General features: G+C 70.1%; 51 protein-coding genes and 1 pseudogene (1 of these 52 running past the window's edge). 23 read left to right on the top strand and 29 right to left on the bottom strand.

Annotation, left to right across the window (positions count from 1 at the left end):
• From ACFWRT_RS05745 to ACFWRT_RS05695, 11 genes are all read right to left on the bottom strand, one after another.
• On the bottom strand, positions 1–169 hold the beginning of the coding sequence (locus ACFWRT_RS05745; RefSeq protein WP_380951431.1) for a glycoside hydrolase family 6 protein. The gene continues 869 nt to the left of window position 1, outside the view; only the first 169 of its 1,038 coding nucleotides appear in the window; the start codon lies at positions 167–169; the stop codon falls past the left edge of the window.
• A gap of 359 nt (positions 170–528) precedes the next feature.
• On the bottom strand, positions 529–1,188 hold the full coding sequence (locus tag ACFWRT_RS05740; protein WP_380951347.1) for a class F sortase: 660 nt from the start codon (positions 1,186–1,188) through the stop codon (positions 529–531).
• A 1-nt stretch (position 1,189) separates the two neighbouring features.
• Positions 1,190–1,792, bottom strand: a complete 603-nt coding sequence (locus tag ACFWRT_RS05735) for a hypothetical protein (RefSeq protein WP_380951346.1) — start codon at positions 1,790–1,792, stop codon at positions 1,190–1,192.
• A 102-nt stretch (positions 1,793–1,894) separates the two neighbouring features.
• On the bottom strand, positions 1,895–2,701 hold the full coding sequence (locus ACFWRT_RS05730; RefSeq protein ID WP_380951345.1) for an HAD-IIA family hydrolase: 807 nt from the start codon (positions 2,699–2,701) through the stop codon (positions 1,895–1,897).
• Between the two features lie 74 nt (positions 2,702–2,775).
• Positions 2,776–4,320: an alkaline phosphatase family protein gene (locus ACFWRT_RS05725; RefSeq protein WP_380951343.1), complete on the bottom strand. Its 1,545-nt coding sequence runs from the start codon at positions 4,318–4,320 to the stop codon at positions 2,776–2,778.
• A 159-nt stretch (positions 4,321–4,479) separates the two neighbouring features.
• Positions 4,480–5,544 carry a 2-aminoethylphosphonate ABC transporter substrate-binding protein gene (locus ACFWRT_RS05720; protein ID WP_380951342.1) on the bottom strand — a complete coding sequence of 355 codons (1,065 nt, stop codon included), beginning with the start codon at positions 5,542–5,544 and terminating at the stop codon, positions 4,480–4,482.
• 60 nt (positions 5,545–5,604) lie between these two features.
• Positions 5,605–6,402, bottom strand: coding sequence for an ABC transporter permease (locus ACFWRT_RS05715; RefSeq protein WP_380951341.1), 798 nt, complete (start codon positions 6,400–6,402; stop codon positions 5,605–5,607).
• Positions 6,389–7,288 carry a 2-aminoethylphosphonate ABC transporter permease subunit gene (locus tag ACFWRT_RS05710; protein WP_380951340.1) on the bottom strand — a complete coding sequence of 300 codons (900 nt, stop codon included), beginning with the start codon at positions 7,286–7,288 and terminating at the stop codon, positions 6,389–6,391. Before ACFWRT_RS05710 ends, ACFWRT_RS05715 begins: the two co-directional genes overlap by 14 nt.
• Entirely contained in the window at positions 7,281–8,417 is a 1,137-nt protein-coding gene (locus tag ACFWRT_RS05705) for an ABC transporter ATP-binding protein (RefSeq protein ID WP_380951339.1), read from the bottom strand. The genes ACFWRT_RS05710 and ACFWRT_RS05705 overlap by 8 nt, the downstream gene beginning before the upstream one ends.
• A complete protein-coding gene (locus tag ACFWRT_RS05700) occupies positions 8,414–9,136 on the bottom strand; it encodes a phosphonatase-like hydrolase (RefSeq protein ID WP_380951338.1) in 723 nt (240 codons plus the stop codon). The genes ACFWRT_RS05705 and ACFWRT_RS05700 overlap by 4 nt, the downstream gene beginning before the upstream one ends.
• Before the next feature lie 5 nt (positions 9,137–9,141).
• Positions 9,142–10,266, bottom strand: a complete 1,125-nt coding sequence (locus ACFWRT_RS05695; RefSeq protein WP_380951429.1) for a TIGR03364 family FAD-dependent oxidoreductase — start codon at positions 10,264–10,266, stop codon at positions 9,142–9,144.
• Between the two features lie 163 nt (positions 10,267–10,429).
• Here ACFWRT_RS05695 and ACFWRT_RS05690 point away from each other — a divergent pair.
• The 3 genes and pseudogenes from ACFWRT_RS05690 to dhaL form a co-directional block, all read left to right on the top strand.
• Positions 10,430–10,537, top strand: a pseudogene (locus ACFWRT_RS05690) (universal stress protein); the annotation flags it as partial.
• 262 nt (positions 10,538–10,799) lie between these two features.
• Positions 10,800–11,792 (top strand): dihydroxyacetone kinase subunit DhaK, encoded by a 993-nt coding sequence (locus ACFWRT_RS05685; protein WP_380951337.1) that lies wholly within the window; start codon positions 10,800–10,802, stop codon positions 11,790–11,792.
• A gap of 43 nt (positions 11,793–11,835) precedes the next feature.
• On the top strand, positions 11,836–12,513 hold the full coding sequence (gene dhaL, locus ACFWRT_RS05680) for a dihydroxyacetone kinase subunit DhaL (RefSeq protein WP_380951336.1): 678 nt from the start codon (positions 11,836–11,838) through the stop codon (positions 12,511–12,513).
• Between the two features lie 18 nt (positions 12,514–12,531).
• On the opposite strand, the gene ACFWRT_RS05675 is transcribed toward dhaL, so the two are convergent.
• The 4 genes from ACFWRT_RS05675 to ACFWRT_RS05660 form a co-directional block, all read right to left on the bottom strand.
• Entirely contained in the window at positions 12,532–13,260 is a 729-nt protein-coding gene (locus tag ACFWRT_RS05675) for an HAD family hydrolase (protein ID WP_380951335.1), read from the bottom strand.
• A 573-nt stretch (positions 13,261–13,833) separates the two neighbouring features.
• Positions 13,834–14,613 carry a GntR family transcriptional regulator gene (locus ACFWRT_RS05670; protein WP_380951334.1) on the bottom strand — a complete coding sequence of 260 codons (780 nt, stop codon included), beginning with the start codon at positions 14,611–14,613 and terminating at the stop codon, positions 13,834–13,836.
• Between the two features lie 131 nt (positions 14,614–14,744).
• Positions 14,745–16,034 (bottom strand): peptidase, encoded by a 1,290-nt coding sequence (locus tag ACFWRT_RS05665; protein ID WP_380951333.1) that lies wholly within the window; start codon positions 16,032–16,034, stop codon positions 14,745–14,747.
• A 107-nt stretch (positions 16,035–16,141) separates the two neighbouring features.
• A complete protein-coding gene (locus ACFWRT_RS05660; RefSeq protein WP_380951332.1) occupies positions 16,142–16,774 on the bottom strand; it encodes a TetR/AcrR family transcriptional regulator in 633 nt (210 codons plus the stop codon).
• A gap of 77 nt (positions 16,775–16,851) precedes the next feature.
• On the opposite strand from ACFWRT_RS05660, the gene ACFWRT_RS05655 reads away from it, so the two are divergent.
• Positions 16,852–17,352 carry a hypothetical protein gene (locus tag ACFWRT_RS05655; RefSeq protein ID WP_380951331.1) on the top strand — a complete coding sequence of 167 codons (501 nt, stop codon included), beginning with the start codon at positions 16,852–16,854 and terminating at the stop codon, positions 17,350–17,352.
• A 36-nt stretch (positions 17,353–17,388) separates the two neighbouring features.
• Here the strand turns inward: ACFWRT_RS05655 and ACFWRT_RS05650 are convergent, their stop codons facing one another.
• Positions 17,389–18,540: an ROK family protein gene (locus ACFWRT_RS05650; RefSeq protein ID WP_380951428.1), complete on the bottom strand. Its 1,152-nt coding sequence runs from the start codon at positions 18,538–18,540 to the stop codon at positions 17,389–17,391.
• A gap of 210 nt (positions 18,541–18,750) precedes the next feature.
• Between ACFWRT_RS05650 and ACFWRT_RS05645 the strand changes: the two genes are divergently transcribed.
• Positions 18,751–19,869: a Gfo/Idh/MocA family oxidoreductase gene (locus ACFWRT_RS05645; RefSeq protein ID WP_380951330.1), complete on the top strand. Its 1,119-nt coding sequence runs from the start codon at positions 18,751–18,753 to the stop codon at positions 19,867–19,869.
• On the top strand, positions 19,866–20,345 hold the full coding sequence (locus ACFWRT_RS05640; RefSeq protein WP_380951329.1) for a heme-degrading domain-containing protein: 480 nt from the start codon (positions 19,866–19,868) through the stop codon (positions 20,343–20,345). The genes ACFWRT_RS05645 and ACFWRT_RS05640 overlap by 4 nt, the downstream gene beginning before the upstream one ends.
• 107 nt (positions 20,346–20,452) lie before the next feature.
• Here the strand turns inward: ACFWRT_RS05640 and ACFWRT_RS05635 are convergent, their stop codons facing one another.
• The 4 genes from ACFWRT_RS05635 to ACFWRT_RS05620 all read right to left on the bottom strand — a co-directional run bounded on the left by ACFWRT_RS05635 (position 20,453) and on the right by ACFWRT_RS05620 (position 23,708).
• Complete coding sequence (locus ACFWRT_RS05635) at positions 20,453–21,313, bottom strand: fumarylacetoacetate hydrolase family protein (RefSeq protein WP_380951328.1); 861 nt, start codon at positions 21,311–21,313, stop codon at positions 20,453–20,455.
• 137 nt (positions 21,314–21,450) lie between these two features.
• Positions 21,451–22,221, bottom strand: coding sequence for a YidC/Oxa1 family membrane protein insertase (locus ACFWRT_RS05630; RefSeq protein ID WP_380951327.1), 771 nt, complete (start codon positions 22,219–22,221; stop codon positions 21,451–21,453).
• Between the two features lie 210 nt (positions 22,222–22,431).
• Positions 22,432–22,767 (bottom strand): DUF6412 domain-containing protein, encoded by a 336-nt coding sequence (locus ACFWRT_RS05625; RefSeq protein ID WP_380951326.1) that lies wholly within the window; start codon positions 22,765–22,767, stop codon positions 22,432–22,434.
• A gap of 113 nt (positions 22,768–22,880) precedes the next feature.
• On the bottom strand, positions 22,881–23,708 hold the full coding sequence (locus tag ACFWRT_RS05620; protein ID WP_380951427.1) for a class E sortase: 828 nt from the start codon (positions 23,706–23,708) through the stop codon (positions 22,881–22,883).
• Positions 23,709–23,863: 155 nt separating this feature from the next.
• On the opposite strand from ACFWRT_RS05620, the gene ACFWRT_RS05615 reads away from it, so the two are divergent.
• The 4 genes from ACFWRT_RS05615 (at position 23,864) to ACFWRT_RS05600 (ending at position 27,747) form a co-directional block, all read left to right on the top strand.
• Positions 23,864–24,868, top strand: a complete 1,005-nt coding sequence (locus ACFWRT_RS05615; RefSeq protein WP_380951325.1) for an SEC-C metal-binding domain-containing protein — start codon at positions 23,864–23,866, stop codon at positions 24,866–24,868.
• Positions 24,869–24,981: 113 nt separating this feature from the next.
• Entirely contained in the window at positions 24,982–25,422 is a 441-nt protein-coding gene (locus tag ACFWRT_RS05610; RefSeq protein ID WP_380951324.1) for a very short patch repair endonuclease, read from the top strand.
• Positions 25,419–26,372 (top strand): DNA cytosine methyltransferase, encoded by a 954-nt coding sequence (locus ACFWRT_RS05605; RefSeq protein ID WP_380951323.1) that lies wholly within the window; start codon positions 25,419–25,421, stop codon positions 26,370–26,372. Before ACFWRT_RS05610 ends, ACFWRT_RS05605 begins: the two co-directional genes overlap by 4 nt.
• A 70-nt stretch (positions 26,373–26,442) precedes the next feature.
• Positions 26,443–27,747 carry a DNA cytosine methyltransferase gene (locus ACFWRT_RS05600; RefSeq protein WP_380951322.1) on the top strand — a complete coding sequence of 435 codons (1,305 nt, stop codon included), beginning with the start codon at positions 26,443–26,445 and terminating at the stop codon, positions 27,745–27,747.
• Here ACFWRT_RS05600 and ACFWRT_RS05595 read toward each other — a convergent pair.
• Genes ACFWRT_RS05595 through ACFWRT_RS05585 form a run of 3 tightly spaced genes read right to left on the bottom strand, consistent with a single transcriptional unit; the run spans position 27,669 to position 31,698 of the window.
• Positions 27,669–28,586: a DUF6339 family protein gene (locus ACFWRT_RS05595; protein ID WP_380951321.1), complete on the bottom strand. Its 918-nt coding sequence runs from the start codon at positions 28,584–28,586 to the stop codon at positions 27,669–27,671. The two genes, ACFWRT_RS05600 and ACFWRT_RS05595, sit on opposite strands and share 79 nt — an antisense overlap.
• The gene (locus tag ACFWRT_RS05590; protein WP_380951320.1) at positions 28,583–29,578 is read right to left on the bottom strand and encodes a hypothetical protein; all 996 of its coding nucleotides are present in this window, start codon (positions 29,576–29,578) and stop codon (positions 28,583–28,585) included. The genes ACFWRT_RS05595 and ACFWRT_RS05590 overlap by 4 nt, the downstream gene beginning before the upstream one ends.
• Positions 29,575–31,698: a helix-turn-helix domain-containing protein gene (locus tag ACFWRT_RS05585; protein WP_380951318.1), complete on the bottom strand. Its 2,124-nt coding sequence runs from the start codon at positions 31,696–31,698 to the stop codon at positions 29,575–29,577. The genes ACFWRT_RS05590 and ACFWRT_RS05585 overlap by 4 nt, the downstream gene beginning before the upstream one ends.
• 611 nt (positions 31,699–32,309) lie before the next feature.
• Between ACFWRT_RS05585 and ACFWRT_RS05580 the strand changes: the two genes are divergently transcribed.
• From ACFWRT_RS05580 to drmB, 5 genes are all read left to right on the top strand, one after another.
• Entirely contained in the window at positions 32,310–32,678 is a 369-nt protein-coding gene (locus tag ACFWRT_RS05580) for a hypothetical protein (RefSeq protein WP_380951316.1), read from the top strand.
• Positions 32,679–32,795: 117 nt separating this feature from the next.
• Positions 32,796–37,565, top strand: coding sequence for a DEAD/DEAH box helicase (locus ACFWRT_RS05575; protein ID WP_381121231.1), 4,770 nt, complete (start codon positions 32,796–32,798; stop codon positions 37,563–37,565).
• The gene (locus ACFWRT_RS05570; protein WP_380951315.1) at positions 37,562–39,475 is read left to right on the top strand and encodes a UvrD-helicase domain-containing protein; all 1,914 of its coding nucleotides are present in this window, start codon (positions 37,562–37,564) and stop codon (positions 39,473–39,475) included. Before ACFWRT_RS05575 ends, ACFWRT_RS05570 begins: the two co-directional genes overlap by 4 nt.
• The gene (locus ACFWRT_RS05565) at positions 39,472–42,696 is read left to right on the top strand and encodes a helicase-related protein (protein ID WP_380951314.1); all 3,225 of its coding nucleotides are present in this window, start codon (positions 39,472–39,474) and stop codon (positions 42,694–42,696) included. The genes ACFWRT_RS05570 and ACFWRT_RS05565 overlap by 4 nt, the downstream gene beginning before the upstream one ends.
• Complete coding sequence (gene drmB, locus ACFWRT_RS05560) at positions 42,693–44,537, top strand: DrmB family protein (protein WP_380951313.1); 1,845 nt, start codon at positions 42,693–42,695, stop codon at positions 44,535–44,537. Before ACFWRT_RS05565 ends, drmB begins: the two co-directional genes overlap by 4 nt.
• Before the next feature lie 8 nt (positions 44,538–44,545).
• On the opposite strand, the gene ACFWRT_RS05555 is transcribed toward drmB, so the two are convergent.
• A complete protein-coding gene (locus ACFWRT_RS05555) occupies positions 44,546–45,235 on the bottom strand; it encodes an ATP-binding protein (protein ID WP_380951312.1) in 690 nt (229 codons plus the stop codon).
• 169 nt (positions 45,236–45,404) lie between these two features.
• On the opposite strand from ACFWRT_RS05555, the gene ACFWRT_RS05550 reads away from it, so the two are divergent.
• From ACFWRT_RS05550 to ACFWRT_RS05540, 3 genes are all read left to right on the top strand, one after another.
• Positions 45,405–46,250 (top strand): helix-turn-helix domain-containing protein, encoded by an 846-nt coding sequence (locus tag ACFWRT_RS05550; protein ID WP_380951311.1) that lies wholly within the window; start codon positions 45,405–45,407, stop codon positions 46,248–46,250.
• Positions 46,250–46,438, top strand: coding sequence for a DUF397 domain-containing protein (locus ACFWRT_RS05545; RefSeq protein ID WP_380951310.1), 189 nt, complete (start codon positions 46,250–46,252; stop codon positions 46,436–46,438). The genes ACFWRT_RS05550 and ACFWRT_RS05545 overlap by 1 nt, the downstream gene beginning before the upstream one ends.
• A 191-nt stretch (positions 46,439–46,629) precedes the next feature.
• The gene (locus ACFWRT_RS05540) at positions 46,630–47,052 is read left to right on the top strand and encodes a hypothetical protein (protein WP_380951309.1); all 423 of its coding nucleotides are present in this window, start codon (positions 46,630–46,632) and stop codon (positions 47,050–47,052) included.
• Positions 47,053–47,177: 125 nt separating this feature from the next.
• Here ACFWRT_RS05540 and ACFWRT_RS05535 read toward each other — a convergent pair whose 3' ends face one another.
• Together ACFWRT_RS05535 and ACFWRT_RS05530 are read right to left on the bottom strand one after the other, a co-directional pair.
• Positions 47,178–47,858: a DUF6879 family protein gene (locus ACFWRT_RS05535; protein ID WP_380951308.1), complete on the bottom strand. Its 681-nt coding sequence runs from the start codon at positions 47,856–47,858 to the stop codon at positions 47,178–47,180.
• 181 nt (positions 47,859–48,039) lie between these two features.
• Entirely contained in the window at positions 48,040–49,410 is a 1,371-nt protein-coding gene (locus ACFWRT_RS05530) for a hypothetical protein (RefSeq protein ID WP_380951423.1), read from the bottom strand.
• A gap of 785 nt (positions 49,411–50,195) precedes the next feature.
• Here ACFWRT_RS05530 and ACFWRT_RS05525 point away from each other — a divergent pair.
• From ACFWRT_RS05525 to ACFWRT_RS05515, 3 genes are all read left to right on the top strand, one after another.
• Positions 50,196–50,438 carry a DUF397 domain-containing protein gene (locus ACFWRT_RS05525; protein WP_380951422.1) on the top strand — a complete coding sequence of 81 codons (243 nt, stop codon included), beginning with the start codon at positions 50,196–50,198 and terminating at the stop codon, positions 50,436–50,438.
• A gap of 242 nt (positions 50,439–50,680) precedes the next feature.
• Entirely contained in the window at positions 50,681–50,986 is a 306-nt protein-coding gene (locus tag ACFWRT_RS05520; RefSeq protein WP_380951307.1) for a hypothetical protein, read from the top strand.
• A gap of 48 nt (positions 50,987–51,034) precedes the next feature.
• On the top strand, positions 51,035–51,934 hold the full coding sequence (locus ACFWRT_RS05515) for a JmjC domain-containing protein (RefSeq protein ID WP_380951306.1): 900 nt from the start codon (positions 51,035–51,037) through the stop codon (positions 51,932–51,934).
• A 168-nt stretch (positions 51,935–52,102) separates the two neighbouring features.
• Here ACFWRT_RS05515 and ACFWRT_RS05510 read toward each other — a convergent pair whose 3' ends face one another.
• Positions 52,103–52,762, bottom strand: coding sequence for an MSMEG_1061 family FMN-dependent PPOX-type flavoprotein (locus tag ACFWRT_RS05510; RefSeq protein ID WP_380951305.1), 660 nt, complete (start codon positions 52,760–52,762; stop codon positions 52,103–52,105).
• A 154-nt stretch (positions 52,763–52,916) separates the two neighbouring features.
• Between ACFWRT_RS05510 and ACFWRT_RS05505 the strand changes: the two genes are divergently transcribed.
• Entirely contained in the window at positions 52,917–53,954 is a 1,038-nt protein-coding gene (locus ACFWRT_RS05505) for an endonuclease/exonuclease/phosphatase family protein (protein WP_380951304.1), read from the top strand.
• 25 nt (positions 53,955–53,979) lie between these two features.
• Here the strand turns inward: ACFWRT_RS05505 and ACFWRT_RS05500 are convergent, their stop codons facing one another.
• Positions 53,980–54,147 (bottom strand): hypothetical protein, encoded by a 168-nt coding sequence (locus ACFWRT_RS05500; RefSeq protein WP_380951303.1) that lies wholly within the window; start codon positions 54,145–54,147, stop codon positions 53,980–53,982.
• 56 nt (positions 54,148–54,203) lie between these two features.
• On the opposite strand from ACFWRT_RS05500, the gene ACFWRT_RS05495 reads away from it, so the two are divergent.
• On the top strand, positions 54,204–54,446 hold the full coding sequence (locus ACFWRT_RS05495) for a hypothetical protein (protein ID WP_380951301.1): 243 nt from the start codon (positions 54,204–54,206) through the stop codon (positions 54,444–54,446).
• Between the two features lie 100 nt (positions 54,447–54,546).
• Here ACFWRT_RS05495 and ACFWRT_RS05490 read toward each other — a convergent pair whose 3' ends face one another.
• On the bottom strand, positions 54,547–56,721 hold the full coding sequence (locus tag ACFWRT_RS05490) for a discoidin domain-containing protein (protein ID WP_380951421.1): 2,175 nt from the start codon (positions 56,719–56,721) through the stop codon (positions 54,547–54,549).
• Between the last annotated feature and the right edge of the window lie 98 nt (positions 56,722–56,819).

Below are 56,819 nucleotides of genomic sequence, written 5' to 3'. Positions count from 1 at the left end.
GGGCCTTCGCCTTGGGCTGCTGGCCGACGACCGCCGGGCCTCCGTCCGTGCCCCCGTCGCCGTCGCCGTCGCCCCCGCCGCCCCCGTCGCCGGAGCAGCCGGTCAGGAGGAGGGCGGCGCAGACCGCCGCCGTACCGGCCGACCTGAGGCCGGTGTAACTGCCGTACATCCACTCCCCCTTGGGTGCACTGTGCCCGTACCGCTCTGCACCCGTTCTCACGGGCCGCACCTCTGTGCTGCCGGTCCCGGTCATCCTGGCACAGGGGCCGGGGCGGTCCGGCGGCGGTGCCGACGCTCTCCACGGTCGCCCAGGGGCACCGGGTTCCGGACATCCTGTTCGAAACCGCTCCTGCGGGGTACCCGTCCCCCTACAGTGGCGGCACAGATCGACCCCGTACCGCACGGTCCTCCCGTACCGCGCCGGGCAACTCCCGCGGCCCGGTGCACACGGTCGAGGCCGGCCCGGTCGGCGCGTCCCTCGCGGGGCGGTCGGCCGGGCCGGATGTTCTTCGCTCCGCCGGACACGCCCTACGTGTCGCGCACTCCCGTGAGGTAGGCGGAGACGACCACGTTCGCCGTGTACGAGCGGGACTTCCGGTCGTATTTTCCGCCGCAGGTGATCAGCCGCAGCTCCGCCCGGCCGTCCACGCGGGGCCCGTACGCCTTCTCGGCGTCGAAGCGTTCCCGGGTGACGACCTGGACGTCGTCCACGGTGAACTCGGCGACGCTGCCGTCCTCCCGGACCACCTCGACCTTCTCGCCGGGCCGGACCGCGCTGAGCCCGTAGAAGACGGCGGGCTTGGTCTCGGTGTCGACATGGCCGACAACCAGGGCCGCCCCCTCGGCGCCTACCTCGGTGCCCCTGCCGTACCAGCCGGCCGTCTGCGGCAGGTCGTACGGCGGTGGGTCGATGGCCCCGTCCTGGTCGAGGCCGCGCCGGACGACCGGGGCGTCGATCCCGACGGAGGGGACCTCCACGGTGCGCGGGGCGGCGCCCTCCACCGGTTCGTGCGCCGGGGGCAGCGGGGCCCCGAGCGGGCGGCCGACCGCGGCGACGTCCCCGGTGGTCGGGGCCGACATCGCGCCGGACGCGTCGCGCCCCCAGAGCCAGAGGCCGAGCAGCAGCACGGCCCAGGCCACACCGGTCAGTAGTCGCCCGGTGCCTGCCGGGCGGTCCGGGGCGGACACGTCAGTCCGCGGCCGGGTCGCGGCGGCGGCGCGAGGTGCGCAGGGCGAAGGCCACCGAGGCGACGGCGGCGAGGACGAGGCCGATCACCGCGTGCCGGGTGCCGGGGCCCTCGGACTCCGCTCCCCGTTCGGCGAGGACGGCGGTGCCTCCGCCGCCCGCCTTGACGGGGGCCACGGGCGAGGGGCGGGTGTGGTGGATGACGGTGAGGGTGCCGGTGGCCTTGCCCTTACCGTCCTCGCACGTCACCCAGACGTCGTAGGAGCGGGGTTCGGCGTCGGAGCGGATGGTGGCCTCGGCGTAGAGGCCCTTGTCGTCGGCCGGGGCGAAGTGGGCTTCCGAGACGAAGGCGTCGGAGTTGCCCTTGGCGCGGCGGCCCTTGCCGCAGATGTCGACCCAGAGTTCGACCTGTCCGCCCGGGGCGATCGTGGACGGGGTGACGGAGACGGTGCCGGTTCTCCGGTCGTCGTCACCGGCCCGGGCGGCCGGGGCTGCGGCCAGGGATGCGGCCGGGGATGTGGCCGGGGCTGCCTGGGCGGCGGACCCCGGCAGGGCTATGAGCGCGGCCGCCGCTGCGGCACAGAACGTGATGGACGTGGAACGCATCGTGAACCTCCTATGGGAAGGTTCACGCCTGGGCCCGGGGCCCGCATCCGCAGTCCTCCATTCGAGCGATACCCGAGGGACTGCGGACGCGGTTCACGCAGCTCAGGGGCGGTCCGCCTGGTCCGGGAGGTCGATGAGGTCGACCAGGTCCGCGATGGAGTCGACGATGTGGGACGGCCGGAACGGGTAGCGGTCGACGTCCGCGAGGCCCGTCAGGCCGGTGAGGACCAGGAACGTCTGCATCCCCGCCTCCAGGCCCGCCAGCACGTCGGTGTCCATCCGGTCGCCGATCATGGCGCTGGTCTCGGAGTGGGCGCCGATGGCGTTCAGCCCGGTCCGCATCATCAGCGGGTTGGGCTTGCCCGCGAAGTACGGCTCCTTGCCGGTGGCCTTGGTGATCAGGGCGGCGACCGAACCGGTGGCGGGCAGCGGGCCCTCGGCGGACGGCCCGGTCTCGTCCGGGTTGGTGCAGATGAAGCGGGCGCCCGCGTTGATCAGCCGGATCGCCTTGGTGAGCGCCTCGAAGCTGTACGTACGGGTCTCGCCGAGCACCACGTAGTCCGGGGCGTGGTCGGTCAGCACGTACCCGATGTCGTGCAGCGCGGTGGTGAGCCCGGCCTCGCCGATGACGTACGCCGTGCCGCCGGGGCGCTGGTCGTCCAGGAACTGGGCGGTGGCGAGCGCGGAGGTCCAGATGTTCTCCACGGGCACGTCCAGGCCCATGCGGGCGAGGCGGGCGTGCAGGTCGCGCGCGGTGTAGATGGAGTTGTTGGTGAGGACGAGGAAGGGGAGCCCGGAATCCCGCAGCCGCTTGATGAAGGCGTCGGCGCCCGGGATCGGGATGCCCTCGTGGATGAGGACGCCGTCCATGTCGGTGAGCCAGGAAGTGATCGGCTTGCGGTCTGCCATGTGCGGGGACTCCTGCCGTACGTACTGCGTGCTGGGGGTGCCCGGACCACGCCGTCCCGGCACCCCCAGCATAATTAGCTGGTGGTGATCTTGACCCCGTCGATCACCCAGTACCAGTTGTTGGCGCCCGTGTAGTGGAACCGGAAGCTGACGCTGGTCGCCCCGGCCGGGACGCTCAGGCCGAGCGACTGCGGCTGGGAGATCACGTCCGAGGTGAAGGAGCGGACAACGGTCGGGGTACCGCCGTTCCACGAGGCGAGGACGCGGGCGCTCTGGCTGCCCTCCTGCCGGTAGAGCGTGGTGAAGTCGAGCGTGACGATGGACTTGCCGCCGACCGCGTACGCCGGGGTGACGAGCGTGGAGTCGAACGGGCCGGAGGAGGCCTTGTCGTCCCACTCGTCGGAGTCGGCCACCGCGAAGATCCCGCGCGAGCGGACGTTCAGCTCACGGGACTGGTCGCGCTGGGAGCGGCTCCAGAACTCGTCGGTGGCGAAGGACCAGCCGCGCCACTCGGCCACGCCCCCGGTGCCCATCGCCGAGTTGATGACCGACCAGCCGCTGGGCGCGGTGTGGGTCCAGCCGAGGACTCCGGCCGGGATGCCGGTCTCGTCGACGCGTCCGGCGAGCGCCGGGTAGAGGGCCTCGAAGGCGTCGGTGGAGCGCTCCTGGATGGGCTTGCCGTCCAGGCCCCAGGCGGGGTCGGGGGTGATGGAGAGCTGCTTGAAGACGGTGGCGGCGACATCGACCAGGCGGGTGTCGCGGGGCGTGGCACCGGCGGCGATGCCGGGGCCCTGGGCGAGGACGAAGGTGCGGCGCTCCTCGACGGTGCTGCCGCCGTGGCCGCCCGCGTCGGTGTGGCCGTGGTCCGTGGCGACGATGACCGTCCACCGCTCGGTGGCGTAGGAGGGTCGGGCCTTGATCGCGGCGAGGAGGCGGCCGAGGTAGCCGTCGATGACGTCGATCGCCTGGCGGTACTGGGCGCTGGCCGCGCCGAGGTTGTGGCCGACGATGTCGACCTGGCCGAGGTAGGCGAAGACGACGTCCGGGTTCTGGTTGCGCAGGATCGACTCGGTGTCGGCCGCGATGGTGGCGTCGTGGCCGGTGTAGCCGTCGCGGTCGCCGTCCAGGACGAGCTTGGCGTCGGCGCCCGCGGTGACCGTGCCCTGGGCGTCCAGGGGCTTCCAGTCGACGGCGGCGTACGTGGAGAGCTGGGGGCGGACCTGGGCGAGGCGGGCGAGGAAGCCGGGGTAGCGCGTGTAGTTCTTGCCGGCGAAGGAGTTGTCCTTCACGCCGTGCTTGTCGGGCCAGACGCCGGTGGAGATGGTCGACCAGCCGGGGCCGGAGGAGGTGGCGGCCATCGGGTTGGCGTACAGCAGCGAGGTGCCGTACGTGCCGTTCGCCATCATCCCCTTGAGGTGCGGGGCGCTCGCGGCGGCGATGACGTCGTGGCGGAGCCCGTCGATGCCGACGACGAGGACCTTGTCCTTGCTGGTGCCGTTCGGGAGCGTGGGCGGGGCGGCGTGGGCGGTGGTCGCAGTGGCGAGGGAGCCGACCGCCGCGGCGGAGGCGGCGGCCGCGGTGGTGGCGAGCACGGAGCGCCGGGAGAGGGTTCGGGACACGTGATCCTCCGGAGGGGACGGTGACACGGGGTGGGTGGCGGGAGAACTTCGTGAACTGCCTTCTGGACCAGACCCGTTATGTTGGCGAGACCATGGAGCCGGGTCCAGAGCTGTGCGGGAACAGACCTTCGCAGGGAACGGTGGCCGTGAGGTGGCCGGTCAGCTTCCGGTGGCCGTCTTCCAGGCGTCGACGTACGTGTCCAGGTTGGTGCCGATGTCCGACCAGTCCGGCTCGAAGATCTCCACGCCCTCCAACAGCCCGTTGAGCTCCTTGGCGTTGGCGTCGGTGGCCTTGATGTCCTTGCGGGCGGCGAACCCTCCGCCGACCGCGCTGACATCGCGCTGGGCCTTCTCGGAGAGGAGGAAGTCCAGCAGCTTCTTGCCGTTCTCGCTGTGCGGGGCCTTGGCGAGGAGCCCGGCCGCGTACGGGAGAGCGAAGCTGGTGGGCTTCCCGTCGCCCTTCGCCGGGAACCAGATGGCGAGGTTCGGCATGTCCTTGGACTGGGCGTAGTTCATCTGGACGTCCCCGTTGGCGACGAGGAGTTCACCCTTGTCGACCTTGGGCGCGAGCTTGCCGGTGGAGGCGGACGGGCCGACGTTGTTGGTCTGGAGCCGCTTCAGGTACTCCATCGCCGGCTCCTTGCCGCCGAAGTCGTGCATCGCCTTGATGAGGACGGCGGTGCCGTCGCCCGCGACGCCGGGAGTGGAGTACTGCACCTTCTCCTTGTACGAGGCGTCCAGCAGCTCCTCCCAGGTGCGGGGCGGGGTGGTGAGCCGCTGCTTGTTGTAGATGAAGCCGAAGTAGTTGTTGACGACGGAGGTCCACTTGGCGTCGGGCGCCTTGTCCGCCGCACCGACCTGGTCGGCGCCCTTCGGCTCGTACGCCGCCAGCAGTCCCTTCTCGTCGGCCTGCTGGATGAAGGGCGGGAGGGTGACGAGCACGTCGGCCTGGGTGTTGGACTTCTCGCGGACGGTGCGCTGCACCATCTCGCCGGAGCCGCCCTCCACGTACTTGACCTCGATGCCGGTCTCCTTCTCGAACTCCTCGAAGACCTTGTCGTACCAGCCGTCGCCGTTCTCACCCTTGAGGCCGTCGGCGCTGTAGACGGTGACGACCTTCTCGTCGGAGGCGGCGGAGGTTCCGCCGCAGGCGGTGAGGGTGACAGCGGCGAGGGAGAGGGCGCCGAGGACGGCGAGGGGCTGGGTGAGGGCAGGGGTGCGCATGGGATGTCTTCTCCTGGAGCGGTTACGTGACGGGGTATCGGGGTATCGGGATTCGGGTTCTCAGCGGTAGGAGGCGCGGGTCCGGATGCGGGAGACGGCCGTCAGGACGAGGAGCGTCGTCCCCATCAGGACCACGGCGAGTGCGGCGCCGGTGAAGAGCGAGCCGCGGTCGGTGGCGGCGAAGATCTGCACCGGGAGCGGGGTCCAGTCCGGCGGGTAGAGCATCATCGTGGCGCTCAACTCCCCCATGGACAGGGCGAAGCAGAGCCCGGCCGCCGCTGTGAGCGAGGGCAGCAGGAGCGGCAGCCTGACCCGCCACAGGACGCGGGCGGGGCTCGCACCGAGGCTGGCCGCCGCCTGCTCGTACATCGGGTCCAGGCGCCGGGCGGCGGCCGAGACGGACTGGTAGGCGAAGGCGGTGACCAGCACCGTGTGGGCGATGATCACGATCCAGCGGGTGCCGTTGAGGAGGACCGGCGGCCGGCTGAAGGCGACGAGCACCGCGAGGCCGACGACCACGGACGGCACGGCGACCGGCAGCATGAACAGCGCGTCCAGGAACCGCTTTACGCGTCTGCCGAGGGAGTCGGCCGCGAGCGCGGCCCAGCCGCCGAGGGCCAGGGCGAGCACGCTGGCGCAGAGGGCGGTGACCAGGCTGGTGGTCAGCGCCTGGAGGGAGTCGCCGCTGGTCGCGGCGGCGTAGCGGGTGGTGGTCGGGCCGGAGGGGAGGGCGCCGGACCAGTTCGTGGAGAGCGAGGCGGCGAGGATGACGAGGAGGGGGACGGCGAAGAGGGGGAGGAAGAGGAGGGCGAACGCGGACCAGGTGGCCCACTTTCCCGTTCGGCTATGCACCAGCACGACGGCTCACCACCCGGTACAGGCTGTAAAGCCCCACGGAGAGGACGATGTTGACGACGGCGACGACACAGGCGGCCGGGTAGTCCGACTCCAGGATCGCCTTGCTGTAGACGAGCATCGGCAGCGTCGTGACCCCTTTCGCCCCGGTGAACAGGACGATCCCGAACTCGTTCAGGCAGAGCACCAGGACCAGGCTGCCGCCCGCCGCGAGCGCGGGGAGCGCCTCGGGCAGGATCACCTGCCGCACGATTCGGAAGGGCCCGGCGCCGAGCGAGGAGGCCACTTCCAGTTGAGCGGTGTCGAGTTGGGAGAACGCGGCGAGGAGCGGGCGCATCACGAAGGGCGTGAAGTACGTGATCTCCGCGAGCAGGACGCCCCAGGGGGTGGTCAGGAAGTGGAAGGGGCCGTCGGCCGCTCCCGTGACGCCCGTCCAGGCCCCGTTGGCCATGCCGACCGACCCGTAGATGAAGAGGAGGGCGAGCGTGATGAGGAAGGACGGGAAGGAGAGGAAGACGTCGATGAACCGGGCGACCGCCTTGCCGCCGGGGAACGGGACGAAGGCGATGACCAGGGCGAGGACGAAGCCGAGGACCAGACAGCCGACGGTGGCGCCGACCGCGAGCCAGACGGTGGTGGTGAGCGCCTCGCGGAAGGCGGTGGAGGCGAAGACCTCGGTGTAGGGGGCGAGGGAGGCGCCTCCTTCGTCCAGTGATTCCGGCGTGAAGGACTGCCGGACGACGAGGGCCAGGGGGTAGAGGAAGCCGAGCGCGAGGACCAGGACGGGCGGGAGGGCCCAGGCCCAGGTGGGTGTCCTGGTGAGGCTCAGGGGTTTCCGGCGGACGGTGGTGGCGCTCGGGGTGGTGGCGGGGGCGGCGGTGTCAGCCACTGGCCACCTCCCGCGTCCGGGTGTCCGGTGCGGCGCCGGCCGGGAGCAGCACCGCGTCCTCCGCCGCGAAGTGGAAGGTGACCGGGTCGCCGAGGGCCGGGGGGTCGCGCAGTTCGCGGAGGTCGGCCATGAGGCGGTGGCCGGCGACGTCGGCGTGGACGCGGTGGGTGGAGCCGCGCCACTGGACCTCGGTGACCGTGCCGGTGAGCACGTTGGGCCCGGCGCCGAGGCCGACGAGGTGCGGCCGGACGCAGAGGGTGACGGCGGCCCCGGGGAGGGCGGCTGTCTCCGTGTACACGTCGAGGGCGGTGCCCGCCAGGTCCACGCGCCCCGGTCCGGTGACGGTGACCGGGAGGAGGTTGGCGTTGCCGACGAACGAGGCGGTGAACTCCGTACGGGGTCGGCGGTAGAGCTCCTCGGGGGTGCCGCAGTCCTGGAGCCTGGCCCGGTCCATGACGGCGATCCGATCGGCCAGGGTGAGCGCCTCGACCTGGTCGTGGGTGACGTACAGGATGGAGACGTCGGGCAACTCGCGGTGCAGCCGGGCGAGTTCGGCGAGCATGCCGGAGCGGAGCCGGGCGTCGAGTGCGGAGAGGGGTTCGTCGAGGAGGAGGACGCCGGGGCGGATGGCCAACGCGCGCGCGATGGCGACGCGTTGTTGCTGGCCGCCGGAGAGCTCGCGGGGGTGGCGGGTGGCGTACGCGGCCATGCCGACGAGTTCGAGGGCCTCGGTCACCCGCCCGGCGATCTCGGCCTTGGGGGTGCGGTGGGCCTTCAGGCCGAAGGCCACGTTGTCCTGGACCTTGAGGTGCGGGAAGAGGGCGTACTGCTGGACCACCATCCCGATCCCCCGCTGGTGGGGCGGCAGTCGGGTCACCTCCCGCCCGCCGATGAACACGCGCCCGGAGGCGGGCCGGACGAACCCGGCGACGGCGCGCAGGGCGGTGGTCTTGCCGGAGCCGGAGGGGCCGAGGAGGGCCATGACCTCGCCGGGTTCGACGGTGAGGTCGAGCCGGTCCAGGACGGTGTTCTCCCCGTACGCGACGCTGACCCCGTCGAAGCGGATGCCGCTGGGGGCGGTGGGCTCAACGGTCGGGCCGGTGGCGGCGGCGAGGGTTTCGGGGCTCATGCCTCGGCCCGCGCGATGAGGTCGGGCAGCTCGGCGACCGACGCGAGGACGTGGGTGGCGCCGTTCCGGTCCAACTGACCGGCGTCGTGGGCGCCGGTGAGGACGCCCGCGACGAGCCCGGCGCCGGAGCGTACGCCGCTGAGCATGTCGTACGAGGTGTCCCCCGCCACCACGATCCGCCGCACGTCGTCCACCGCACCCGTGCGCAGGAAGGCGGCCAGCACCATGTCCGGGTAGGGGCGCCCCCGGCTGCCCGCGTCGGCGGGGCAGAGGGTGAGGGGGACGAGGTCCTGCCAGCCGAGGGCGGCGAGGATGGCGTCCTGGGTGGTGCGGGCGAACCCGGTGGTCAGGACGACGGTACGGCCTTCGCCGGTGAGGCGCTCGACGGCTTCCCGGGCGCCGGGGATCGGAGCGACACGGCCGCCGTCGACGAGTTCCCCGTACGCCTCCTCGAAGGCGGTGTTGGCGTACCGGGCCTTCTCCTCGTCCCCGAAGAGGTACCGGAAGACGGAGATCTTGGACTCGCCCATGGTGGCCCGTACGTAGGCGAGTTGGCGCTCGTGCTCCACCGATCCCGGCTGCACACCGAGGCGTTCTGCGGCGGCGGAGAAGGCCTGCTCGACGAGGCCGCCGTCGGCGACGGTGGTCCCGGCCATGTCGAGGACGACGAGGTCGAAGGAGGTGCGGTCGGTCGCGTGTGTCTGTGTCGCTGAAGTCATGTGGTTCACCAGCCCAGTTCGTCGGCGGTCGTTTCGGCGATGGCGGGCGAGCACGTCATGCCGCGCCCGCCGGGTCCGGTGATGAGCCAGACCCCGTCGGCCACCTGCTGGCGGTGGACGACGCGTGAGGTGTCGGTGCACTGGGCGTAGACGCCCGCCCAGCGGTGCCTGATGCGGGGCAGCGGGCGGCCGAGGAAGGCCTCCACGACCCGGGTGAGGTGCTCGTACGGCTCCTCGACGGTGTCGAAGGCGAAGGGGTGCTCGTACTCGTGGGTGTCCCCGATGGTCAGCCCGCCGTCGTTCCGCTGGACCATGAGGAGCTGCATGCGGTGTTCGGCGGCGACCGGGTCCTGGGGCTGGTGGGCGTTGAGGGCGTCGAGAGCCTCGCCGCGGTAGGCGGGGTAGTAGCGGAAGCTGTCGGCGTCGGCGACCGAGGTGGTGAGGGGTTCGCCGAGCGGGTCGGTCTGCATCATCTGGAGGCGGACGCGGCGCACGGGCAGCCCGGGCCCGGCCAGTTCGCGGACGAGCCCGCCGAGCCAGGCGCCGGTCGCGAGGATCACGGCGTCTCCGGTGTGGACGTCACCGTGGTCGTCGCGCACGGAGGCGGTACCGACGACCTCGCGAACCTCACGGCCGCCGAGGAAGGTGTACCGCCCGGAGGCCAGCAACTCAGCCTTCAGGGCGAGTTGGGCGGTGCGCGGCTCGACCGCCGCGTCCCGTTCGCACCAGAGGGCGGCGGTGAACGTGCCGCGCAGGGCGGGGTTGAGGGCGCGGGCCTCCTCGGCGGTGAGCAGCTTGTAGCCGCGCGCCGCCGCGTCGGGCCGGGCGAGCGCCGCCTCTGCGACGGCGACCTCGGCCCCGGTCCGCAGCGGGGTGAGCGAGCCGCAGGCCCGGAACCCGAGCCCCGGCACCCGCCGCCCGATCCCCTCCCACAGCTCCCGGGCCCGCAGGGCGGTCTCCAGCTCCTCGCCCCCGGCCCGGCCGCTGACCCAAATCTGTCCGAAATTGCGGAGCGATGCCCCGCGCGCCTCGCTCTCGCGCTCGATCTGTACGACCTCGTGGCCGCGGCTGACTGCGTGCCAGGCGTGCATGGTTCCCACCACGCCGGCTCCTACGACGATGACTCTCACGGCGGCCACGCTCCTCGGGTCGGGTGTCCCGGACACATCCGGTCGACAACGGGATGGTGAACGACCCCGCAAGTTTGGACTAGACCCGTTATGCATTCGTGATCTATTGATGGCCTCCCCCTCGGCGCCCTCCACTCGTCCGGCGGCCTCCAGGAGGGGAGATGTGGAGGGTGAACCGTTCGCGGCGCTCATGCAGGTGGACCGGGAGTGCTCGGCCGACCCGCTGGTGGTGGGCACCCGCGGCCTGCGGTCCCTGGCCGGCCACACCCTGAGAACGCTGCGCCCCGTATGCGTACGCGGCTACGAGCGGCCGCGCCCTGTCCGCAGGGCCGGGACACCGAACCCTTTGGTGAACGGCACCTCGATCGCCGCGCACAACCGGAGGGCTCGGTCGAGGACACCTGGGCATTCGAACCCACATGCCATCTCTCCTCGGACTTGCGCGGCATCAGCTGCCATCGCAACCTGGTGAAACCGTGTCCGCCCCTGCGGCCCGTCGGTCCGCTGGTGCGCCTGGATATCCGAGGAGTGAGATGTCCGCGTACTTCGAGACCGCCACCGGTGACCTCGCCTCCGAAGCGCTGCGCTCCTTCGCCGATGTCCATGGGGAAGTGGTATCGGCGCACTCCCGGTTCGGCTTTCTCACGGCACGCGACACATCCGCGTCGCGCACCGTCGGTCTGCTCTCCGGCGGGGGATCGGGTCACGAGCCCCTGCACTGCGGGTATGTCGGACGGGGCATGCTCGACGCCGCCGTCCCCGGACGGGTGTTCGCCTCCCCGCACAACCGGCAGGTGTACGAGGCGTCTCTCGCGGTCGCCCGCTCCGGAGGGGTCCTCCATCTCGTGAAGAACTACACCGGCGACCGCATCAACTTCGGAATCGCCGGCGAGCGCCTGGCCCACAAGGGCATACCGTGCGCCCGCGTCCTCATCGACGACGACCTCGCCTCCGACGCGGCGGACATCGCCGTCGGACGGCGTGGAACGGGTGGCACCGTCCTGGTGGAGAAGATCCTCGGTGCCGCAGCGGACACCGGCATGGGACTCGTCGAGCTCCGGAATCTGGGCGAGCGACTCGTGGCGCGCTGCCGTTCCCTTGCCATCGCCACCTCCGCACATACGTCCCCCGTCACCGGTGAGCCCGCCTTCACGCTGGAGGCAGGCCGGCTCGAGTACGGGGTGGGCATTCACGGTGAACGCGCCCGTTCGACCATTCCCCATCGGCCGCTGCCCGACCTGGTCGAACGGATGACGACGGAACTACTGGCGGCGCTGCCCGTCGACACCCCGGTGATATCACTGGTCAACGGCCTCGGCGCCACCACCCTGCTGGAGCTGTACGCGGCGCACGGGCAACTCGCCCATGTACTGCGGGGCGCCGGAGTGCCGCTCGCCCGCAGCCTGGTCGGCAACTACATCACCTCCCTGGACATGCACGGTTTCTCCATCACCCTGATGGCCGTCGACCCCCAGACCCTGAGCCTCTACGACGCCCCGGTCCACACCCCGGCCCTGCGCTGGTGAGGAGCGGGCCCGTTCCACCGCAGCCGACACCGGGAGGACCTCCATGGCCGAACCTGCCAGCAGCGCCCGCTTCACCTACGGCTGGATGCGACGGTTCGCGGAAGCGGCCCACCGTGGCGAGCCCCTGCTCACCGCCCTTGACCAGCAGGTCGGCGACGGGGACTTCGGAGTCAACCTCACCGCCGGGGTGGACGCCGCCCGGGCCCGCTGGGACCGGCTCCCGGATCCGGACTCCGATCCCTCAGCACCGCTGCTGGCTACGGCCGAGGCGTTTCTCGACGAGGTCGGCGGTACGAGCGGCCCCCTTTTCGGCCTACTGCTGCAGTCATTGGCGACAGCGATCGCCGGGGACGGCCTCACCACCACCGCGCTGGCCGACGGCTTCGCCGCCGGCCTCGCCGCGATCCAACGCGTCGGTGGCGCCCAGCCAGGCGACAAGACCCTCGTGGACGCCCTGGCTCCCGCCACCGACGCCCTGCGCTCGGCCGCCCCGCGTACTCCCGCGGCGGCCGCGCTCGCGATCGCGGCCGAGTCCGCGTGGGACGGTGTGGCCGCGACCGCGAGGCTCCGGGCTCGTATGGGGCGCTCCAGCTACCTGGGTGGACGTACCGAAGGAATTCCTGACCCGGGGGCCGTCGGCGTCGCCCTCCTGTTGTCCTGCGCCCAGGCCGAGACCCCCGACCTCGGCGCACGCCTGGACGCCGTACGCGCCACCGGCTGAGTCAGCGCACTCCGGCCGCTACCCGGCACGCACCCACTCCAGGTCCAGCAACTCGGGGGCGTGGAGGGTGGGCACCCAGAGATCGACCGTGCTTTCCCGGCCGTCGGCGGGCCGCTTGCCGACCCCTACCACGCGCAGCCCCGCCCGGCGGGCCGACTCGATGCCGGTGAACGAGTCCTCCACGGCCAGCGCCCGTTCGCTCCGGGCGCCGCACAGCTGTGCGGCGGTGGCGTAGACGTCCGGCCACGGCTTGGGCCTGATGAGCGTCCCACCGTCCGCGCTGCTGGTGGCCGCACCGGCCGACCCTGGGTCGCTGGGGACGACGATGTGACCGAAGTGCGACAGCAGGCCGGCCTGCTCCAGACTCCTTTCGACCACCTCTAGGGGGCAGTTACTCGCGACCGCCAGGGGAAGGCGGCCGGACAGGCTCTGGACGAACTCGGCCGCCCCGGGCATGGTCACCGGGTCATCGGCGACACACTCCATGAAGTGGGCGAGCAGCGACTCGGTGAGCTCCGGTGCCAGGTCGGGCTTGTCGGCCTCCTCGGCCATCATCCGGCCGCAGTCGAGGTAGTGGACTCCCTTGGCGCGTTCGGCGAACCCCGGCGCCGGCCGCAGGCCGAAGTCCCGGAACGCCCGGCCTCGGGCGTCCTGCCAGTGCTGTTCGGTGTCCATGAGGGTGCCGTCGCAGTCGAAGACGACGGCTTCGGGGGACCAGCCGCGAAAGGGCTGCTCTGTGATGGTCATCAGTGGACCACTCCTGAGGGAAATGCGATCCGGCATGACGCGGGACCGCGGGCCGTGGGGGGCGCCACTTCGCGTGCGCTTGCGAAGCTCCTCGCGCTGCCCACTGCGGCCTGCAGTCGGGCGCGGACCAAAAATCGGCTCATAGGCCGTCACGCAAAAGTGGCGTTACCGAGAAGCTATTCACTCTTGCGCAAGCCGCGCAATCACTGACTTGGCCGCTCGACACTCATGCGGGAAATCCACTAGGCGAAAGCGGGGGGCGACCAGCGGCATGGCGGATTCTTTTGCCAACTGTATTCATCAGAGCCCGTGTTGAGGAAATGCGACCTGGACGAATTACCACGACGGAGGTTTTCATCTATTCAGCCAGATGGCCGGAAATGGATGAACCGTGGCGCTTAATGCACTCTCAGGTGTGCACACTCGAAAGAAAGTAAGAGGATGTGGACTGCCTACCCCTTGTTTTACCAGCGTACGCGGAGCGCAAAGCATTCTCTCAACGCGCGCCCGGGCTCTACGCAGGCAGGAAGCGGTGCACTTCGGGTGCCGGGACCGTCCGGCTGAGGCGCTCCGCTAAGGCGCCTCACGTCGAGCGGGCTCCCCCAGATGCGTGGTGAAGGAGAACCGGTCCCCCCGGAACAGGGTCCGCACCCGCTCCAGCGGCCGTCCCTCCGTGTCCCGCGAGAGCCGGTGGAGCAGAAGCATCGGCAGGGCGGGCGGGGTCCCGACGAGCAGGGCCTCGCGGGGCGTGGCGAGCACGGTCTCGATGCGCTCGTCGGCGTCCCCGAAGGCGATGCCGAGCCGGTCGCGGAGGTAGGCGTAGAAGGAGGAGTCCGGGTCGAACTCCAGGTCCAGCGAGGGGAGTCGGGCGACACTGACGTACGTGCTCTCCAGCCCGACCCGCTCGTCGTCGGCCAGCAGCACGCGCTCCAGGTGCCAGACGGGTTCGCCGGGCGTCACCGCGATCTCGGCGGCGAGGGCGTCGGGGCAGGGGAAGCGTTCCAGCCCGATGAGGTGCCGGCCGGGCCGCCGGCCCTGGCGGCGGACCCCTTCGGTGTAGCTGGCGAGCGAGAGCGGCTGCTCCAGCTTGGGCCCGGCGACGACGGTCCCGCGCCCCTGCCGCCGCAGCCGCCCTTCCAGCAGCAGCTCGCGCAGCGCCTGCCGTACGGTCTCGCGCGACACCTCGTGGCGCAGCGCGAGATCCCGCTCGGTGGGCAGGAGTCCGCCCTCGCCCAACTCGTCGAGGAGCAGCGAGATCCGGGCCTTGACCGCGTAGTACTTGGGAATGCGGCCGTGCTCCGGGATGCCGGAGCGGATGGGTGCGCCAGGTGACTGGTCGTTCGGGTAGTCCACCGCCCGATGGTGGCAGATGCAGGTGAACGGCCTGGTTGCGGTTGTGGTTGCGGTCGCGGTCGCGGTTGTGGTTGTGGTTGTGGTCCCGATCTCGGTCGCGGTTGAGGTTGCGGTCGCGGTCGCGGTCGCGGTCAGCTTGTGGGGCGGCACATCCGGCGGCCCTTCCTCATGAGGGCGCCGCCGCAGAGGACGAGCGCGGCGGCGGCCGCCCCGGCCCAGGGCAGGAGTTCCGGTCCGGTGCGGGCGAGTTCGGGGAGCGGGCGGCCGGTCGCGTAGTGGGGCGGACGTGCGGGCCGCTCCTTGCCGCCGCCTGCTTCCTGGTCGGCCGTCGCCCCGTCCGGGCGGGGAAGGTGGCCGGGGTCCGGGGCGGGCTCCTTGCCGGGTCCGGTGTAGTCGGGGGTGGGGAGGGGAGTGAGGGGGGAAGTGGGCAGGGGCGTGGGGGTGTGGGTGCGTGGGGGCGTCGGCGCGGCGGAGGGTGGTGTGGGTGCGGCGGAGGACGTGTCCGTACGGGGGCGGGGCTCCGCGGGGACGTCCGTACTATCGCCGCTGTCCTCCTCGGTGCGTTCCGGCCGGGGCACCTCGCCCGTGGCACCGTCGGCGATCACGAACCGGTACGCCCCCGACTCCCCCACCCAGTCGCCGTCCTCGCGCCCGCCGCCCTTGGCCTTGTCCTGGTGGCGGCGCTGGACGACGGCGGCGTGGGCGGTGACCCGGCCGGGTGCGGTGTCGGAGGTGAAGGCCATCCGGACCCGGACGCTGACGGTGGCGCCGGCGGGGACGGTGAACCCGAGGAAGCCGTCGTCGGAGCGGTCGGATGCTTCGTCGGAGTCGGCGGAGCTGCCGGAGCTTCCGGAGCTTCCGGAGCTTCCGGAGCTCTCCGAGCTTTCGGCGGGGGCCGATCCGGGGTCGCCGTCGAAGACGCCGATCTGTTCGTGGCGGTCGGTGGTCTCCCAGGTGACCCGGTGTTCGGTTCCGGGGCGGCCGGGCTCGGAGAACTTGAGCTGGATCTGCTCGGTGGTCAGCTTGCGGTCCTCGTCGTTCAGCACGAGCACCGGGTGCAGGGCGCGGCAGGCGGTGTCGGTGGTGTTGGTGAGGTCGAGGAACCAGGTGCCGTAGCCGCCGCCGGAGGCGTACGTCGTCGGGGCGTCCTGGATCCGTGCCTCGATGGGGAACTCCTCGGCGCCCGGGTCACCGCAGGTGGGCTGCTCGCCGGCGGCATCGGCTGCCCGCGAGGCCGGCCCGGCTGCTGTCCCGGCTGCTGTCCCGGCTGCTGTCCCGGCTGCCGCTAAGGAGGCGGAGGCCGGGTGGGCGGCGGCCTGCGGACCGCCGAGGAGCGCGGCGGGCACCGCGATCCCGGCGGCCAGCCCGAGGGCGGCGAGCGCACGGGCGTCACGCAGCCGCGCGCAGGAGGTGGGGGACATGGGGGCACCCTTCGCTGCTCGCGAACGACCGGGGCGGGGGCCGCCGGTTGTGGCCTCCGACGCAAGCACGCGCGCGCGGACTCAGAGAGTCGACATGCCGACACAGCTCATACGATCACCCGACCGGCTTCGGGTTCTTCGAGCAGGGTCGCGCCGGACACCAGGGCGCGGGCGGTGTCGGCGAAGTACTGCTCGTCGGCGCCCGGGGCGAGGCCGAGCAGGACGCCCTGGCTGAGGCCGATGAGTACGGCCCTCAGCGCGGTGGTCAGCCGGTGCGCCCGCCCCTCCGTCACGAGGGCCCCCTCATGCCGCCGCCCAGTGAACAGGGCGATCAGGCGGCCCTCCTCCGTCCGGACCGACGCGGCCAGCCGGTGGCCCACCTCGGCGTCGTGCAGGGCCATGTCCAGCAGGGTGAACTGCAGCGACTGGCCGGCCGGCGCGTCGGCGGCATCACAGGTCCGCCGGTAGTAGCGGGCGAAGGCGTCGACCGCCCCCAGGAGATCCGCGTCCGCCGGGATCGCCTGCTCGATCTCCTCGTAGTGCGGCTGGAGGTAGTCGGTGACCAGGGCGCCCAGCAGCCCGCTCTTGCTGCCGAAGAGCGAGTAGACGGCCCCCGTCGTCAGCCCGGCCCGCTCGGCGATCTCGTCGAGCCGGGCGCGGTGCCCGTCCCGGGAGACGACGTGGAACGCGGCGTCCAGCAGGGCGCGGCGGTTACGTTCCTTGGTTTCGGCTCTCGTCATTCTCATAACTCAATTATTCTAGTAACCAGATTACGGAAATGCACGGGACGTGAGATCCGAGGAGGAGAGGAGCAGTCATGTCACGCATGCTTGCGGGAGCCATCGGCGACGGCGCGTTCAAGGTGGTGCTGGGCGCCGCCTTCGCCGTCGGCAGCGCCTGGTTGGGCGACGTGTTCGGGGTGCCGGCCCGGCTCATGGTCGTCTCGGGCGCGGCCCTGCTGATCGGCGGCGGGATCGAGGTCGTCTTCGTCCGGCGCCGCCCGATGGCCACCTGCCTGCGGCTGATGATCACCTACGACATCGGCTGGATGGTGGCGAGCGCCCTCGCCCTGGTGGTGGCGTGGCAGGGCGGCACGGCCGGGGGCGAGCTGTGGATCGCATACCTGACGGCGGCTCCCCTGCTGATGGCCGCACTGCTGGTACGTACGCCCACCGCGTCCCCCGGGCCCGAAGCACCCGCACCCCCCGGGCCCGACGCACCCGCCGCACCCGCCGCCACGTCCGTACGACCGCCGGTCCGGGACACACCCGTCGCCACGTCCGTACGACCGCCGGTCCGGGACACCCCCGCGGCCTGACCGGACCCCTGGCTCCCCCTGCCCCTCCTCCCCCTCCTACCCCCGCTCCCCCACCCGCCCGAACACCGGCGCGAGCACCAGTTGGGCCGCGCCCTCCGCGACCGGCCGGTCCCCGCCCCTCGCGGCGGTGACGGTTACAGTGCCCCCGCCGCCGCCCCGGGCGGCCCGCTCCTCGATCACGGCCCGGACGCCCCGTACGTACGCGTGCTCGTCGGCAGCCACCGTCCGGCCGCCCAGCACGACCCGGTCGATGTCGAGGAGCCCGACGAGGTTCGCCGCGCCCGCGCCCAGGACCCGGGCCGCCTCCGCCCGGTCGCCGCGGGCCTCGGCGGCCAGGCACAGCGCCTCGACGCAGCCGCGCCCGCCGCACCCGCACAGGGGCCCGTCCAGTTGGAGGGTCTGGTGGCCGAACTCGCCGGCCCCCGTCCGCGCGCCCCGGTGCACCTCGCCGCCCAGGACGAGCCCGGCGCCCAGCCCCGTACCGAGGTGGAGGTAGGCGAAGTCGCCGGGCGGCTCGCTCGGCGAGAGCGCCAGGGCGAGTGCGGCGGCGTTGGTGTCCTTGTCGACGGTGACGGGCAGCCCGGTCCGCTCGGCGAGGGCTTCACGCAAGGGGAAGCCGTCCCACTGCGGGAAGCCGGTGACCCGGTGCAGTACGCCGTCCCGGTGGTCGAGCGGGCCGGGGACGGCGACGCCAAGACCCAGCACCGGCTTGTGCGGCTCGGCCGCGCTCAGGTCGCGTACGGCGTCGGCCGCGTCGGCGAGGACCTGTTCCGCCGGGGCGCCGAAGTCGAGCGGGGCGGTGGTGACGGCGACCGGGCGCCCGGCGAGGTCGACCAGGACGGCGGTGAGCCCGTCGCGGTCCAGGTGGAGGCCGACGGCGAACTGGGCGTCGGGGACGAGCCGGAGCACCGTACGCGGCTTGCCGCCCGTGGAGGGGCGCAGGCCCGCGCCGACGGCCAGGCCCTCCGACCGCAGCCGGGCGGTGATCTTGCTGACGGCCTGCGGGGTGAGGCCGGTGCGCTCGGCGAGCTCCAGCCGGCTGATGCCGTCCGCCCCGGCCGCCCGCAGCAGGTCCAGGACCAGCGCCGCGTTGTGGTGGCGCAGGGCCGGCAGGTTGACGCCGGCCTGGCTCTTCGCCCGACCGGGCACACCCACCCCGGCAACCTGGCTCTTCGCCCGACCGGGCAGCGCCACCCCAGCCTGGCCCTGCGCCTGGCCCGGCGGAGCCACACCGGCAGCCTGGCTCTCCGCACGGCGCGGCAGAGCCGTCCCGGCCTGGGTCCTCGTCCGGCTCCCGTTCAACGGTTCACTCCCCTTCACCACCCCGTCACCGCCCCGTCCCCACCCCATTGTGCCGGTCGCTTGCACTTTGGCAACAGCGTTGCTTAAGTGGATCGCATGACCCCCAAAGCCCCCGGCGCCCCTCTCCGCGTCGCCCTCGTCGGTTACGGCCTGGCCGGCTCCGTCTTCCACGCCCCGCTGATCACCGCGGCCGAGGGCCTGGTCCTCGACACGGTCGTCACGTCGAACGAGGAGCGCCGGGCCGAGGCCCGCGCCGCGTATCCGGACCTCCGGTTCGCCGCCTCGCCGGACGAGCTGTGGGAGCGCGCGGACGAGCTGGACCTGGTCGTGATCGCCTCCCCGAACAAGACGCACGTCGCCCTCGCGACGGCCGCGCTCAAGGCCGGTCTGCCGGTGGTCGTGGACAAGCCGATCGCCGGGACCGCCGCCGAGGCGCGCGAGCTGGCGGCGCTGGCCGAGGAGCGCGGGCTGGTGCTCTCGGTCTTCCAGAACCGCCGCTGGGACAACGACTTCCGCACCCTCGCCGCGCTGATCGCCGACGGTGAGCTGGGCGAGGTCCAGCGCTTCGAGTCCCGGTTCGAGCGCTGGCGTCCGCAGCCGAAGGGCGGCTGGCGCGAGTCGGGCGACCCGGAGGAGATCGGCGGCCTGCTCTACGACCTGGGCAGCCACGTCGTCGACCAGGCGCTGGTGCTGTTCGGCCCGGCGGTGCAGGTGTACGCCGAGTCCGACGTACGGCGTTCGGGCGCGGCGGCGGACGACGACACGTTCATCGCGATCACCCACGCGAACGGGGTCCGCTCGCACCTGTACGTCAGCGCCACCACGGCCCAGCTCGGCCCGCGCTTCCGGGTGCTCGGCTCGGCGGCGGGCTATGTGAAGTACGGCCTGGACCCCCAGGAGGCGGCCCTGCGCGAGGGCAGGCGCCCGGGGTCCGGCGGTGAGCCGTGGGGCGAGGAGGCCGAGGAGGTGTGGGGCCGGATCGGTTCCGGCGAGTCCCCGCTGACCGGCGGCGGCACCCCGGTCCGTACGCTGCCCGGCGACTACCCCGCGTACTACGCCGCCGTCGCCTCCGCCGTGCGCGGCGCCGGTGAGAACCCGGTCACCGCGCTCCAGGCCGCAGCGGCCCTGGACGTGCTGGAGGCCGCACGCCGCTCGGCCCGCGAGGGCGTCTCCGTCACCCTCCTCCCCCACCATGACGAGGAGCACAGCGCATGACGACCACCTCCCCCACGATCTCCGAGCTGATCGCCCAGGAGCGCCGGCTCACGCTCCCGCACTTCTCCTACGACGACGCGTTCGCGCTCGGCAGCCTGCTGGTCGCCCTCGCCCGGGAGCGGCACGCGCCGGTCGCGATCGACATCCGGCGCGGGACGCAGCAGTTGTTCCACGCGGCGCTGCCGGGTTCGAGTGCGGACAACGACGCGTGGATCGACCGCAAGCGCGCGGTGGTCGAGCGGTACGGGGAGAGCTCGTACCTGGTCGGCACCCGGTTCCGCGCGAAGGGGACCACGTTCGAGGAGTCGTCCCGTCTGGACCCGGACGCGTACGCGGCGCACGGCGGTTCGTTCCCGATCGCGGTGGAGGGGGCGGGTGTGATCGGCACGGTCACCGTCTCGGGGCTGCCGCAGGCGGAGGACCACGCGATGGTGGTCGAGGCGCTGGAGCAGTTCGCGGCGACGCCGGCGGGCTGAGGGAGGTACGTGAAGGGGGCGCCGTCACCGTGCGAGTGACGGCGCCCCCTTCACGTACAAGAGAGGCCCCTCACGTACACGGGCGCCCCTTCACGTACAAGGAAGGCTTACGCCCCCTTCAGCTCCTGCCGCTGCCGGCCGAGCCCTTCCACCTCCAGCTCCACGACATCCCCCGCCTTCAGATACGGCTTCGGCTCGGGCTGCCCCATCGCCACCCCGGCGGGCGTACCGGTGTTGATCACGTCGCCCGGGTAGAGCGTCATGAAGTGGCTGAGATAGCGCACGACCTCCCCCACCGGGAAGATCTGGTCGGCGGTGGTGCCGTTCTGCTTCAGCTCGCCGTTGACCCAGAGCCGCAGCGGCAGGGCCTGCGGGTCGTCCACCTCGTCGGCGGTGACGAACCAGGGGCCCAGCGGGTTGAACGTCTCGCAGTTCTTGCCCTTGTCCCAGGTGCCGCCGCGCTCGATCTGGAACTCGCGCTCCGAGACGTCGTGGGCGGTGGCGTACCCGGCGACATGGGCGAGCCCCTCCTCGGCGGAGGACAGGTAGCGGGCGGTGCGCCCGATGACGACGGCGAGCTCCACCTCCCAGTCCGTCTTCCGGCTGCCGCGCGGCACGAGCACGGTGTCCTCGGGCCCGACGACGGTGTCGGGGGCCTTGAAGAACAGGATCGGCTCGTCCGGAACGGCCGCCCCCGTCTCGGCGGCGTGGTCGTGGTAGTTCAGCCCGATGCACACGATCTTGCCGATGCGCCCCAGCGGCGGCCCGACGCGCAGCCCAGCCGGGTCGAGGGCGGGCAGGACGCCGGGGGCGTCGGCGGCCTCCCGTACCCGGGCGAGGGCGGAGGCATCGGCGAGCAGATCGCCGTCGATGTCGGGGACGATTCCCGACAGATCACGCAGAGTCCCGTCGCGGTCGAGAAGCGCGGGGCGCTCGGCGCCCGCCGTACCGACTCGAAGCAGCTTCAACGGTCCAACTCCTCTTGTTCGAGGTGGGGCCCTTCGGCGGGTTGCGGCCGACGAAGGACTTGGCTGATCCTCCAAGAGTCGTGGACACTCCGCAAGACCTCGTTCACACACTGGACCGGCGCATTGACCGGCCCGGACTACGCCGCTTTGGCCATGGCGCCGCCGGGCACGGGTACGTCCCGGTAGAGCCAGGCCCGCTCCAGGGCGGTCCAGGTGGTCGTGGTGACGACGTACAGGGCGGCGGCGAGCGGGACGACGGCGACGGTGATCAGGGTGGCGAACGACAGCAGCGGCATCATCTTCATCATGGCGCCCATGCCCGGCACGGCCTGCCCGTCGGGCCCGGTGGCGGGGACCACCGGGTTGGCGGCCATCTGCCGCTTGGTGCGCCCGTAGCTGAAGGTGGCGACGGCGGCGACGAGCGCGAAGAGCCCCAGGTAGACCAGGCCGTGCCCGCCGAACATCCCGCCGTCCGCGAGGGCGTCGTGCCAGCGCCCGCCGAGCGGGGCGCCGAGGAGGTCGTGGCTGAGGAGGGCGTTGGGCTCGCCGCCGATGGAACCGCTGGAGAACAGGTGGTAGAGGAGGAAGAAGGCGGGCATCTGGAGCAGGCTCGGCAGGCAGCCGGAGAGGGGCGAGACCTTCTCGGCGGCGTGCAACTCCATGATCGCCTTCTGCATCCGCTCGGGGTTCTTCCCGTGCTTCTTCCGCAACTCGGCGATCTGCGGCTGGAGCCGGGTACGGGCCTTCTGCCCGCGCGCGGCGGCCCGCGAGAGGGGGTGGACGGCGAGCCGCACAAGTGCCGTGAAGAGGACGATCGCGGCGGCGGTGGACGCGCCGTGGAACAGCGGCTGGAGCAGATCGGCGAGGGAGCCGACCAGGTTCGCGAAGGCGGACATGAAGGCGGACATGGGTGAGCCCTCCGGGGGTCTCGTCGTGCCGGGAGTGGGACGTACGCGGTGTTCAGTACGCGGTACGCGATGTTCGGTACGCGGTACGCGATGTTCGGTACGCGGCACGCGGTACGCGGTACGCGGCATGACGACGACCGGCGCGGGGGCGCTACGGGGTTCGACGTGCGGAAGTGCAGAAGCGCAGACGTGGAGAAGTGCCCTGCTGCCCTACGCGGCGGCGGCCGTCAGGAGGGCCTGCCCGGGTGCTCGGGGCCTGGTCCGGCCGCGGGCGTCGGGGTCGCGCTGGGGCAGGAAGGCGGTGCGCTTCTCGCGGTCCCTGATCGCCGTACGGACCCGGGTGCGGGGCACCGGGGGCGCGCAGCGGGCGCTGATGACGGAGCAGGCGAGGAGCGCGGAGCCGGCCGCGGCGGTGGCGGCGAGCGCGACGGCGGCGGAGAGGCCACCGCCCTCGGCGAGGACGAACTCGGCGAGGAGGAGGACGAGGAGGCCGACGGGCCGGAGGAACCGGGCGAAGGCGCCGCGCAGCCGGCTGGTGGCGGGCATGGGCGTCTCCTCTCCGTACGGCATCCGTTCCTTTCGTTATACACGATGATCGGACGGGCCCGGTTGCGTTCGAGGGTCTCGGTCCTCGGTGCTCGGTCCTCGGTCCTCGGTCCTCACCGGGGACGCATGGCGGTGAGCTTCCCCCAGACGACGAGCCGGTAGCGGGAGCTGAACTCGGGGGTGCAGGTGGTGAGGGTCAGGTAGTAGCCGGGCTCGCTGTAGCCGGCGGAGGTGGTGATGTTGGAGCGGGGGACGGGGGCGATGACCCCGCTGTCGGAGGGCGCGGTCCGGGCGAGGCTCTTGTCGACGGTGTACGTGTACACGGCGTCCCGGGTCTCGACGGTGATCCGGTCCCCGCGCCGCAGCCGGTCGAGGCGCCGGAAGGGCTCGCCGTGGGTGTTGCGGTGCCCGGCGAGCGCGAAGTTCCCGGCCCGCCCGGCCTGGGCGGTACGGGTGTAGTGCCCGACGTACCCGCGGTCGAGGACCCCGCCCTTGCTGGTGCCTTCGGCGACGGGGGCGGTGAGGGCGATGCGGGGGATGCGGAGGACGGCGTAGGCCTGGTCGTGGCTTTGGCTCTGACTTCGGCTGTGGCTTTGGCTTTGTCGGGCGGCCGGCGCCTCGGACCCTCGGGTGGTGCCGGCCCCGGTGGCGGAGGGCAGGGGCTCAGGCACCACGGGCTCGCCACTCGGAGCTCCGCTCGGGACGGCGGACGGAGGCGGGCCCCACTCCCGCTGAAGAGCCTGGACGGTACGCCCGGCCTCTTGGCGGGCCTCCCGGTTGGTCCACCACAGCTGATGGACGACAAGAAGAAGGAGCACAAGCCCGAGGGTGACGACAAGCTCGGCGGCCCCCCAGAGCCCCCACGCGAGAAGGCCCCGCCCTCGGCCGGCACGCCACGATCCCGGCCCCCGCCCACCAGGCCGTACCGTGACACGGCGGATCGGCGCCCGCCCGCGACCGCGCTCCCGTCCCCACACGGCGGGCACGATAGAACCAACGCACCGAACTAGCCATACCCAACTCACTCGCCTCCCCTCCCAGGGCGGCTTCCGACCTCTCCTCCCGACGGCCGCTGTCCGGCAGTACCGTGTGATCCATGCGCCCCGACACGCCTGCCGACCACACCACCGAAGCCGAGCGCCTGCTGCGCACCGCGGTGCAGTACCCCGAGGACCAGGAACCGCTGGTCCTCCAGGCCGCGGCCCATCTGGAACTCGCCGGTGACCGTTCCCGCGCGAGCACGCTCTACGACGACCTGCTGGCCGCCCCCGAGTCCACCGTCGAGAACCCGCACCTGATCAAGGCCCTGAAGGCGTCGAACCTCTGGGAGTACGGGCACGAGGCCGAGGCCCGCGCGATCATCGAGGGCATCCGCGCCGCGGGCCCGCTGGACGCGGCGCCCTGGCAGGTCGCCGCCGAGACCCTGGAGGCGCACGACGAGCTGGAGTCGGCGCACGACTTCTTCTCGACCGCGCTGACGCTGCTGCTGGCCCCCGGCGAGGAGGTCCCGTACGCGACGCAGTCCCTCCTGACCGGCCGCCACCGGGTGCGCCGGCTGATGGCCCTCCCCCACGACGCGTGGGACGAGCTGGCCGGCGCGCTGCACACGGCCCCGGTCCCGCTGGACGAGCTCCACGACCCGAGGCGCGTGTGGTCGCTGGGCTCTTCGGACCCGGTGGAGCTGAAGGCGGAGATCACCCGCCTGCGGGCGGAGCTGGGCTCGTACCGTACGGCGCTGTCGCGCCCGTTCCCGGTGGCGGTGCTGCACTGGCCCGACGGAGAACTCCGCGAACTACTCACGGCATACCCGGAGTTGACCGAGGAGTACGTGGACCGCGCGACCCACCTGTCCCGCCTGGAGGCGTCCCTGCGCGACCTCCACGCGACGGGCACCCCGAACCTGGGCATCGTCACGGGCACGGTCCCCTCGTACGAGGCTTTCGCCGCCTCCGAAGCCGCCTCCCCCGCCGACCCGGGCCTCCTCCCCCAATACGCCACCACCCTCGCCGCCCGAGGCCGAGCCACCCCGTGGCCCCCGTCCCGCACGGCTGCCTGCTGGTGCGGGTCGGGGGAGGCTTACGGGGGGTGCCACGGAGGCTGAGCCTCCGGCGCGACGGCCACGGCCCGATCCTCGTACGGGCTCCGAGCCGGGCCGTCACGCAGACCCCTTCGATCACCGATGGCACCGATGCAGTTCATAGGACACTGGAAGTAATGAGCACGGCCAAGCCTTCATCCCCGAGCGTGTCCGCCCGCATGAGCCGCCAGGCCAGACGCGACACCGCACCCGAGGTAGCCGTGCGCAAGCTCCTCCACGCGGCCGGCTACCGCTTCCGGGTCAACGCGCGGGTGCCGGACATGCCCCGGCGGACCATGGACATCGCCTTCACCCGGGCCAAGGTCGCCGTGATGATCGACGGCTGCTTCTGGCACGGCTGCCCCGAGCACGCCACGCAACCGAAGTCGAACGCTCAGTGGTGGCGGGAGAAGTTGGACCGCAACATGGCCAGGGACCGGGAGACGACCCAGCATCTGGCTGCGGCAGGATGGACCGTACTGCGATTCTGGGAGCACGAGGCGCCGAGCGGTGCCGCCGAGCTGGTCGCGGCGGCCGTCGAACAACGGCGGGCACGGAACGAAGGCGGGGGCCTATGAACAAGCTGCGGTTCGTCGATGTGTGCGCGGGCGCCGGGGGGCTGGCCCTGGGGTTCGAGAAGGCGGGTTTCGAGCCCGTCCTGCTGCTGGACAAGAAACGGATCGCCTGCGAGACGCTCCGGATGAACCGGCCGGCCTGGAACGTCCTGGAGACGGATCTCCTGGACTTCGACCCGGCCGAGCACCGGCAGACCTATGACGTGGATCTCCTGTCGGCCGGACTTCCCCGGGTCAAGTCCAGCGCGACGGTGGCGAGGATCGAGACCGATGAGGAGCAGCGGCTGCTGGAGGCCGCGGTCCTCCTCGCCCATGCCATCCAACCGCGCGCGCTGGTGATCGAGAACGTTCCGGGGCTGGTCGACTCCCCGAAATTCGAGAGCATCCGCGATTTCATCCGCAAGGAACTCGAGCACCTGGGCTACCGCTTCCGTTGGTTCGTTCTGAACGCCGCCGACTTCGGCGTGCCGCAGGATCGCAAGCAGGGAGTGCTTGTCGCGCTCAAGGACCAGTACTTCGACGCCTTCGAACCTCCGGCGCCGACGGTCACGGAGCATCTGCCGGTGGGTCGAGCGCTTCGCAGATCGGTGGGCGCCCGCGGTTGGCCCGGCACCGACGCCTGGGCGGCACAGGCCATCAGCGTCGCTCCGACACTGGTGGGTGGCTCGGACAAGCGGGGAGGCGCGGACCTCGGGCCGACGGGTTCGAAGAAGGCATGGGCTCGGATGAGGGTCAACGGCGGAACGGTGGCCGACGAGGTTCCGGGCCCGAACGACGACGTCTCAGGGTTGATCAAGCTCACGGACGCGCAGGCGGCGATTCTGCAGGCGTTTCCCCAGGAGTGGCGGTTCGCGGGAAAGAAGACCGCCCGCTACCGGCAGATCGGCCACGCCTCGCCCCCGCCGGTCGGAACAGCGCTCGGGCGGGCCGTCGCCAACGCCCTGAAGGGCTGATCCACTCCCCGGGGAGGGCGCCGGAGGAAGCGCCCTCCCCGGTCTGATCGGCCGGCTACACTTGCACACCATGACCCACCCCTCTCCCCCTTCACTCCCCTCTGCGGATTTCGGGATCGTCGATCTCTTCGCAGGGCCCGGCGGCCTCGACATCGCCGCCACGATCATGAGGGACGAGGGCGTCGAAAGCATCGGCGTCGAGTGGGACGACGCCACTCGCGCCACACGTGCGGCGGCCGGCCTCCTGACCACCGACGTGAAGGATGTCGCCGAGCTCGGCCCGTGCGACCCCTCGGTCATCGAGGCCACCGTGCTCACCGGCGGGCCGCCCTGCCAGTCGTTCTCGGTGGCGGGCAACCGCGAAGGGCATCAGGCGCTGGAGGACGTGAAGCGGCTGGCCTCCCGGTTGATGGAGCAGAAGGACAAGGCTTCGTTCGACGCGGCCTGGAAGAAGGTCAAGCGCGAGACCGACGCGATGTCGGACAACCGGACCGGTTTCGTGCTGCAACCACTGCGCTGGATCATGGAGGCGATGCTCGAGCGCGAGCGGCCGTACAAGGTGATCGTGCTGGAGCAGGTGCCGACGGTGCTTCTGGTGTGGAAGCACTTCGCGGAACTCCTCCGAGGTGTCGGCTACGCCGCCGAGGCCCACGTGCTGCACACCGAGGATTTCGGAGTTCCGCAGACACGACGCAGGGCGGTCCTGATCGCCCAGTACGATCCGGAGAACGTGCACCGCAGGGTCCTCTTCCCCGAGGCGACGCACCAGAGGTACCGGAAGGGCGCCGTACGGCTTCCGCCCGCAGATGCCGCTCAGAAGGCATCGTTGTTCGACGACGTCGAACCGTGGGTCTCCATGGGAGACGCGCTCCGTGACACACGGACGGCCGAGTTCGTCATGGTCTCCAACTACGGGTCCGGCGGCGACCCGAAGAAGCGGGGTCGCCGGGAATCCGGGGAGCCCGCCCCGACAGTCACCGGCAAGGTACGACGCAACCGCCTGTACACCTTGCGGAAGGACAGCGCGGGCGAGATCGTGCTCAGGCCGGAGGACGAACTGGAACGCCTTTCCCCTCGAGAGGCCGGCCTGCTCCAGTCCTTCCCCGCGGAATATCCCTGGCGCTCCACCGATGTGGCCCAGCAGATCGGGAACGCCATCCCACCGAGGCTGTCGCTGCACATCCTGAGCATGGCGCTGTTCAACAAGCCTCCGCGGGACGAGTGGTACGAGCAGTTGGAGAAATGGAGCCCCCAGGGCGAAGCGCCGCAGGCGACGACCGTCCGGTCGGCGCCTCCTCAGGTCTCGGCGCCGTCCCGCTCGTCCGCGTCCGGGCGTCCCCTCACCGGCGCTTCGGCGAAGAGTTCCGTGAAGTGATCGACGAGTACGTCCACCGAATGCTCCGGAGTCTTCTCCTCGTACGGCCCGATGGGCAGGTCCCTGCGTGGGACGGCCGGGGCCGACTCCGCCGCCTCGATCCAGTCTCGTAGTGGCTTGCCGTCCCGTTCGGCATCGGGCGCAACGACGTCGTACATGAGGGTGGCGGCGGAGGCGTTGACGGCCGCTGCCAGGGCGTTCGCCTCGCGGGTGCTGGTCACCGTCCCACGTCCGATCAGGCGCACCATCGCCTGCGCCGTCGGCCGATGCTCGATGACGTCCATCCGCAGTGCGGTGTTGAGCATCTCCTGGTTGCCGCACGCGGTCACGACCGGCCCGTAATCGGGGCCGTCGCGGTACAGCTCCGCGGCCCACCACAGCCGGGAGAACGCCTGGGTGTACGCCGGGCCTCGAAACCGTGCGGCAGCGACCTTCGGAGAGCTGCCGCTTTCCTCCCGCTTCTTCTTCGGCTCGGACAGGTGGCGCCACACCACGTAATCCGGAGCCACCCCCAGAGCCAAGTAGTTCCAGAACCGCCGGTCGGCCGCCTCCCGCCGGGTGAGCCTGAGCGTCGCGTGCAGGCGAGGTGCCAGCCAGCCGTCGGCAGCCGTCGGCCTGTCCTCCCGGAACTTGTACATCGCGTCCTCGACCAAGGCGCGCACCGGGTCCAGTTCCGCGCGGCTCTCACCGTCGTACGACAGCGGCTCGGTGGTCTTGTTGAGCGCTATGGCGGGTACGTCCTCCTTGCCCGAGAGCAGCCCATCGGTGAGGTACTGCGCCGCGTTGAGGTCCGCGAGCAACGCCAGGCGCTCCGGGAGGAGGTTCGGCTTGTCGGTCATGCGTCGGTCCCCCGATGGATGCTGTTCAGGCCACGGATCGTCGTGCTCAGCACCTTGGGCACGTCCGCCCTGCGGGTGGCGGCGTAGTGGATGCGTGGTTGGAGGTCGGTCCACCCGGACGTTCCGGTCCGTCGTCGGTGGACCTCGCCCAGCGCGTCCTCGACAGGGCGGTCGGGCACGATGTCGGGAAGCATCTCGCGCAGCACCTCGCCTCTCCAGTCACGAGGGAAGAGGGGAGTTCCGTCGTCCTCGATCTCCAGGTCTCCGATGGCGGTGTGAAAGACGGCCGTCCACACGTCTGTACACATCTGGGCGAGGAGCAGATCCCGCACCATGTTGTCGACCGAGGTGCCGTTGCCACCGATCAGGTCGGAGACTCCCTCGAAATCCGTGTTGATGTGCACGACGGGCAGGTCACCGGACGTGTCCACGGCCCAGGGCACCTCCCGGAACCGACGCAGCCATTGCGGGCCGTCGCGGAAGCCGACCTCGACGACGTCGAGCTCGCGGTCACGCAGCGGCGCCGCGGCCTTGAGGTCGACGATCCAGTCCTTGGTCGACGCGGCGATCTCGCGTCCCGCCACGCCGTCCACCGTGGCGACGACATGGACGGACATGGTGGCCCGGTCCAGATGGTCCGCCCGCCACAGGTCGAGCTGTCCCACCCACTGTCGGCCACCCTCCGTCCCGGGGGTGAGAGCCGTGGTGATCCTCGTGTTGGTGGCCGCTTCGCTCAGAACCACGACGACCGCCAGGTCGGTCCAGGGGCTGTCGGGAGCGGTAGCCCTGCCCGGCACGGTGGCCGAGACCTTCATACGGAGCCACTCCCAGTCGTCCCGTCCTGTCGCACCGGGCGCGACGACCTGCTCGACGGCGGAGAAGGCACTGGTGTCGAGGGGGTCCCTGATGTCGTCCGGGCCCCGCAGCTCGACGGCGGTGACCCGGAGCGAGACCACACCGGGAAGACGCTGGTACGGGTATGCCCTCTTCACGCCTGGGCCCCCTTGTCCGTCCGGAGCTCCACGACAAGGCCGCTGAACTGGGCGCGTACCGGATGGGTGGACACGTCCGTGGTTCCCCGGAAGGTCGCGGTGCGCGAACCGGGAACGAAGCGGACGGTGCCGTCGACGATCTCGCAGTTGTGCACGGCGACGAGTTCGGACCATGCCAGAACCGGCCTGGGGCCGGAGCGCACGTCGAGCTTGGCCACAGGTGTGGGGCGCCAGGAATCACCGCCCGCGGGGATCTTCATCTCGGCCGTGACACACCACGCACCGCTGGCGTCGATCCGCGCGTCCAGCTCTTCCAGCGTCGGCGGCCCTGCCGCGGGAGCGGGGCGGGCCGTCTTACGTCCCCCCACGGTCAGGCGCTTACGCAGACGCTCCGAGCCGACCTTGCGACTCTTCTTCGGCAGGGCGACCAGATCCCGCACAGCCTTGTTCGCCTCGTACGTGAGCGCACCGATCCGTCGGTACGCGGAGGGCGAGTACAGCATGCGCAGCTCTTCCGTCTGCCCCCACTTGTCATGCTCGGGTGGTTCGGCGGCGCGCAGGAAAGCCTCGGCCTCGTCCGCGAAGGGAGCGTCGTCCCCAGCGGCCCTACCGGCGAGCAGGACAGCCTGGAAGAGGTTGGTGCCCACCGGCAGGCCGGATACCCAACCGATCTTGACCGTCATACGGTTGCCCCGCATCGTCGTCACTCTGTTCGGCTTTCCGTGGTCGCGGTCATCTGCCTCCGTGACCAGCACGACCGCTCGGTGCTCTCCACCACTTCCCCGACCGGCACGCCCCGGCACCATCAGCGGCACAGTCGTCATGGCCACCTGCCCGGCCTCGGTCAGTCTGTCGACGGTCGTGCCGTCCAGAAAGGCTTGCAGGGCGCGCGTTCGCGAGGGCTGGGTCTCCCGAGGGTCGACACGCGCCTCCGGAATGATCTCCACTCCGTTGCGGAAAGTTCTCACGGAGGCCTCCAGCAGCGGTCGCTGTCTGCCCCCGCCGGTCATGGCCGCCCAGAAGTTCCGACCGAGGGCGTCCTTGAGGCGGTGGTGCATGCGGTGCACGCTGTCGTCGTCCTCGACGTCGGCGTTGCCGTCGGTCCCTTCGACGAGGCTCGCGACATCGTGCGCGCCGACGATGAGGAAGGACGTGCCAGGCTCGGCGCTCTCCCGCGTGAGATGGAGACGCTCGACGCTCTCCTCGTCGGCCCACCACGAGCGGGCCACGTTCACGTCCTCCGCGTCCGGGTCGGGCCGACCGAACCAGGCGGGACCGGCCCAGGTCCTGTCCCCCACCTTGCGCCAGGGAAGGTCGAGGCGCCCGACGAGCCGACGCTCGGTCCGCCCCTCGTGCGGCTCCGACAGAGTCGAGTTCATGAGGACCAGGCCGAGACGGCTGGTCGCCCAGAGCGTCGCCTTGCCCAGGCCGTAGGACCCACCGGCACCGCTCATCGACTTCTGGCTGTCGAGCTGGCGACGCACGACCGCGGCGAAACGGCCGGTCTCGTAGTCGTCGCCGGTCAGGCCGGAGGCGTTGTAGTCGTCGATGCGGAGGAGTACCAGCCGGTCCCGGTCGTACATGTCGCTCAGGCCGGCCGCGATCATGCGCCCGACCTTCTGGTCCTGCTCTGCGGCAGCCTCGTAGTGGGGCAGCAGGTCGTCCCAGCGAATCTCGTCGCGGAACCGGGCCAAGGCCTCGCCCGACAGTTCGTGCAAGGTGTATCGGACCCGGACCGGCTGGGCGAGGTCGAGTCGTTCGTCGAGGCTGTTCTGGGTCGCCTCCCGAGCCAGGACCTCGACGTCGGCCTCGAAGGCGAAAGCTGCCGCGTTCCCGAACTCGCGGCCGCCGTCGGCGTGGCCCGGGCGGTGATACCAGGAGATCGGCAAGCCGGCCAAGGTGTCGGCGGTCCGGGTGTGGATCGTCCCCAGATCGGTGCCGAGCGCCTCGGCGATCTTGTTGATCGTCTCCTCGCGGGGGGTAGCCCGACCGGTGATCCAGGCCGAGACCGCGGCTCGCGTCAGGCCGATCCGCTGGGCCAGATCAGCCTGGCTCATGCCCGACTGCTTCAGCTGCCGGGCCAGCCAGGGACCAAAGTCCATGCCGGTGTCCAACGTCATCACTCCTCAGCCGCCGCGTCGCCCATGAACTGCACGATACACCTACTGTTTGACACTGACACTCCGTCCGACAACAACGTTTGACACAGCACCGCGGAGCCTCGATTGGCCTGACTCACCTCATTGGCTAATTGCCCAATGATGCACCGAAAGGACGGATTGGTCCGGATTGAAACCCGGGATCACCTTCGCACCATTCACCCCGAATGCCCACGCCGGGAGCGGCGAAGAAACTCCCGTCGCAGCCCTCCCGGAGGCTTGCGACGGCACCTTTCGAGCAGGTAGCGTGGAATCGGGAAACGCCTCACCAGGCGCAACCGGCCCTACCTTCGGGAAGGCCTATTTTGCATGCCCGAAATTAATTCACGACGGTCGGGAAAAATTCTTCGAAAATAAAGATGACCAACCGGGTTGCCATCGACCGACCTCATACGCTTTGCTTCTTCCACGTTCTCAGTTCAGCACCTCTCCACCCCTTTCCCATCCACCCGAAAAAACCTTCCTCCTCGGCGAACCAGCACACCCTTCCGTGCGCTTTCCGCCCCTCTGCACGTGCGCCACTTTCCCATCACGCCCTTTGCCCGTTCGCCGAACCCAGGAGGCCTCCGACCTTGAACGCCAGCCCGCCCGACCCCGACGACCTCTTCGGGCAGTACGACTCCTTCGAGGACCCCGAGTTGCGGTCCGAGTTCCTCGACGCCATGGGGACCACGCGCCCGCACATCAACGCCCAGAGGAGTCGGCACATCAAGGCCTCCCGCCGGTCTGCGGCGTCCGAACCGGACGAAGTACCTCCGCAGCCTCGCGAGGAAATCCCCGCCAGGAAGAACAGGAAGCCGCGTCCGCCCCGGCTGCGGAAGCGCTCCCGCGCCACCGTCACCCGTCCGCCCAACAACACGGGCGAAACGTTTCGGAGCAGGCAGCGTCGGCGGCGTGAGCGTCCCGCGAAGTTCCTCGTCATCATCATCCGGCTTGACTGACCCGGTACCTCGTCGGGCTTCGAACTCCTATCGTTGAGTCGGAGGCCGGCCGCATCCCCGCAGCGGCCGGCCTCCGACTCCCCCGCGTTCAGCTCACAGCCACGGAATGGGAACACCTTGAACCACCCCAATGTGACGGAAAGTTCAGGCGAAACGTCCGTCATTCAGACGATCATCGAGCAGTCGGCGCGCGTCCTGGAGACGTACCGCGTCGACCCGGGGTTGATTCTGGAACACGCCAACGGTGAGCGGCGGATCACGCAGGGTGGTTACGGGGATCGCCAGTTGTTCGAGCTCGTCCAGAATGCCGCGGACGAGATCGCGCATTCTCCCGGCGGGAAGGTGCACGTCGTCCTCACGAACACGCACCTGTACTGCGCGAACGAGGGAAAGGAAGTCACGGCCGAAGGAGCCGAGACCATCCTTCGGATGAGTGTGTCGAAGAAGCGCGGTGGGCAGATCGGCCGCTTCGGGGTCGGGGTGAAGTCGGTCCTCGCCGTCACCGACGCTCCTCAATTCTTCAGCACATCCGGGGCCTTCGGATTCGACCGGGCGTGGTCTTTCGAAGAGATCCGCAAGGCCGGCGGCCACACGGTCGGTGGCGATTTCGAAGCACCTGTCCTGCGCATGGCCCGCCCGTTGGAGGCGGAAAAGGAACGTGCGGCGGATCCCGTTCTGGATGAGCTGCTCGGTTGGGCCACCACCGTCGTCCGGCTTCGTCTTCTGCCCGGTGCGGCCGATCGTCTGGGACACGACATCCACACGGCCGCCGGCCAGCAGATCCAGCGGGAGTTCCCTGCGCGCTTCCAGCTCTTCTCCCACCATGTGGGGACGGTGGTCCTGGAGAACCGTCGCGCCATGCCGCAGATACGGCGGGAGATCACGGTCGAGCACGAGGACATCGTGCACACGATCCACGAGGTACGCACGGGCAAACCGGAGTCCCACGCCACCTGGAAGGTCTTCACCCACGCCCACCGACCCACCGAACGGGCGCGCGCCAGTGCGGGAGAGATGCACGACCGAGGGACGATCGACATCTCGTGGGCCGTTCCCGAGTACACAGGGGACACCGTCCTCACCGTTCCCAAGGGGCGCGGCGAGTTCTGGTCGTTCTTCCCGACCAAGTATCCGATGACGTTGGCGGGCATCCTCAACGGTGCCTGGAAGACGAACGAGGACCGCCAGAACCTTTTGGATTCCAGTCCCTTCAACGAGGAGATCATCCAGGTCGCCGCGAGGCTGGTGGTCGAATCGCTGCCTCGGTTGGCTCCCGCCGAGGACCCCGGGGCGTACCTTCCGCTGCTGCCCGGTCGGACCAGGGAGTCGGAGACCCTCAACTGGGCCGACAGGTATCTGACCGAACAGATCTGGAAGCTGACGGCGCAGCTGCCGTCCCTTCCCGACCAGGACGGCGTCCTCCGGACCCCCAGGGAGCTGCGCGTACACCCGGCGCCGACGGGCAAGAGCCCGCTCAAGGTCGACTGGCTCCGGATGTGGAACGCGTACCCGGGTCGTCCCTCGAACTGGGTACATCCCTCCGTGGAGGCAGGCGAGTTCCGCGCAGGCAAGGTGGCGCACGTTCTCGAACAGACGAGACAGGGCCGGGCGACCGTCCGTGAGTGGTTGGAAGCGCTCGTCAGCGACGGTACGGCCGAGGCTTCGGCCGTCGCGATCCGCATCGTCGCCGGGATGATCCGCGACGGCTCGCCTTTCGCGGACGAGGCCCGCACCGCGCGCATCGTGCTGACCGAGGAGAGCGGCCTGGTGCCCGCCGTGGTGGGCAAGGTCTTCCGCCGGGCCGTCCAGGACGGTCTGCGGGACGGCACGACGTACGTGGACCCCGTTCTCTCCGAGGACGAGTCACTCATCCGCGACCTCAACACCATCGGTATTCGGGAGGCGGACTCCCGAGGCCGGTTCATCGGCGTCCTGGAGCAGGGCTTCGTCGGATACGGCCCTCAGGATTGGGCCCGCTTCTGGCAGTTGTTCCACAGCGCCGGCGGCAGTCAGGTGAGCGGTGAAGTCATCGCCCGCGTGCCCGACCCGATGGGCACTCTCTACGTTCGCACGGTGGACAAGCGGTTCCACCGCATGCGGGACTGCCTCCTCCCCGGGGCCGTGGTGCCCGCCGACGGCAGTCGGGACGGCTCGGTGGCGGTGGATCTGGACTTCCACTCCGACGACAGGATGGTCTTCCACGAGTTCGGCCTGCGCGCGACACCCACCGCCGGTCACCGCCCTTCGTCGGACGAAGCCTGGTTCGCCGAATACGCAACGGCGATCTACGACAGCTACTGCCGAACCCTGAGCAGCAACGCCTCCCGTCCGGCCTTCGCCAGGCTCAAGCTGGACGGCTCCCCGATCGGCGGACCGCTGCATCTCCTGGAGCGGCTGTCGGACGAGGGCCGGGCAGCCTTCGTGAAGGCGCTGCCCGAAGCGAGCGTCATCGACACCTGGACCATGCAGTTCGGCGTCCAGGTGGGCACGCGCAAGTCCATTCACTCCCCGTTGCGTTGGATGCTCGCCCGCCACGGCCGCGTCCCCACCTCGCAGGGTGTCGTCCCGGTCTCCGACGCGGTGGGCCCTCAGCTGCACGCCTACGCGGATGTCCTGCCGGTGGCGGACATCAGCGCCGAGAAGGCCCGCAAGCTCCATCTGCCGACCGTCGTGGACGACGTTCCGGTGAAGCAGTGGGACCGTCTGCTCGAACAGCTCCGCACCAGCGACGACGACACCTTCGTCGGACGTACGTACGTGATGCTGACCCGGCTCGAGGTCGACTTCCCCGAAGGGGAGCTCACCCGTTGCCGGATCGGGTCGCAGTGGTCCGCGCAGGAGGACGACAAGATCGCCGTCGCGGCGTCCGAGGCGGAGTACCGCACGCTGCGCGCGGAGCAGATTCCGGCGTTGGCGGCAGGTAGCACCGAGGACGCGGCGCTGCTCGTCAAGACGTGGGGGATGTTGCGCTACGCCGACGTCGTCAGCAAGGAGACCCGTCATGTGGGTATCGGTGAACCGGCCGCCCTGCACGACGAATTCCCCACTCTCCGTCAGCGTATGGGCAATGCGGTCAACAACTATCGCCTGCTGCCGTGCTCCGAGTTGGAGGAGGTGACCCGTACCCCCCAAGGCACCCGGTCCACGCCCCTCAGGAGCGCCCTCCAGGGCAACACCGTGCTCGTCCTGGAGCCCGAGGACCGACTCGCCGCTCTCGTGGCGGTCGACCGTGAGCTGCGCTGGGGGCTGAAGGAAGCAGGCTGCCGCGCGGTTCTCGACGCCCAGGAGCGGCAGGAGGCCGACCAGCAGCTCCAGGCGGCCCTGCGCCAGGTCCGCGAGGCGGAGAGCGTCGAGGAGAAGCTGGAACTGCTCGTCGGCGAGGCCGCGCTCCGCGCAGGCCTGCCGCCCGGCTTGCTGGACAGCGAACGAGCCGAACTCGGAGGTGTCGACCCGTCGGCCCGCCGGATCGCACGGATGGCGTACAACGCCCATGGCGATGGCGTACTGCACATGCACACCCGTGATCTGTTGGCCGCCTATCCGAGCCACGCGCCGTCGAGCTTCACCGGCTCCTCGCCCGCGGTGAAGTTCGTCTCCGAATTCGGTTTCCCCGACTCCTTCGCCGGAACCAAGGCGCCTTCGCTGCCGCCGAGGGTGGATGTCCCCGGCCCCACCGAGTTCCCGCGGCTGCACGACTACCAGGAGCGCCTCGCCACCAAGGTTTTCGCGATGCTCGACCGGTTCGCGCCCCAACGCGGAATGCTGTCCCTGCCCACGGGCGCGGGCAAGACCCGGGTGGCCGCGGAAGCGGTGATCCGCTGGGTCAAGTCCGTGGGAGAGTTGGACGGCCCCATCCTCTGGATCGCCCAGACCGAGGAACTCTGTGAGCAGGCCGTCCAGAGCTGGAGCTTCGTGTGGTCGAAGGTCGGCGCGGAGAGCTCTCTCACCATCAGCAGGCTGTGGACGACCAACGAGGCGGGGCCGGTGAGCGACCGACCGCACCTCGTGATCGCCACCGACGCGAAGCTCCGCAACTGCCTCGGCACCGACGGATACGCATGGCTCCGAAAGGCGAGTCTGGTCATCGTCGACGAGGCCCATGTCGCCATCTCTCCCCAGTACACGAAGATTCTCGAGCAACTCGGCCTGACCGCTCGTGAGACGCAGCGCCATCTGCTGGGGCTCACCGCGACCCCCTTCCGCAACACGAACGACGAGGAGACGAGGCGCCTGGTCCAACGCTTCGGCGCCCAACGTCTCGACGACGGGATCTTCCCCTCCGACGACGCGTACGGGGAACTGCAGAGGCTCGGCATGCTGGCGAAGGTCGATCATCAGGTGCTCATGGGCGGCACCATCGAGCTGACCAACGACGAGAAGGAGCGGGCCGACCAGATGAGCCTGCTGTCGAAGGCCGCCGAGCAACGCCTCGCCGACGACCACGACCGCAACAAGCGCATCCTGGAAGAGATCACCGACATGCCCGCCGACTGGCCGGTCCTGGTCTTCGCCACGTCCGTGGCGCACGCCAAGTTCCTCGCCGCCAAACTCAAGGACCGCGACATCACCGCCGCTTCGGTGGACTCGGCGACCTCCACGGGCGAACGCCGCAGGAGCATCGAGGACTTCCGCCGCGGTCGCGTGCGCGTGCTCACGAACTACGGTGTCCTGACACAGGGTTTCGACGCCCCGGCCACCCGGGCCGTCGTCGTCGCCCGCCCCACCTACAGCCCCAACGTCTACCAACAGATGATCGGTCGCGGTCTGCGCGGTCCCGGCAACGGAGGCAAGGAGACCTGCCTGATCCTCAACGTGCGTGACAACATCACCAATTACGGCAAGGCGCTCGCCTTCACGCAGTTCGAGCACCTGTGGAGGGCCAAGTGACCGACGCGTACCACGACAGCCCGCCCCTGACCGGAGAACAGCGGGCTGTCGTCGAGCAGCCCTGGGACGCCCGGTTGTTGGTCACGGCCGGCGCGGGAGCAGGCAAGACGCACACCCTGGTCCGCCGTCTCGACGCCCTCATGGGCCACGAGGAGGAGGCACTCGAAGCCGGCGAGATCCTGGTGCTGAGCTTCTCCCGCGCGGCGGTCCGTGAGCTGCGCGAGCGGATCGCGCTCCATGCCCGTCAGGCCCGTCGGGTCCGGGTGCAGACCTTCGACTCCTGGGCCTATTCGGTGCTGCGCGACGAGCAGCCCGACCGGGACTGGGGCGCGCTGCGCTTCGACGAGCGGATCAGGGAGACGACCGAGGCGATCCTGCGGGGAGCCGTCGAGGAGAGCGAGCAAGGGCCCCCGACCCATGTGGTGATCGACGAGGTCCAGGACCTGGTGGGCGACCGCCGGGACATGGTGGAGACGCTGCTGGACCGCTTCCAGGACAGCTGCGGATTCACCGTGGTGGGGGACGGGGCCCAGGCCATCTTCGGCTTCCAGGTCACCGACCAGGACGCCCGTGCCGCGGAGACGAACTACTTCTTCGACTGGCTCCGGGCCTCCTACCCCGACGACCTGGTCGAACTGCACCTGACCGCCAACTTCCGGGCCCGTACGGAGGAGGCCCGTACCGCTCTCGCTCTCGGCGCCGAGCTCAAGAGGCTGCCGTCGGAGCCCGCCGAGTCCGACGCGGCGGGCGAGAAGTTCCACCGGCGGTTGACCGACCTGCTGCGCTCGTGCCCCGACTTCGGCCCTCCGGACGACCCGTTCACCGTCGAGTCGCTCCGGGCCTACCCGGGCACCTGCGCCATTCTCTGCCGGGACAACCGGCAGGTTCTGGTGCTGTCCGAGGCGCTGTTCTCCCTCGGGGTGGGACATCGCGTCCAGCGAGCCCTCCAGGACCGCCCTGTTCCGGCCTGGGTCACCTCGGTCCTGCGCAACACCGGTACCACCACGTTGACCGAGGAGCGCTTCCAGGAGCTGCTCTCCGCCGGACCGACCGCCCCCGTCGGGGACCGCGCACGGATCTGGCGTTCTCTGCGCGGCGCGGCCCGGGCCCCCAGAGGGTTGATGGATGTGGCGGCGGTGCGGCGGCTCGTCGCCGAAGGGCGCTTCCCGGACGACCTGGCGGCCGTGGAGCCCGCGAAGCTGGTGGTGTCGACCGTGCACCGCGCCAAGGGGCTCGAATTCGATCGGGTGATCGTGGTGGAACCGGCCACGACGGCTGAACTGCGCAAGCAGCACACCCACGTCGACCCGGCGGCCGAGGCGCGTTCGCTGTACGTGGCGATGACCCGCGCCCGGGACGACCTGTTCCGGATCCCGGCCCCCGACACCGCACTCGTACGCCGGGACAAGGTCACCGAGCGCTGGTACCTCGGCGGTTGGAAGTCGTACATCCGCGACGGCATCGTGGCCTCCGGGCAGGACGTGGGTCGCGAGCATCCGCCCGGTACGGACGGCTTCACCGACGACGCCCCGTCCTTGCAGGACTACTTGGCCGCGTCGGTCTCTCCCGGTGACGAGCTGGTTCTCCGGCCGCAGCACGAGATGCCCATGGCCGCCGACCAGAGCCCTCCGTACACGATCTTCCACAGAGATCGGCCGATCTCCGTCGTCTCGGAGCGGTTCCGCAAGGATCTCCACACGTCCCTGAAGATCAACAAGACGTGGGAGATCAACTGGCCGGTGGAGATCAACGGATTCCGGGTCGACTGCCTGGAGAGTGTCGCGGGCAGCAGCGCCTCCGGTGCCCGTGCCGGGCTCGGCGACCACGGCATCTGGACGGTGCCCCGTCTGTCGGGGCTCGGGCGCTACAGGCGCGTCAGAGGGACCACGCAGGAAGGCATCGTCGGATGACGGACGACACGAGCGTTCACGCCGCTCACTACACACTCCGGGAAGGGCTCGTCGAGCAGCTCCGCAAGGACCTTCTCGGCCCGCGATCCGCCGACGAGATCCTGACCCAGGATCCGCCGATCACCACGTACCCGATAGGGGTGTTGTTCCCCAGGGCGGCCGATCGTGAGTCGGAGAGGGTGCTGGCGGAGGACGCCGCGGAGAACGACGGGCTCGACGACGCTCCGCTCGTACGAAGAGGGCGGGACGTCGAGGACGCGCTGCCCGACCTCGGCACGGCCCATGTCGGTGACCGGCGTCCTTCGTCGATGGGGCTGACGTTCGCCGTGGACCCGGAGGTCGCCGCTCGTCTCGTCGTCCGGACCGAGGCCGCGGCCTACGATCCCGTCGACCGGGACGGGGGTCGTGTGACCGCGGAGCGCGCGGAGGCGCGGACCGTCCAGGAGCAGAAGGAGCGCTGGCGTCGGCGCGAGCTGTCCCTGCGCCCGGTGACCGTGGATGTGACGGTTCCCCGCCGCTACCGGGTGGAGGACCTCCACGAGGGCGCGGAGTTGGACGTGGTCGTCCGGCCGAAGGCCCCGTCGAGCGGAACGGTCACCGTGACCGTGACGCTGATCAACACGAACCTGGTGGGCAAGCACGCCTTCCAGGACGCCTTCTGTCTCTACCAACCCCGCCTGACCGTGACCACCGAGTCCGGCACACCGGGCGTGGTCGACCGCCCGTCCGAGCGCAGCGTGACCGACCCCGAGATCGCGACAGGACGACTGCTGCACCGGCACGCCCCCACCTTCGCCGTCGGGCACGGCTGCTCGGCGCACTGGGACTGGACTCCGCCCCCCATCGGCGCCCCGAACGTCGAGCGCGCGGCGATCACCACCGTACGCACCGAGTTCGTACCGACACACGAGGTGCTGCTCACCGACTCCAATCCCGAGATCGACGACTCGGCCCTCTGCATGGAGGACCTGGCGAGCCGGCCCGAGACCGAGGTTCTGTCCGCGCTCAACGACCTGATGGCCGGGTACGGGGAGTGGATCGACCGCAAGGAGGCGGAGGCCGCCGCGTTCCGGGGCACCCCGCACGAGGCCCCTGCCCAGGGGCAGATCGAGCACTGTCGCACGGCTCTGGCCCGCATGCGTCGCGGTATCAAGGTTCTCGGCACGGACAACGAGGCGATGCGGGCCTTCCGCCTCGCCAACCGTGCGATGGCTCAACAGCGGGCCCGCAGCGAGTGGGTGAAGAAGGGACGTGAGGGCTCTCCCGACACCGCCTCGGGCAGGTGGCGCCCGTTCCAGATCTCCTTCATGCTTCTCTGCCTCGAAGGAATCGTGGACCCGAAACACGACGATCGCCGTACCGCCGACCTCCTGTGGTTCCCGACAGGTGGTGGCAAGACCGAGGCGTACCTCGGCCTGATCGCCTTCACGACCTTCCTCCGCCGCATGCGGCTCAAGGAGCACGGCGGCGGCGTGACGGTCCTGATGCGCTACACGCTGAGGCTGCTCACCCTGCAGCAGTTCGAGCGTGCCGCGTCGCTGATCTGCGCCATGGAGCGCATCCGTCTCGGCGACGAACGGACACTGGGGACGGAGACCATCTCCATCGGCATGTGGGTGGGACAGTCGGCCACACCCAACAAGCTGTCGGTCGCCGAGGAGAGCCTGGTGGAGCTCCGCAAGGAGAAGGAGCTCCAGGAGAAGAACCCCGTCCAACTGCACGCCTGCCCCTGGTGCGGCAGTCGGATCGACGCGTACCAGTACGAGGTCGACGAGGCGGCGAAGCGGATGCACGTCCGCTGCCCCGACACCTGGTGCGATTTCCACGGCGGCCTGCCGGTCCACCTGGTCGACGAAGCCGTCTACGACGCACGCCCCACACTGGTGATCGCCACGGTCGACAAGTTCGCCGCCATGCCGTGGCGGGAGCAGACCGCCGCGCTGTTCAACCTGGACCGCGAGGACGACACCCCGCCTCCGGAGTTGATCGTCCAGGACGAGCTCCACCTCATCTCGGGACCGCTGGGCACTCTCACCGGTCTGTACGAGACGGCTGTGGACCTGCTCGCGAACGAACCGAAGGTCATCGCGTCGACGGCGACGATCCGTCGGGCCTCGCAGCAGGGCAAGAAGCTGTTCGCCCGTGATGTGGCCCAGTTCCCGCCGGCGGGCATCGACGCCAGGGACTCGTGGTTCGCCGTGGAGACGCCCAAGGAGCGCAAGGCGAGTCGACAGTACGTCGGGCTGCTCACGCCGAGCACGAGCCAGTCGACCCTGCTCATCCGCACCTACGCCAACCTCCTGCACCGGGCCGCGCAGGGCGAGGAAACGGATGACGTTCGTGACGCGTACTGGACGCTCGTCGGTTACTTCAACAGCCTTCGGCTTCTGGCCGCCGCCGAGTTGCAGGTCCACGACGACGTCGACGCCCAGCTCGGCTTTCTGGCGGACCGGGACGGTGGCGAGCGTCGAAGGATCCTGGAACAGACCGAGTTGACCAGTCGCGCCAACTCCAGCGAGGTGCCGAAGCGGCTCAAGCAGGTGGAGCGACGGTTGCCGCACCCCGATGCCGTGGACGTCCTGCTGGCCACGAACATGATCTCGGTCGGCGTCGACGTGGACCGTCTCGGTCTGATGGCCGTCATGGGACAGCCGCAGACCACGGCCGAGTACATCCAGGCGACCAGCCGCGTGGGCCGCCGCCACCCCGGTCTGGTGGCGGTGATGCTCAACGCGAACCGTTCACGGGACCGTTCGCACTACGAGAGCTTCCAGCACTACCACTCGGCGCTGTACCGGGAGGTCGAGTCGACCAGCGTGACACCGTTCTCCTCCCGCTCCCGCGACCGCGGCCTCCATGCCGTCGTCGTCGCGCTCGCTCGCATCCTGATCCCGGCGGCCCGCCCGAACGACGGCGCCGGACGGATCGAGGAGTTCCGCGACGAACTGGACCAGGTGGTCCGAAAGGCCCTGCTGGACCGGGTCGAGGCAGTCGATCCCGACGAGAGCACCGCGACGGCCGACGCGTTCGACGAGTTCGTCGCATGGTGGGTGGAGAAGGCCGAGAGCAACGGCGGTCTGCTCTACGAGCCGAAGCGTGGCCGAAGGACACCGTCCCTGTTGTGCGGCTTCGACGACATCGACGAGGACGCTTGGCCCACCCTGTGGAGCCTGCGCGATGTCGACGCCGAGTCCGCCCTCTTCATGGAGGCAACCCGATGACTCCTCCCCCTGCCCGACGCCGCAGGCCCGGAGCGCCGGAGCGCAGCTACCCTCGCCGCGGATCCGTACGCCGTGCCCAGATGATCACGACCTACGGCGTCGGCTCGCTCGTCGCCGTGGACAACGAATCGTTCATCGTCACCGGGATCGACTCGTGGAACATCAGCGACGCACCGACCATCTTCGAGCACCGGTTGGCCCGGGCCCTCGGCGTGAAATCGTTCCGTCTGCCTCCGGCATCGGACGACACGAGCAAGGACGGCGTGCACGTACGCCGCTTCCCCCTGTGGCACTCGTGCCCGAAGTGCACCGTCCTCCAGCACGTGAGGCAGTTCAACTCCCCACCGGGGAAGAACGAATGCGGTGACTGCGAGGAGGACCTCGTCCCCTCGCGCTTCGTCATGGCCTGCGCCAAGGGCCACATCGACGACTTCCCGTACTGGAAGTGGGCGCACCGCAAGAATCGGCAGGAGGGCGAGGCCGGCTTCTGCGGCGGGGAGATGCGGCTGCGCACGAGCGGCAAGACGGCCTCCCTCCGCTCGATCCTGATCTCCTGCACCTGCGGTGTTCCCGAGGTGTCCATGGAGGGCGCCTTCAGCGGTACGGCGTTGTCCGAGCTGAAGGTCTTCTGCAGCGGCAGACGCCCCTGGCTCAAGGACGCACCGGCCGATCCCTGCTCGGAAAGGCCACGCACCCTGCAGCGTGGTTCGTCCGTCGCCTGGCAGCCGATCGTACGGACCGCGTTGTCGATCCCCCCGTGGAGCGACGGTCACTTCACCCGGCTTCAGGGCCACATGGATCAGCTCCGTGAGCTGTACGCGACCGGGAACGACAGCGGGATAGAGATCTACCTCAAGGCCCTCGCGCTGACGGAGAAGTACGACTTCTCGGCCGCCAAGGTCATAGCGCTGCTCGAAGCGGAGAACCAGGAGGACGCGGGCGCCGAAGAGGCAGCCACCGCCGACAGCGCCTTCGTCGCCCTTCGGAAGCAGGAGTACGAGCGGCTGATCGAGGGGCAGGCCGAGAGCGATTCGGATCACGAGGACCAGTTCGTCTGCGAGCCGCCCCGGTCCTCCCCGACCGTGCTGACGCCGTACGGGGTCACGGGCCCCATGCTGGTGAAGCGACTGCGTGAGGTCCGCGCCCTCAAGGCCTTCTCGCGGGTCGACACCCCCGAGACTCGTACGGACATCCAGGAAGCAGCCCTGTCCCTGAAGGACATGGACTGGCTGCCCGCCATGGAAGTGCAGGGCGAGGGGGTCTTCCTCCGGCTCGACGAGGAACGGGTGGACACCTGGGCCCGTAGCGTGGCGGTGGCCGCACGGGCCGAGGCCATACGGGACAACCACACCCGCATGATGCGCGAACGGTCCCAGGACCCGGATTCCGTCCCCGAATCGCCGGCCACCCCCCGCATGGTCCTCCTCCACACCCTCGCTCACGCACTGATCAACGAGTGGAGTCTGGACGGCGGCTATCCGGCAGCCTCCCTCCGGGAACGGCTGTACGCGGGCGAGACCATGGCCGGCATGCTCATCTGCACGGCGACGAGCGACTCCGCGGGAAGCCTCGGTGGCCTGGTCGCACAGGGCGAACCCGGCCGTCTCCGAGAGTCGCTGGACTCGGCCCTCGACAGGGCTCGTTGGTGTTCCTCCGATCCTCTCTGTGTCGAGTCCGAGGGGAGCGGCGTCGGCGGCATCAACCTCGCGGCCTGCCACGCCTGCGTACTCCTGCCGGAGACGAGTTGCGAGCACAACAACGGGCTGCTCGACCGCGCTCTTCTCATCGGGACCCCGGAGAACCCGTCGATCGGATTCTTCAGCGCCGTTCTGAGCCCCTGAGCACACGGTCATACGGCTTCGGGCAGCTCCGCCTCGAAGTGCATCTGCGCACGGTCCAGAGCGCTGTCCGGATCGCAGCCGTGGGCCCGGAGCCAGTGGAGGAGGTCGGCGATCACGTCGATGGCGGCCTCCTCCGCCTGGGCCACGCTCAGCGGTCCCTGCGAGCCCTTCTCGGTCCGCGAGGCGAGCCCCACCAGGCCCAGCACCGCCTCGGCCTTGGCGACCTGTGGTCCTTCGACGTGGTCGATCGACGACCGCAGCCCGGTGGCGAGCTCGCACCAGGTGACCTTGGAATCACCTCCGAGGACGACGCCCCACCGCTCAGCCACACCCTCCACGAGCATCAGCCCTCTCCCCCGCTCGCATTCTTTACCCACCGGGCCGGGAGTGGGCAGCGCCCGGGTCTCCGGGTCGCTGACTTCGAGGCGAAGCCGGCTGCCGCTCATCGAGACGGCCAGACGAGTCGGCGTCCCCACGCCGACGTGTCGCATCACGTTCGTCACGAGCTCCGTCGCGCAGAGCTGGGCGTCCCGCACGGTGTCCGCCAGGCCCCACAGGTTAAGGCGCAGCCCGATCACTCGCCTGAGACCGGCGAGCTCCTCGGGCTCCGCCGGGAACGAGATGTCCCAGGCTCGGCGAACCACACCGAAGCGGCAGCCATCCACGCCGATCACCACTCTCGCCACACGCGCGGTCACCCATCGCAACCACCATGAGAAGAGAATGGCACTGGAACTCTCATTTTGGAACTCTCACCCTGAAGCCTCGGGAGCATGCCCACCAGCACGCGCCCCCGGCGTACGCCGCCTTGCTCGGACAAGACATCGCCGTGCACCCTCTGAGGGATCAACGTGAGGAATCACCGTCATGGCAGTCGGACCCACCACCCGTAGGCGCCAACTCGGCGCCGATCTACGCCGCCTCCGTGAGCGCACGGGCCTCACATTGGAGGAGGCAGGCGCCCTGGTCGGCATCTCGAAGGCCACCCTGAGTCGCTACGAGCGCAAGGAGGGCGGGGTCAAGTGGCCGGCGGTGGACGCCCTCTGCCGCGAGTACGGGGCCACGGACGCGGAACGCGCCGCACTCGTCGCCCTGGCCAAGGGAGCCCGGATCCAGGGCTGGTGGCGCTCCCTCGCCGATCCCGTCCCCGAGTCGATGAACCTGATGCTGACGCTGGAGGACGAGGCGGTCAGCGAGGATCACTACGCCTGCATGTACGTGCCGGGCCTGTTGCAGACCCGCGCCTACGCCGAAGCCGTACATCGCGCCTCGGAGATGCGGTGCTCGGAGCAGGAGATCGAGCACATGGTGGACATCCGCATGAAGCGCCAGGAACTCCTGGAGCGGGCGCAGCCACCCCACCTCTGGGCCGTGATCGACGAGGCGGTCGTGCGGCGGGCCGTGGGAGGCCGCCACGTCATGCGTGACCAACTGAGCCACCTCCTCGACCAAGCGGACCGGCCGCACATCACCGTGCAGGTGCTCCCGTTCGCGGCGGGCGCCCACGCGGCCGCGGTCGGGAGCTTCGTCATCCTCGGCGGCCCGGCCCCCGAACTCGACGTGGTCTACGTGGACATCATCGGTGGTGGACTTTTCATGGAGAAGCCGGCGGAACTGGCACGCTATAAGTTGGCGTTCGAGTACCTGCGTGCGCAGGCCCTGGACATCGAGCGGTCTGCCGCGCTCCTGAGACACGTGAGCAGGGAGCTTTGATGGATCACGGGATCGGCCACTGGTTCAAGTCCTCGTACAGCGGGGGCAGTGGCACGGAATGCGTGGAGGTCGCCGCCCTGGCCGCAGCGGTGGGCGTACGCGACTCGACCAGACCCCAGGGCCCGCACATATCCGTCGGCCGTGCAGCCTGGGCCGGGTTCGTCGCCGGCGTGGCGGGTCACGGGTAAGACCCTCCTGTACACCAAGGATCCGAGAACGCTGTGGATTCTCTTGCCCGCTGAATGCGCCGGGCCGCTTACCTCGGAGGTAATTGAGGCCCTCCCCGGAGCCGCCTACCTTCAGCACTGTCCGGCGGCCCCGCGGAGGGGTCGCCTTCGTATTCGGGCAACTCCCTGGTGCGCACGAGAGGAAGACGACCATGGCTTCGACGCGGTACGACGCGGATACCTCCCACGCGAGAGCGACGGGATCCGACGGTTTCGCGAGAATGGCGCTCACGCTGGACGCGGTGGCCACCGGCCTCAACGGCATCGCGTACCTGGCACTCGCCACGATCCTCGACTCCCTCTTCGGCGTCACGACGGCGGTTCAGTACCCGGTCGGCGCGTTCCTGCTCCTCTACGCGCTGGGAGTGCTCGCCATCGGGACGCGGAAGGAGGTCAACCGCACAGGACTGACGGCGGTCATCGTGATGAACCTGCTGTGGGTGGTGCTCAGCCTGGTCGTGCTGATCTCCGGCGTGCTGTCTCCGACCGGCGTCGGCGCGGTCTGGATCGTGCTGCAGAGCCTGACGGTCGGCGGCTTCGCCGCTCTTCAGTACGTCGGGCTCAAGCGGCTGTGAGATTGTCCGTATCAGGTACAGGGACGTGAGGGCTCTCCGTTCGGAGAGCGTGGAGCCGTCGTCCCAAATCCTCACGAGCTTTCTGAAAATCCGTGCTCACCGGTACGCGTCTGTTCCTACTGCTCCTACTCGCCGTTGCTCAGCTTCACCGCGAACTCCTCGTACGGAACGGCGTGATGCCATGCCGTGTCACGGATGACGGAGTATCGGACGATCTCGACCGGCTCGGTGATCAACTCGACGTCCACGAGGTTGTCCTCGTCATCGAAGCGCAGTTTCGCGGCAAGTCGGCTGTCGAACAACCAGAAGTCCTCGGAGGGAAGCCGGAGCCGCTCGGCATCTGCCCGCCAAAGGTTCCGGATGTCTTCTCCCAGAGCGCTGTTCCGCTTGGCGTTGTCCAGGAGGTAACGCTGGCCCGTGGTCGGCGGCTGATCGACGATCCGCACTCGTTCGACGCGTTTGCCCTGCGCGGTCTGGGACCGGATCAGCTCGCAGTACGGATCATCCTCGTCCCAGTCGACGGTGCCGTTCTCGATGAACTGCCGGTAGGTATCCGTGGCTTCGTCGCTGGCAAAGCGCTGTCGGGATTCCAGTCTCCAGGCCGAGTGGTCGAATGTGCGGAACAGTTCCTCGAACTCTCCCAGGTCGATGGTTCCCTCGGAGAAGTGTTGCAGCAGGGCAGTGTCACCCACGTCAGCATCCGGCGTTCCGTGGACGATGACCTCTCCACTCTCCCTGTCATCATGGACAGAGGGAGATTCCGCACCCTCACTGTCCGAAGCGTCGAGGGGCAATTGACGTGCCATCGTTCGCGGCCTCTCATCCCGAAGTAGGTTTATCCAGCGCTCCGACGTAGCCCGCTGCCCCGCATGGACGTCGAGAGATGATCGCTTCCCTCGCGAGGATGTTCGCGGATACCGCCCGTGACCATCGCCCCGGTCACCCAACCGCGAACCAACGACCTGGTACGCGGGCGGGCCCGAGCGGCTACCCCTTCATCCCCGCCACCTGCCGCGACCGCTCCTGGAGCTCACGCGCCGCGCGGAGCTTGCCGTAAGGCGCGATGCGCTTGCGCATGGTCTCGAAGTGCTCGTCGCCCCGTGCCGAGGAGAGCCCTACGTAGTCGTCGAGGAAGGTGCCCCACGTGGTGCAGGCTTCCTCGATATGGCCGAACTCGAACTGCCGCTGAGCCATGACCGCGTTGGCGTGAAGGCGACCCTGCCGCTCCTGCTTCGGCTGAACGCGTAGCGATGCCTTCAGGGCGTCGATGGAGCCCGGCAGGTCGCGTGTCTCGTACAGGACATGGGCGACGTGGAACTGGTAGGCGGACCGGTCGTACCCACCGATCGACTCCCGCCGCGAATCGGCCTTCGAGAGCGCCACCTCCGCTTCGCGCAGCCTCCCGAACGCCTGGCGGCGGTCACCGACCATGGACGAGGCGTGAGCCTGCTGCCCGCGGAGGAAGGCCACCAGGCGCGGGCCGGCGTCCGGTGCTGCCTCGGCTGCCGAGTCCGCCAGTTCCAGGGCTTTCTGCCCGTAACGAAGGTTGGATGCCTGAAGGCTCATGCCGCGTAGCGTGCGGCAGTACGTGACGTGGTCGGCCGCCTCCTGGGCGAGGCGCAGGGCCTTCACGTAGTACTGCTGCCCGAGACCGTGAGCCCGCTCGTACATAGCCATCCAGCCCGTCAGGTACGTCAGGTCGGACGCGGCGGAGAGCATGTCGCGACGGACCGGTCCGGCGGCGGAGGCGCGCAAGTAAGGCGCGACCGTGTTGACCAGGAACGCGGCGGCCATCGGACGGGCATGTCCGGCTCCGAGCTCGTCGAGGATGTCCGCGATGCGGTCGGTCATCGTACGGACGGTCGCGACCTCGGCCGCGCCGATGCGACCGGTCGGCCGGACCGAGCGTTCCCGCTCATCGGCGTAGGCCTCACCGGCGAAGAGAGGAACGGTCAAGGCGGCCGAGTACAAGCCTGCTGCGAGAACTCCACGTCGCGACGGATCCATGTCAGCCCTTCCGAGATCCAAGAGGGCGGAGGCGGTGTCTCCGGCATCCGCCGCCGAGTCCGCCCTCGGCGAGCGCAGCCCTGCCTCGGCGAAAGTCACCGGGCGGCCCAACTTCCGTTCCAGCGCTTCGATGATCACCGGCCTGACCTGTGCCCGCGGCTGCGTCCCGCTCAGCCAGTGCGATACGGCGGACTGGTCGTACTTCAGCTCCATACCCGCCTCGCGAGCGGTGCGGTTCACGGCGTTCGCAAGCTGCGTCCTGGACCATCCCGCCTGTTCAAGGAGGTTCTCAAGGCCGGAATCGCGGTTGCTTTCGGGTGCCACGCCCACACCAACTCCCCGGAAATTCATGGCTTTCACGGTTACGACCGCCTCCAACGGTACCGGGATGGGCACGCCGCGCAGTTACCTCTACACAGACCGCGATCAAAAGCGGCCATGGACGGAGATGCGTGGTGACCGACCTGATGAACACAAGCAGCGCTACCGGCACGGACCGCTCCTCCGACGCGGTAGCGAGCATGGAAGCAGAGGCAGAGCAGGCAGAACGTGAGGCGCGGCGTGTCCTCACGTTCCAACTGGGTACAACGACCCGCTCGGAACTCGACGATGCCGCGGACTCCTTGCGCGGTCGAGTCAGTGCCCTCCTCGGCGATCCGTCCACCGAGGAGGGGAAGACGCATGGGGGCAGCGCCGACCATGGCTTCCTCCTGGAGGTCGCTCATCTCATCGAGAATCCTCCGGGCCCGCACGCCTTGTCCCATGAGGTCTTCTCCCACGTGAGGGCTCTGGCCCGGGTGCTCCGCAAGCTTGTCGCCATGAAGGGGGCAGCAGCTTCGGCCCGGCCGCCTCTTCCCCTACGGCCGATTCCGGGCCGGAAGGCAGCGCGATGAGTGAACGGGCCCGGCAGATCGCGTACGTCGTCTGCCTGGCCGCCATCGGCTCGTCGATCGTCGCGGCGGTGTGGTTCGAGCGGTGACGCCGTCGGCGTACGCGCGCTCAAGCCCCACGTATGGGGCCACAGACTCCCGCCCGGCTGTCTCCATGGACGGTCGGCAGCCGGGCGGGGCCAGGAGCACGACGGTGCGGAGACCGTATCTCCGCCATATCAGCACCGGAAGGACTCTCCCATGAGCGTGAACGGGAACCTCTACGCGCTGCCCATCCCGGCCGCCGACGCCTTCGCCACCTACTGCGGAGGCAACGCGGGCGGCTCCAACGAGACCTGCGTGAGCCTCGCCGCCATCCCCGGCGCCGCGGCCTCCTTCGTCATCCGCGACAGCAAGCCCGAAGGCGCGGGCAAGGAGCTGCGCTTCACCGCGGCCGAGCTCGACGACTTCGCCGCCGGGTGGGTCAGGACGCGGGGCCTGACGCTCTGACCTGGCCGCCTTCTGAGCGCGAAGCACGCAGCACCACCCAGCGGGCCGGAACGGACATCCTCCGGGCCGGCCCCGCCTTCCCCTAGCGAAGGGCGCAGATGACCTGGTCAGGGCACTGGCATGGATACGGTCCGTGGACCGGCAGCAGGGACGCGTACGGCCAGGAGGCCCTACGCCGTCCGGGTGCAGAACCGAACTCCGAGCAGACCCGCGTGTTCCTCGCCTCTACGCTGCCGCCCCTCATGACCGGGCACTCGCTCATGCGGCCGGAACAGACCGCGGTCGGGCGCACCTGGACCCGCGTCATGGGTGCCGTCACGTGGCTGAAGAGCACCTACGAGGCCAACCCTCCTGGCGAGAGGGATGACGGCGGTCGCGCATACGTCACCCTCGAACACAAGATCGCGTACGCGATGGACGCCCTTCCCCGAGGCGTCGACGTCTGCTGGGTGCACTACACGAAGTCCCAGAGCCTGATCTCCTTCTCGGTGGTGTGCTGCCTCAACCACCACCATCCCGGCCTGCCGTGCCCCCTCCCGCCCGCCTGACCGATCGGCGAAGGCAAGCGAAGCGACCCGAAGCGAGGAAGTACACCCATGTCCCTCCGCCTCTTACTGCCCGATACCGGTGTGACGGCGCTCCTGACCTCGTGGCCGGACGAGCCACGCGTGTACGAACGCGAGGCCGGCGAGCTGGACCGCGTGGTCAATGCGGAGAGCATCGACCACTACCTGGACACCGGATGCGTGCCCGCCGACGAGATCGCCGTCGTGAGCGACGGCGCCGCGCTGCACCCGGACCGCCACCGGACTGCGGGCCGCACCGACCCGGCGAAGCTACGGAGCCTCTACGAGGACGGCCACACGATCCGGCTCGGCAACCTCCAGCGGGTCGTCCCCTTCCTGGCGGACGTCTCGCGCGGCATTCAGCGGGAGACCGGCTACAGCAACTATCTGCACGCCTTCGTGACCCCACCCGGCCGTCAGGGCCTGCTCCACCACTGGGACCAGCAGATGGCCGTCATCGTGCAGATCGCGGGCAGCAAGCGGTGGCGGCTCTGGCGCCCGGTGTTTCCCTCCCCGATGCGGGAGTACCAGGAATCCTTCCGCGTCTGGGATCCCGGGTTCATTCCTCGGTGGGAAGCCATGGGACCCGACCTGGAGGTCGATCTCCGGCCAGGCCAGTCCCTGCTCCTGCCGAGGGGGTGGGTCCACCATCCCCACGCACTCGACTCCGAAGTCCGCAGCATCCACCTGACGTTCGCCATCCGGGAACGCACGCCGGTCTGGGTTGCGGAAAAGCTCATCGGCTGTGTGATCGAGAAGGAGGCCTTCCGGAGCGTCATCCTCCCCGGTGACATCGGCGGGCATCGGCTTTCGCAGCACGTACGGGAGGTCAGACAGGCCCTTGTCGAGCACCTGGCCGGTCTTGACGTCGACGACTTCGCGCGGTCCCTTCACCGAGCCGCCGTCTCGGAGAGGGAATACACCACCTGAATCCACCGATGCGGCTGAACGCCCACACATCTGGGGGCCGGAGAGAACACTCCCCGGCCCCGTGGAAGCCGTTGGAGCCCTTGCCGCCCTCGCAGACCGCGTCGATGACCCCGTCACCGTTGTCGTAGTACGGCTCGCCGCACGCCATCGCGTCCGCCTGACGGCCTCCTACTCGTACCGGTACTTCAGCGAGTCGGCCTCCACCTGCTCGATGTCGGCGATGGTCAGCTCCGGCATCCGTAGCTGGGCCAGCGTGACCTCGGCCGAGGTGGGCTGGGCGTCCGCCGGCAGCCACTGCTCCGGCTTCCAGGCCCCGCCGCGCAGAAGGGACTTGGGGCAGTGCGGGTAGACCTCCTCGATCCCCACCACCAGCGCACTGGCCGGTGGCTTGCCCACGGCGGTCAGCTGGGACAGCAGCTCGGGGCGGGTAGAGACGCAGGCCCGGCCGTTCACCCGGAGCGTGGTGGTGCGCCCGGGGATGAGGAACAGAAGCCCGGCCCGGCCGGTGGCGATGACGTTCTGGAGGGTGTCCAGCCGCTTGTTGCCGGTCGCGTCCGGTATCGCCACCGTCCATGCGTCCAGGACGGAGACGAACCCGGCGGGGCCGCCACGCGGGGAGACGTCGCAGTTGCCCTCGGCGTCCGCGCTGGCGACCAGGACCAGCGATGAGCAGCCGATCAACCGCCGTGTCTGCTCGGTGAGTTCGGTCATCTGCTTGCGTACGGCGGCGGCGCCGGGGAGCTCGTACGCCCGGCGCAGCGCCTCCTGGTCGCGCATCGCGTCGAGGCGGAGCGAGTCGAAGGCACTGCCGGCAGAGGGTTTCGTCATGCCTCCGACCCTATGGGCCGGGCAGGACGTGGTGGCCACCGAGATCGTCGGCTGCCGGGCTCCGCCCTCTATCGCCGTAGACGCTCTCCCCGCGCTCGGAAACTGATCTCCCCGGCCACTCGTCCTGTGAGGCAAGGCCAAGGGACGGGAAGACATGGTGGAGCGGGCAGACGGTGACGTGACAGCGAGGGTGGCGAAGGCGGCGAGGGCGGCGAAGCGGGGGCACCCGGCTGTCGGTGGGGGGCGGCGCGGGGTGGTGGTCGGCGGGGTCACCGTCGGCTTGGCCGGGGTGATGGGGCTTCATGGGGTGATCCCCAACTCCCCTGGGCGGATCGGGAGTCTGGTCGAGTCCCTTCTGCCGTGGGGCGGGGTCGTCGTCGCCCTGTTGTTCGCCGTAGCCCTCGCGCGGCGGTCCGGTGTCGGCTTGGTGGCTCTGCTGCTGCCCATGGGCGTGTGGGTGCACAGCTTCGGAGAGTTGCTCCTGCCCCCGCCCGAACCCGGCGCGCGGGAGCTGCTCGTCGTGCAGCACAACGTCAGTGATGTGAACCCCGATCCGGCCGGGACCGCCCGGGCGCTCCTCGCCGCCGGGGGTGATCTCGTTGCGCTGGAGGAGTTGGTCGTGCCCGCGCTGGGTGTGTACGAGGACGTCCTCGGCGCCGACTATCCGCATCACGTCGTCCACGGCACCGTCGGGCTCTGGTCCAAGTACCCGATCGAGGAGGAGCGGTTGGTGGACATCCGGCCTCGCGCGTTCGAGGCGGGGTGGAGTCGCGGGCTGCGGGCCGTCGTGCGGACGCCGTACGGGGACGTCGCCGCGTACGTCGCTCATCTGCCGTCCGTGCGGCTCGGGGCCGGCGGGCTGGCCTCCTCACGTCGGGACGAGAGCGCCCGGATGCTGGGGGATCTCGTCCGGGGCGAGAAGGTGCGGACCGTGATCCTCATGGGGGATCTGAACAGCACCGTCGACGATCGCGGACTCGGGCCGTTGACCTCGCAGTTGAACGTGGCCGAGCGTGGGTTCGCCTTCAGCTATCCCGCCGCCCTTCCGCTGGCCCGCATCGACCAGGTCCTGGCCCGTTCCGCCGGCGTCAGCCATATCCGTACGCTGCCCGCCACCAGCAGCGACCACCTGCCCGTCGCCGCCCGCGTCGCCCTGGACCCGCTCCCGCCCTCGGGCCGTCCTGCCCCGTAGCGCGTCGTGCACACGATCAGGGCGCCTACCTGGCGACGGTCAGCTCGACTTCGCAGTCCATGGTCCGGCTGTACGCCCGGCCGGCCTGGCGGTAGTCGAAGCGGCACCAGCGGGCCGATTCCTTCGGCGGTGGGGTGATCTTCAGTTCGGCCAGGTAGAAGATGTCGCTCGATTCCCCGGCTTCGACCTTCATGCCTGTCGGCACGCATGATGCGGTGAAACGGGGAAGATCGGGCAGGAGGATCTGTCGTGAGTACTTCAGCGATATCCACGAGCACGCCGATATACGACCTCCTCGTCCAGGAGCGCGGGGACGCCCTGGCCGAGGCCCGTACCGCCGCCCACCGGATCCACGACGAGGCACGGCAGGTGCTGGACTGGAGCAGTGTGCGCATCGCCGCCGCCCAGCGGGAGGAGCGGGCGTTCTCCGCGTTCGGCCGCTCCTCCCGTTCCGGTGACGACGACGGGCGGGTACGGGCTCTGCCGATGTAGGGACGCCGAGCGTGCAGGGCGCTTTCCGGCGTACGGAACGGGGGCCGCTCCACGTGGGAACGGCCCCCCTGAGATGGGCCTGATCAGGCCCTGGATCCGGTCAGCTGTAGACGCCGAACTCGTGCAGTGAGTAGCCCCAGCCCGTGCCGCGGGCCGTCAGGTGGAGCCGTACGTGGCGGGCCGTTTCGGCCAGGGTGATGGTGTCCACGTCACCGTTGCCGGTCGTCGTGGTGTGGACCGTACGCCAGGACGTGCCGTCGTCCGAGACCTGGACCTCGTACGACTTGGCGTACGCCGGGTCCCACACGAGCTGGAGGTTGCGGACGGGCGTCCGTGCGCCGAGGTCGACCGCTATCCACTGCGGGTCGCTCCAGTCGCTGGCCCAGCGGGTGTCGAGCCGGCCGTCCGTCGCGCGCTCGGGCGGGCAGGGGCAGTCGCCGTACGAGGCCTGCGAGCTGGAGGCCGTGGTGCGCTTGCCGAGGGCCACGTTGGTGCCCGTCATCGGCGGGGCGACGACCTTGACTGACTTCGTCTCGATGCCCGCGTTGCCCTTGCCGTCCTCCGACTGGATGTAGACCTTCCACACGCCGAGCTTCTCGGGTGCGGTGACCGCGAACGTGCCGTTGCCCGTGGCCCGGAACTGCGCCGGGATCAGCCCCTTGTCGCCGTTGGCGTAGTTGCCGCTGAGGAAGATCTTGTTCGTGAGCAGGTCGTTCTCGGGGTCGCGGATGTCCGCGCGGACCGTGAACTCCCGTCCCGCCGGGGCCGATCCGGCCGGTGTCACCGTCATGCCGCTGATGACCGGCGGCAGGTTGTCACCCGCGTTGGAGCCCGTGAACGCCTTCTTCACCGAGTAGTACGACAGCCGCTTCAGGCCGCTGGGGAGCAGGTTGAACCACACCCCGCCGAAGTCGTGCTCCAGGCCGTAGTGGAAGAGGGTCGCGCCCAGCGCCACGCCCTGGTGGCCCATGGTGCAGTCCCAGGCCTTGGTGTAGCCGTCACGCTTCTGTACGTCGGTGGGCTCGTCGGGTACGCCGTTGGCGTCGTCCGGCACCTCCCACTCACCCGCCGGGCCGGTCTCCGTGATGATGTAGGGCTTGGTGTAGCCGCCCTCCACCCAGTCCTGGCGGACGCCGCAGATGTCGCCGTACGCGTTCATCGAGTACAGGTCGAGGTCGGGGGCGTTGCGCTTGTAGTACGGCCAGGCGCCCGTCCACGCGTCGGTGGAGGTCACCGGGTGGTCGGCGTCGATCGCGTGGATCCTCTTGGCGGCGTCGTTGACGAAGGTCGTGTACGCGTTGCGCTGCGCCTCCAACTCCGCTCCGCTGTAGCAGTTCTGGAGGCCGAGGACCGACTCGTTGCCGACGTTCCACATGAGGGTCGCCGGGTGGTTCTTGTACGTCTCGACCCACTTGGCGATCTCGGTGAGCATCGTCGACTTGTACGCGGTGTCGGTGACGTAGTTCGCGCAGCCGCCGCTGCCGGGGCCGCCGCCGGGCTGGAGCCAGAAGCCGTTCATGACGCGCAGGCCGTTCGCGGCGGCGGCGTCGAGCAGGGGCTTCGTGCCGGCGTCCGTGCCCCAGGTGCGGACCGTGTTGACGCCCATCGACTTCAGGTCGGGCATGTAGCGCGGCGCGTCCGCCATGGACGGGCCCCAGGTCAGGCCCTTGACGGTGTACGGCTGTCCGCCGACGGTGAGCTGCCACGCGCCCTGGCCGCCGGTGACCTTGACGGCGCCGCCGGCCGGGGGCGGGGTGTCGCCCTGGGTGCCGTAGACCTGGAACTCCCAGAGGGAGTAGCCGTATCCGCCGGGGCGGGCGGTGCCGAGCATCCGGACGTAGCGGCCGGAGCCGGTGAGGGCGAGGTCGTCGGTGCCGCCGTCGCCGTCGGTGACCTTCCTCAGGGTGGTCCAGTCGGTGCCGTTGTTGCTGGCCTGGATCTCGTACGCCTTGCCGTAGGCGCCCTCCCAGGTGAGCACGGCCCGGCTCAGGTCGGACCGCTTGCCGAGGTCGATCCGGATCCACTGCGGGTCGGACCACTGGCTGGCCCAGCGGGTGCCGGTCAGGTTGCCGTCGACGGCCTGCGCGGCGGAGAGGCCGTCACCCTCCTGCGAGGAGGCGGTGGCGGGCTTGCCCTGGGAGATCAGGGGGTCGGCGGCGCGTGCCTCGGTGGGCGCGGTGATGACGGTGAGGGTGGAGGCGAGCAGGGCGGCGAGGGTCAGGGTGAGGGCGGGTCTGCGGAGGGCGGGCAGGGAGGGTCTGCGGAGGTGGGGCAAGGAAGGCACTTGCGGCTCCTGAAGGGGGTGAGGGGGATGGGTGGGTGAGGGGGATGGGTGGGTGAGGGCGATAGGACTGGGTGCGGATACGCGGACGG

This window comes from Streptomyces cyaneofuscatus, from assembly GCF_042718795.1.
GTDB lineage: Bacteria > Actinomycetota > Actinomycetes > Streptomycetales > Streptomycetaceae > Streptomyces > Streptomyces cyaneofuscatus_A.
The sequence above is the reverse complement of the archived record's forward strand: the minus strand, read 5'-3'. Positions and strand labels throughout refer to the sequence as shown.

Coding starts and splice junctions, on each gene's coding strand:
- ACFWRT_RS05735 (WP_380951346.1), bottom strand. CDS start 1,792: ATGCGTTCCACGTCCATCACGTTCTGTGCCGCAGCGGCGGCCGCGCTC.
- ACFWRT_RS05730 (WP_380951345.1), bottom strand. CDS start 2,701: ATGGCAGACCGCAAGCCGATCACTTCCTGGCTCACCGACATGGACGGC.
- ACFWRT_RS05720 (WP_380951342.1), bottom strand. CDS start 5,544: ATGCGCACCCCTGCCCTCACCCAGCCCCTCGCCGTCCTCGGCGCCCTC.
- ACFWRT_RS05705 (WP_380951339.1), bottom strand. CDS start 8,417: ATGAGCCCCGAAACCCTCGCCGCCGCCACCGGCCCGACCGTTGAGCCC.
- ACFWRT_RS05700 (WP_380951338.1), bottom strand. CDS start 9,136: ATGACTTCAGCGACACAGACACACGCGACCGACCGCACCTCCTTCGAC.
- ACFWRT_RS05685 (WP_380951337.1), top strand. CDS start 10,800: ATGTCCGCGTACTTCGAGACCGCCACCGGTGACCTCGCCTCCGAAGCG.
- dhaL (WP_380951336.1), top strand. CDS start 11,836: ATGGCCGAACCTGCCAGCAGCGCCCGCTTCACCTACGGCTGGATGCGA.
- ACFWRT_RS05675 (WP_380951335.1), bottom strand. CDS start 13,260: ATGACCATCACAGAGCAGCCCTTTCGCGGCTGGTCCCCCGAAGCCGTC.
- ACFWRT_RS05665 (WP_380951333.1), bottom strand. CDS start 16,034: ATGTCCCCCACCTCCTGCGCGCGGCTGCGTGACGCCCGTGCGCTCGCC.
- ACFWRT_RS05660 (WP_380951332.1), bottom strand. CDS start 16,774: ATGACGAGAGCCGAAACCAAGGAACGTAACCGCCGCGCCCTGCTGGAC.
- ACFWRT_RS05655 (WP_380951331.1), top strand. CDS start 16,852: ATGTCACGCATGCTTGCGGGAGCCATCGGCGACGGCGCGTTCAAGGTG.
- ACFWRT_RS05645 (WP_380951330.1), top strand. CDS start 18,751: ATGACCCCCAAAGCCCCCGGCGCCCCTCTCCGCGTCGCCCTCGTCGGT.
- ACFWRT_RS05640 (WP_380951329.1), top strand. CDS start 19,866: ATGACGACCACCTCCCCCACGATCTCCGAGCTGATCGCCCAGGAGCGC.
- ACFWRT_RS05630 (WP_380951327.1), bottom strand. CDS start 22,221: ATGTCCGCCTTCATGTCCGCCTTCGCGAACCTGGTCGGCTCCCTCGCC.
- ACFWRT_RS05625 (WP_380951326.1), bottom strand. CDS start 22,767: ATGCCCGCCACCAGCCGGCTGCGCGGCGCCTTCGCCCGGTTCCTCCGG.
- ACFWRT_RS05615 (WP_380951325.1), top strand. CDS start 23,864: ATGCGCCCCGACACGCCTGCCGACCACACCACCGAAGCCGAGCGCCTG.
- ACFWRT_RS05610 (WP_380951324.1), top strand. CDS start 24,982: ATGAGCACGGCCAAGCCTTCATCCCCGAGCGTGTCCGCCCGCATGAGC.
- ACFWRT_RS05605 (WP_380951323.1), top strand. CDS start 25,419: ATGAACAAGCTGCGGTTCGTCGATGTGTGCGCGGGCGCCGGGGGGCTG.
- ACFWRT_RS05600 (WP_380951322.1), top strand. CDS start 26,443: ATGACCCACCCCTCTCCCCCTTCACTCCCCTCTGCGGATTTCGGGATC.
- ACFWRT_RS05595 (WP_380951321.1), bottom strand. CDS start 28,586: ATGACCGACAAGCCGAACCTCCTCCCGGAGCGCCTGGCGTTGCTCGCG.
- ACFWRT_RS05585 (WP_380951318.1), bottom strand. CDS start 31,698: ATGACGTTGGACACCGGCATGGACTTTGGTCCCTGGCTGGCCCGGCAG.
- ACFWRT_RS05565 (WP_380951314.1), top strand. CDS start 39,472: ATGACGGACGACACGAGCGTTCACGCCGCTCACTACACACTCCGGGAA.
- drmB (WP_380951313.1), top strand. CDS start 42,693: ATGACTCCTCCCCCTGCCCGACGCCGCAGGCCCGGAGCGCCGGAGCGC.
- ACFWRT_RS05550 (WP_380951311.1), top strand. CDS start 45,405: ATGGCAGTCGGACCCACCACCCGTAGGCGCCAACTCGGCGCCGATCTA.
- ACFWRT_RS05545 (WP_380951310.1), top strand. CDS start 46,250: ATGGATCACGGGATCGGCCACTGGTTCAAGTCCTCGTACAGCGGGGGC.
- ACFWRT_RS05540 (WP_380951309.1), top strand. CDS start 46,630: ATGGCTTCGACGCGGTACGACGCGGATACCTCCCACGCGAGAGCGACG.
- ACFWRT_RS05535 (WP_380951308.1), bottom strand. CDS start 47,858: ATGGCACGTCAATTGCCCCTCGACGCTTCGGACAGTGAGGGTGCGGAA.
- ACFWRT_RS05530 (WP_380951423.1), bottom strand. CDS start 49,410: ATGAATTTCCGGGGAGTTGGTGTGGGCGTGGCACCCGAAAGCAACCGC.
- ACFWRT_RS05520 (WP_380951307.1), top strand. CDS start 50,681: ATGACCGGGCACTCGCTCATGCGGCCGGAACAGACCGCGGTCGGGCGC.
- ACFWRT_RS05515 (WP_380951306.1), top strand. CDS start 51,035: ATGTCCCTCCGCCTCTTACTGCCCGATACCGGTGTGACGGCGCTCCTG.
- ACFWRT_RS05510 (WP_380951305.1), bottom strand. CDS start 52,762: ATGACGAAACCCTCTGCCGGCAGTGCCTTCGACTCGCTCCGCCTCGAC.
- ACFWRT_RS05505 (WP_380951304.1), top strand. CDS start 52,917: ATGGTGGAGCGGGCAGACGGTGACGTGACAGCGAGGGTGGCGAAGGCG.
- ACFWRT_RS05500 (WP_380951303.1), bottom strand. CDS start 54,147: ATGAAGGTCGAAGCCGGGGAATCGAGCGACATCTTCTACCTGGCCGAA.